Genomic DNA, 56,949 nt, shown 5'->3' with positions numbered 1-56,949 from the left:
ATCAATTATGGTGTTTTGAGAGATATTAAAAAAAATCACTTTAGAAAAAGATGAATATCCAGATATAAACTAAAAAAGAAGATGGGAGCTTAGAAATTGTTTTTCAAAAAATGTAGGTGATAAGATTTGATAACTAAAAAGGATGTATCAAAAACATACGAAAGATTATTTGTGCAATCATCAATATTTCTTGGCAACCATATTGGTATTTATGAAAGACCATATATAACATTAAGTGCATATAAAGATGCCATTTCAGAATGGTATGGTCCATACGAAATCTATATGCATGTTTGTGGATATGATAACTTTGGTTATGCATATGTTTATAGAATGCAAAATGAAGAAGAATTTTTTAATATACTGCATGAGCTTATAAATTGGATGAGAGATCATGAGCAAGGAATTATATACTGGGATGATATTATTAGTGATAATTTATTTCCGGAATTTAGAAATGCTGAAATGGAGATGTGGTAGATATGAATTTTGGAGTAACAGGTGTTAATCAAAAAGAAGAGTTACTTAAACAATTAAAGACTATTTCAGAAGCACTTGATAAGCAAACTGAGAAGAAAGTATCAAAGATGCGTCCTGTTATAGATTTTAATGGAAATGAAATATATAAACGTGGAGAATGTCCTGTATGTGGTTTTGAATTTAGTTGCTCCAATAATATGAAATACTGCTTTTATTGTGGACAGAAACTTGATTGGGGTGAGGATACAAAATGTTAATTCCAACGGTACCGGTTAAAGAATTTAAAAAATTTGGTTTCAAAAAATGTGTAGGAGAGTATGGAAAATCAGAATGTTATTACCTTTGTGTCGCCAGAGGAACCAAAATGCTTTTCGTGAGTAATAAATATTTTGATGTAAATGCTTGGAGAGACGATGATCCGAGGATTCATAAAAAACCAAATTGCAGATACAGAGATAAAAGAACATATCTGGATATTATTTATGAATTGATTAAAGCTGGAATGTTAAAGAGTAAGTTTGATAAGGAGAGCACAAAATGTTAATTAGAAGTCAAGATAAAGCATTTTTATTAAATTTTAATAATTTAACTGCAATTTACGTGGAAAAAATTAATAAAGATTTTGCTATTGTATATAACGATTTTGAAGACGCGTATACACTTGGAAAATATTCTACAGAAGCAAAAGCCATAAAAGCGCTTGATATGATACAGAAAAGATATGTCGATTATAAAACAACACATACTGTTACAAACTGTCTTGCAACAATGTCACTTTTCATTAATGAATCAAACGATATAGATAAAATATATACGAAAGCACAAAATGTTTTAAAAGAAACTGTAGTATTCCAGATGCCAAATGATAATGAGGTAAAGGTATGAGACTGATAGATGCAGACTTATTAATCGAAGAAATGTCAAAATGGTACTGGGATAAAGAAAGGCAGAAAGCTACGGAAGAAGATATAAGTCCAATGGACTTGTTTACACATCTTGCAATTACAACTGTTCAGAAACAGCCTACAGCCTATGATGTTAATAGAATTGTTGAGCAGCTAGAAGAAACAAAGGGTATATATTCCGAACTGTCACTTATATTTAGAGATAATACTGAGATAAAAAAATACATAGGTATGGAACAGGCAATTGCATTAGCACTTGAAATCGTGAAAGGCGGTGGAACTGAATGAGAGAAATTCTTTTCAAGGCAAAGCGGATTGATAACGGCAAATGGGTTGAAGGATGTTATATTTCTTCTCACGAAGGTACCTTTATTCAAACAAAATGTGTTGAGCATTATTGTGTTCCTGCGGTTAGTTGTAAGAAAGTTATTCCAGAAACCCTCTGTCAGTTCGCATGTCTGACCGATAAAAACGGAAATAAAATTTGGGAAAATGATATATTTCAATACACAGATGAAGCAATGGTAACCCAAAAAGATTTAATCGAATATAACGAAACCCATGCGTCATTTGTACGACTTCGCAATACAGAGAAGTTAGGTTTTCAATACTTATTGATTGATGAAGCTACTTGTAATCATGGAGAGGTTATTGGAAATATTTTCGATAATAAAGAACTATTACTGGAGGAATCAGATGAGTAAATCAGTATTAGTGATTGATACACCAGAAAATTGTGTAGTTTGTATATTTTGTCAAGAATTCGGTATAGGAGGTAGAGAACATGCATGTTGCTATGCAACAAATGGGGATAGCGAAAATGACATGAAACTAATTGACTGTATATACGGATATCGTCAATCTAAACCTGATTGGTGTCCACTTATGGATTTGCCAGAGAAAGACAATGGAGACTATCCGGCTAATACATTTGATGCGGGATTCGCAGAAGGGTGGAATCAGTGTATTGATGAAATTACAGGAGAGGTGAAGTAAATGGCAAGGAATAGGTATCCAGGAACTTGTTATTGTTGCGGTGAAAAAGTCCCAACAGGTTATGGACATTTCGAAAGATATAAAGGTGGTTGGAGAATCAAATGTGTAAAATGCGCAAGTGGTAGAGTTGTCAGAGATTCTGATAAAGAGGTAAAGCGAGCAATAAGATTAAGGGAGGAAAAATATGATTAATTTAACAGGAAAAAACGTGTTCGTAAAGACACAGGAAGAATATTTGGGTGTTCTGAAAATAGCAAAATTGCAAGGATTCACATGGGGAGCAAAAACGATTTAAACCCTATCGAAATTCCATTTCCAAACATATTGATTTTTTACGATAATAAGATCGCTACTTACAGCTTTGAAAAGACATTGCTTGAAGCATCCAAAATCGTCGAAGATGAGAAGGAGCTCAAAGATGCTATAAGCCTTGTCAGAACATTTGCTGAATACCCAGACAGAATAGCATTGACGGACTCATTTATCAAGTCCTTGAAGTTACTTGCAGATACTGTAGAAAGTCAGATGGAAGAGGTGAAGTAGATGGAGAGATTAACAGATTATTCAGACGATGAATGCACATATATCATTGGCGTTGGGAATAAAACTTGCGAAGAATTTTGTAAAAACGCAGTAGATGGATGCAAGAATTGCTATATCCAACAAGTGTTTAAAAAACTTGCTGACTACGAAGACTTAGAAGAACAGGGCTTGCTTGTGAGATTGCCGTGCAAGGTCGGAGATACAGTGTATGATATTGTAGGAAGACCTCTTAAAATTGTAGAACACAAAGTGGACGCTTTTCATATTGATAAAAAAGGCTTTCATTTACAAATTATTAACGGAGTTTTAGAAAAGAAGCAAGAAGCAAAGGTTTATTTTTCTCGTGAAGAAGCTGAGAAAAAAATGGAGGAACGCAAAAATGAAATTTAAACAATTCACAAATTGGTGTAATGAAAGAGCATGTGATGGATGCTGGGGAATGCTGACAGCTATGGCGTGTATTGATTTAATAGGTGAAGTTAAAAAAGTTCCGTTTTGGAAAAGAGAGAAATTTTGGAAAGAAAATTACGAGCAGCAGGTATTGGAAGAGATTATTAATCCGATAGAGAAGAAGTTAGAGGAGATGAAGAAAAATGTTAAGAATAACGCTAGATGAAGCAATTGCTTACGAAGAAGAAATAGTGGAAAGAGCACGTAGCGCTATGAATTTTGAGTCAGTTGATTCTATTGATAATGATATAAAATCAAATTGTAAAATAATAGAGATACAACATTGGCAACTCATTAAATGGCTGAAAGAACTAAAGTTATATAAAGAGGCAGAAGAAAAAGGGTTAATTAAGCTAACTTCAAATATTGATAATTTTATATACTGTCCGTATTGTGGAAGAAAATTAGAAAGAAATGAGAAAAATAATGAATAATAATACAGTAAGTAAGGTAGCAGCATGGGTTGGCACTGCAATAGCAGTATCTGTAGCGTTATATTTTACAAAAAATCCAATTTGTTTATGGGCATTTGCATTTCCAATGATTGCTATGGGAGTATAGAATAAACTTTTTATTTGGAGATAAAGTATGGAAGAATTGAAGAATGAAAAAAAACGTTTTGTTGATAAAATTTATATAATAACTGATGAAATGGATTCGTATAGTGGAAACACTGATGTCATTGGATGGTACGACTCTAATGGAAGAAAATATTACAATCCTGATGAAATTAAGGAACTATACGAAAATGGAGAGACAGAAAATGTATTTATAGATTCTAGTGGCAAACTAAATATGAGACAAACTTGGTTAGTTTTTAGAGTTGCTTTTACAGTTCAATGCGGCATTCCGTTTGGAAATTATGATAAATATCCTAATCTATTAGAATACGCTAAGAAAGTTGGAATTGTTGCTAATAATCCAAGACCAATTAAAATGCTTGCAGGTATTAAAACTGTAAATGAGTATTATGGGGAATATGGTGAAGGTCCAACAGGTACATATAAAATTGCATACAAAATAAATGATGATGTTGTTTCTTCATTCAACCAGGAATATCTGACTAAGATTGCAAATGGATTTATTAATAGAATCACTCAAGATAATAGCTTAATTTCTATATGCAATAAATGCGAATATTATGAGTGGACTCATACAATATGTATCTATGGGGTGTCTGAAAAAGACATGGAAAAATCAGAACTAATTAGAGAGTTCAAAGTTTTTGATATGGAATTATTGATGTTAAAATCAAATAATTTTACAACTATTATGAATGCTTGTAAAATGGCTTGTCGTGATCAAGGGCAGTATCATTGGATAAAAGAAAAAGGTACTGAGAATGACGAGAAGAAATCTAATTATTATTGGTATGATAAAACTGGAAAGAAAGAAGAAAAATGAAGAATAAGGATAGAATCAAATATACATCAGATCATAGAAAAGCTTTTAGAAAAATTGAGAAACAGTTATTGGGATATAATACTTTTAGAAGCTTATTTCATGATTTAGATAAAATGTTCTTATATATGTTTTTTGATTATAAGAAAGTACGCTATTGGCACAGGCTCCATATGCCTCATCATAATGTTAAAGCAAAAACACATTCTGATTTTATACAAATGGTAATTGACTGGGAGTGTGCAAGATATACAAAACCAGACAAGCCATTAAATGCTAGAGAGACGTTAGCAAAATTTTATCCAGAATTAACAGATAAGGTATTGCCGGTAATTGAAGAACTTGGATTGTAAAGGAGAATATATGAGTACAAATTTAATTATCAAAGATCGAGGTACCGGAAATAGTGCACAGTTACTTTATACAAGCGCAACAACTCAATATCCTATATTAACCAAAACAAAAGATAGGGCTGCTAATTTATTAAAAATGGCTGAAGACTTAGACTTGTGTATTCCGATACCGTTAACTGAGAATGACATTAAATCAAAGGGAATCAGGTTGCCTGAGAATATCCTTGTAGACGAGGGATATGATCTAATCGGTACTGCCCTTAATTATTACCTTGGAACACATGTTGTGGCAGTAACACTAACAGATAAACTTAAGGAGAGATACGGTAAAAAATGATTATAGCAGCTGCAGTAAAGTTTTATATTGAGAAAACTGATCAAGAGGTTATTTTATGTGGATTGAGACACGATGCTCCATTTAGACAATTGGCAGCACTTGGTTTTGAACCCAAAATAGGATACAAAGAACTTGAACAAGGATTTAGAACAACTGATGGAGAATTTCTAAATAGAGAACAGGCTTATTATCATGCTGTGAGTTGTAGGCAGATCAAACCTGATGATGGACCTGCTTGGCTTATCTCGGAAATGCTGTGGTAATTATATGGACAAAAAAGTATGGCATTTAATGTCTATGTACAATGGATATGTAGATAAGTGGAGAGAGTCAGATCCTCCTAAAAGCTATAGGATAAGTTTTATAGCATTAGTTTCCATTGGTAGAAATCGTACTGAATATATTTTATATGAAGATATAAGCTATTTAGGAAAAAATTTGAATGGTTATTATATACTCCAGGATGTATTTGGAAATGAAAAAGTAGATACTGATATTATTCGGATTATTTGTTGGGTTATAGAATTTAGTTTTTACAGAGAAAATTTATGAATAAAAGAAAATTTACTATTAGGCAAAAAGTTCAAAAATGGTATCAAGAGTGCTTTGATAATTATAACGAAGAAGAGTTTCTATTTTTTTCAGCAAGGTTATGAAAAAATGTGATGAAGGATATTCGTTGAATAATGCATTCTGTTATTATCAAATTAATAAATACTATGAAGAACTTAGTAAGGAGATTTTGAATGAAGAAACAAAAGATTGATTTTATCTTGGAAGAAGATGATTATCCAGGCGAAGAAACAAGATTACTCTTCAGATTTTATCCGAGGAAATCACGCTGTTATGGTAAATATTCAAAACCACAAAAGTCTTGGGATGAAGTTTATGAAGTGGATTATGTATGGTCTATCTTTAGTCAGTATAAAGATGAAGGACCAAATTGGATGATGAACGCAAGATATTTTGAATGTCTTGGAGATGAAAATTCAATTATTGGACTAATTGCAGAATTTTGTAATATTTTGGCTGATGGTAAAGAAGAGTATATATGGGAAGATGCTGATGGAAAAACACATATAACTCCAATATTAGATCATGAGCATATTACTTTTGGAGATGGAGTAAATTGGGTTATTCATAAATATAGAAAAACAGATTATTATGAATTTTCTTTATGGGACTTTGATAATACAGGGTACAGATTTACTTTATCGGCAGATAGATTAAAAAGTTTCGGAAAATATTTAAGGAGATGTTGTGATTATATGTTACGACACGCATTAACAAACGAAGTATAGAAATTTTAAGGAGAATACAATGATACATTATAAAATTGATAAATATACTATTGGCGGTGCGCTTCAATATTATACTCATAAAATTTTTGAAGAGGCAGGATTGCAATATAGAGAAGATGAAATTAAGGACGGAGATGTTTTTGCATTTGCTTATTTAGAAGATGAAAGGGCGACCAATTTCTTCTGTAAACCAGTAAAAGGTAGAATAGTTGATTTTATGTTTTATGAATATAAAAAGAATGGTGAATTAAAGAAAAATGGTGTTAGCTGCTATGCGAGGATTTATGCTGATACATATGAAGATGCGGTAAAAGGCTTTAATATCCTTATTCAGAATAGACTTAAGCGATTAAAAGAAGAAATTAATAGAGTAGAGAATTTATTGATCGCATAAAAATTTAGTTTGATTGGAGAAATTTATGTTCAGTACAATTATAGCTATTATTGGTATTATGGTTTTTACCATTTTAATAATTTTTCTTATATGTTTAATGCTGCAAGAAAAAATTGAAAAAAGTATATATAAAATTCCTTTTTATTACTAAAAAAGTAGAATGTTACAAAATTAATAAACGTATAAAGGATGTATTTAATAGTGCTGTTTATGACCAAAATAGAAGAATATCTATGGCAATGATGGAAGGTAAAAAACATACAACATTTATATTTGCAAACGATGAATATTATTTTAATCCATGGAATACGTATAAGAAGCAATATAGACAAATTTTGTTTGACATGGGAATGAAATATTACAAAAGATACAAAATAGATGGAGATAAAATCTCCTGGGATTAATTCTTATAGCTGCGATTCCGCAGTTAATTTCCAGAATAAATAAAAATTGAATAGGGAAGAAGGTATTGTAGATGAAATATTTCATTATTTTAATCACTATGATTTTTTGCCATATAGTGGATGACTATTATCTTCAAGGATGGTTAGCGTCTGCAAAACAAAAATCGTGGTGGAAGAAAAATGCTCCAGATGATTTATATAAGCATGATTATCTGATGGCGTTATTTATGCATAGTTTTAGCTGGACATTTATGATGATGCTTGCACCAACATTGTATGTAATTATATTTGGTGGACATTATTATCCGTTAGTGTTTGTGCTTAATGTAATAATTCACATGATTACAGATAATATGAAAGCAAATAAGAAAAAGATTAATTTAATTCAGGATCAGATAATTCATTTAGCACAAATTGTTGTAACATTTTTAGTTTTCTTTTGGAAGTAGGTAATAAGGAGGAGTGGAGAAATGAAGATAACATTTGAAATGGATAATTTGCAGGATCTCATTGAAAAATCTGTGTCTGGAAATATTGAAGAAGCAGTTAAATCGCAAGTAGAGGATACCATTAAAGAACAGGTAGCAAAACTTGGTGGCGATATTATTTCAGAAGTAGTGACAAAAAATTTCAATGAATTTGTAAATGATTATATTACAAATACTAAAATTACTGTCAGAAAAGAAGATTTCTGGGGCGATGCAGATGTAAATGAGTACACAGTTGAAGAGTATATAAAGAAGTGCTTAAAAGAACGATTAGACAATGAGAGATTCAGAATGATGGATAAATATGACAGATACGAAGAAGTAACATTTGATGAGTATATAAAAAAATATTATGAAACATATGTGGAAAAAGAAATTAAAAAGAAAATGGATAGTTACTTTGAAGATATTCGTGATCAGATTAATCGCACCATGAAAGAAACTTTTGACAATACTACTAAAGATATGCTTTCAAACACGGTATTAAATATACTTACACAAAATAATACATATAGGCAGCTTGAGAATAATATTAAATCTATCGCAACGAAGCAGGATTAATTATGGAAGATAAAGTTATAGAATGCAAATTAGATGATTGCGAATATAATTATGTATCTTATTCTGAGTGGGATACCGGCTATAAAGAATACGGATGTGAACTGACTGATAATGAATGCAATGAAGAAGAATGTCCATTAGTTTGCAAATATAAAGTTGAAGAATAGGAGGAATAGAGAAATGAATAACAAAAGAAATAGTAGCAGTTCAAGTGGAATTGGAATTCTAGGTGTTTTACAAATTGTGTTTCTGGTACTTAAGCTTACCGGATTAATCACATGGTCATGGACAGTTGTTCTAATTCCATTGTGGATTAGCCTTGTGATGCTTGTAATCTTTCTTATTGTAACAATTATTGTAGTGAAAAATAATTTCAAGACAAAGCGATAAAAGTTTGGTTTTATGAGCAATCACCATTTGTTCTTAAAATAAAAGAGGACTGTCGTGATGACCAGCCATCGTAAAAGAAGGAACATATGTTTAATTAATTGGGATATTAATATTGATATCTTTAGACATCATTTTTGCTATTGATTCTACTTGTTCGTCAGATAAGTTGGATTCAGTGACTTTTCGTACTAAATAGCACTTTCCGACTATAGAAGTAATATGACAGATAGCATAAATGATAGTAATTCCAAAGCTACCAGATAATAAGATCTTTATCATAAGGTCTATCCTTTCATAATCATATGTTAAACGTGCTTTAAGCACTTCCACAGGTTCTACACCAGGATATAGTGACGTGCAACGCTCCTGGTGTGGTATCCATGGAACTACTAATATCTTAATTGATAACTGTAATACAATTCTCTTGAAAAATCAATAAAGGAGTATACAAATGACGGTAAAAACTGTAAAAGAATTAATTGATGTTCTGAAAGATTATCCTCAGAACATGCGTGTTGCATCTGCGTGTCTTCCATTTGATGATTTAAAAGTTAATTTGCGTCATTATGAGAGCGATAATTATAAAGTAGAAGAATTTGATTTTATAGCAATTGATTAGTTTTAAAAAGGAGAATATATATGACAAAAGCAGAATTAATTTTCTATGAAATGACAGATAGAGAAATTTTCAGTAGAGCTAAAACAGTTTATGAGAAGTTAGGAATGAGTGAAAAAGGACTTCTCTCAGTTATGCGTCCAACGATGGGTGCTGTAACAATTCTTTCAGTGGATCTCACAAATAAGATCAGAGATGCTGTAAGTATGCAGTATGACGATTTTCTTGCAGATGACTATATTGAAAGAGCGAAGAAAATTCAGAATGAAATGAAAGAAAAGAGAGAAGAAAGTATTAAGGAGCAGAAAGTAAGTAATTCATATATTGATAAATTCAATAAAGAGGTACAGGACTCTGACAATGATTTTGAAAGAGAGTGTACTAAAGAAATTATTAGACTTATAAAATTACTTCCTGATAAATCTGCCAAGAAACTCATTAAAAAATATTTTGAATAAAAAATAAGGAGAAAAAAATTATGAAGATGTATGATCCGGAAATCTGGAAAATGAGAACAATGGATATGAGGAACTTATTGAAAACATTAAGAAAACTTTTGCATCAAAATTAAAAGACAATGTAAAAACACCATTGTTCAGAACAAGCGTATCTGACTTATTTGACACATTTCTTTACTATCTTCCAGATGCTTGCAAACAGGAATATACATGTAGAGCTTGTAAACACTTTGTAGATCGATTTGGTGGACTTGTATTTATTAAAGACGATGGAACAACTGAATCTGCTATTTGGAATATTGAAAATATCCCTGGAATGTTTATTGAACCAATTACACAAATGAAAGAGATTGTTGAATCTGCACAGGTCCAGGATATATTCGTATCAGACTATGTGGATCTTGGAACATATGATACTAATGGATTCCATCATTTTTCTGTAAAACTTCCAAGAGTAATGATCAATACATCAAGAGTAAAAAATGCTTCACAGGTTTCTGCTGAGAAAGCTGAAGATTATGGAATGCTGAAAAGAGCACTTGAGAAGTATTCCATGTCACAGATTGATCAGGCACTTAATTTATTAGAATCCGGAAGTTTATATAGAGGTAGCAGCTATGTAGCAATGTGCAAATGGTTTAAGGAAACAAAAGAGAAGATTGCTTCTATCAATGATCAGCCACAGCACACTAATATGATTTGGAAATATGCTGCTACAGCTCCAAATGGATTTACTCACATTTCCGGAAGTATGTTAGGTACATTACTTGATTATATTGTAGATGGAGATGACTTTGATACAATCAAACGAAAATTTGAGACAAATATGAGTGCTGAGAATTATAGACGTTCACAGTCTGCACCTACTCAGAGAGCTGTTGAAAGTGCTGAAAAACTTATTGAAAAACTTGGTCTTGCAGATTCACTTAGAAGAAGATATGCAAAACTGGATGAGCTTCCTGAGAATGAGTTTATTTGGAAGAGTAAAACTGAGAAGAAAGAGGAAGTAAAGACTGGAGTATTTGCAGGAGTTCAGACTAAAACTACAGATAGTAATGAGACAAAATCTGTAATTCCACAGGTGACTATGACATGGGACAAATTTAGGAAAACAATTCTTCCTACCGCAGATAAATTAGAAGTAAAGGTTGATGGAACAACTCATCTTATGGGAATGGTAACAGCTACGGTTCCGGAAGCTGAAAATATTATGAACTGGGACAATCCGTTCTCTTGGTATTACCAGAGTGGTATTGATTCTGTAATTCGTGAGCGACTTGAAGCAAAAGGTGCAAAATATGAAAGTTGTGAGATCAGATGTTCTCTAATCTGGAATACACGTACCGATCTTGATGTGCATTGCATTTGTCCTGATGGAGTAGAAATTTATTTTGGTCATAAAAATCATGGATATGGTTCATTGGATGTTGATGCAAATGTTAATGGCGAAACAGTAACTCCTGTCGAGAATATTCGTTGGGCAACTGGAACTGCTCCAGAAGGACGTTATAAATTCTTTGTCAACAACTATACAAATAGAGCAACCCAAAATCCATATAAATTAGAGCTTGAAGTAAATGGAAAAATTTATACTTATGATGGAAATCTTATAAGTGATAGTTGTAGAAAAAATACAGACGTAGTATTTGAATTTGATTATAGTCATGGCGAAGATCCTAAGTTTACTGCAAATTCTAAAAAGACAGAAACTAAAGAAACTTGGGGAATTAGCAACGGATTCTCAGAAGTTGTTGCAATTATTCCGTCTCCAAACATGTGGGGAGAAAATCCATATAAACGATCTGGTGAACATACTTTCTTCTTATTGAAAGACTGCAAAGATATGACAGGCGGAGTTGGACGTGGTTTCTTTACTGAGATGCTTAAGGGTGATTTACAGGAAATTAGAAAAACACTTGAGGCATATACAGCTTCAACACCTATTGAGGGTGAAGATGAAGCAAGTGCTTGTGGTGTTGGCTACAGTAAAGATAAAGAGTGGAATCTGATTGTAAAAGTGACTACCGGCAACATTGTAAAAATGATTAAGATTGATAGGTTTGACTGATATGAACATTGAAGAGATTAAGAAAAAAGTAGCTGGTCCGGACTATGATTTTCTGAGAAACAATGAACACCTTGGCTCCAACATTATTTTGTTGGGGTTAGGTGGAAGCTATAGCTATGGTACTCAAAAATCTGACGGAACGAGCGATTTGGATTTGAGGGGAATTTGCTTAAATAAAAAGCATGAAATTCTTACTAACCAGAATTTTGAACAATTTATCAACGAAGATACAGATACAACTATTTATGCGTTTAATAAGATTATTTATCTTATGGCAGCTTGCAACCCTAATGTTATTGAGCTAGGAGGGCTTAAACCAGAACATTATTTATATATTCATCCAATTGGACAAGAAATATTAGATAATGCACATATGTTTTTATCTAAAAGGGCAATTTATTCATTTGGTGGTTATGCTTCGCAACAATTAAGAAGAACAAATAACAAGGCAGCTCGTTTAGTAGGACAAACAGAGCGTGAACAACATATTTTAAATTCGATAAACAATGCATTTTATACTTTCCCTGAGAAATATTTTTCATTTCCAGAAGACTCTATTAAGCTTTATATTGATAAATCTCATCAAGAAGATTTTGATACAGAGATTTACATGGATATTAATCTGAAGCATTATCCATTACGTGACTATAAGTCTATGTGGTCCGAAATGAATAATATTGTTAAAGATTACTCGAAAATTGGTAAGCGTAATAAACATGCGGTAGAGCATGGAAAGTTGTCGAAACACATGATGCACCTGGTTCGCCTATACTATATGTGTTTTGATATTTTGGAAAATGAGAAGATTATTACATACAGAGAAAAAGAACATGATTTGTTGATGGATATTAGAAACGGTAAATATTTGGATGAAAACAAACAGCCAATTCCAGAATTCTTTGAGATGGTAAACGAGTTGGAAAAGAGACTGAAATATGATGCAGAAAACACATCACTTCCAGACAGTCCGGATTATAAAAGAATCAATGAGTTTGTTATGTCTGTAAACGAAAGAATTGTGAAAGGAGAAATTTAATTTTGTACGGTTTAAAAAGTAGTGAAGTAGAAAAGCAGAGAGAAAAGTATGGTAGTAATAAACTGCCAGAGAAAAAGCTGAAAACATGGTTTCAGTTCTTTATGGAAACATTTAAAGATCACATAAATCAGATTCTTTTAGCAATGATGATTGTATTTACAGTTATTGCAGTGTTTGGACAGGGATCTTACTCAGAGCCGATTGGTGTAGCAGTAGTATTATTGGCAATCGCATTGTTAGGAATGAACACCGGACTGAAAAGCCAGAAAAGTACAAAAGAGTTGAAGGATAGGACATCAGTTCATTATTGTAATGTAATCAGAAATGGAAAAATCGAGCATATCAATACAAATGATTTGGTTGTCGGTGATCTGGTTATCATTCAGTCCGGAGAAGCCATTCATGCAGATGGTTATCTGGTAGAAGGAAATGTAAAAGTTGACAACTCTGTATTGAATGGAGAGTCAGAGCCTTGCAAAAAAACAGCATGGGATAAAGAAGATTCACCTATCGCATTTGGTGGTCAGAGAAAAGCGGATTCAAGTGATTATACAAATTCTTACGCACTGTTTTCCGGAACAACGGTAACAGACGGTGAAGGAAAGATGCTCGTAACTAATGTTGGTGTTGACACAGTAAACGGTCAGACAATTTCGACCATTGATGAAATCGAAGAAACAAAGACATCACTGGAAATTCAGTTAGATGATCTTGCCGGTCAGATTAGTAATTTTGGATATATCGGAGCTTCAATCATTGTTGTAGCACTGATTATCACAAATATTATTCAGTATGGTGGCGTTGCAGAATATTTTGGAATGGGTTGGATTGGTATTTTGAAGAATATTCTTACCATTGCAGTAACTGCGCTTACCATTATTGTCGCAGCAGTACCAGAAGGATTACCGCTTATTATTAATCTAATTACCGCGCAGAATGCAAAAGTAATGATTAAACACAATGTCCTAGCTAAACACACTAACAAAATTCCAGAAGCAGGTAATATTCAGTTACTTTGTACCGATAAAACAGGAACGCTTACAGTTGGGAAACTTGTTCCAGTAGAGAATGTAATGGGTGATGGAAAATCTATTATAGAAGATGAAAATACATATAATTTGTTTAAATATAATGTCATCTTAAATAGTAGTGCAATGTTTGATGAAAATAATAAAATTGTTGGTGGAAATGCCACAGAGAGAGCATTACTTTCTTTAGTTAATGCAGATGAGTATAAGAAAATCACTGGATCTACAACTATTGTAAACAAGAATAGTTTTAATAGTGCAAATAAATTTAGTGCTGTTGAAACAGAATATAACGGTGAGACATTTACATATTATAAAGGTGCTCCAGAGAGATTGATTGATGCAGCAACAAAATACGTGACTCTAAACGGTCTTGAGCCTATTGATAAAGATAAACTTAAAATGATTGTAAGATCATATACCGTTAAAGCAATGAGAGTAATTGCTACTGGTTATAGTTCTTCTAAGCTTCCAGAAGATGGATTCCCAAATGATCTTATTATTACATCTTTGGTTGCTATTCGTGATGATGTACGTCCAGAAGTACCAGAAGCGGTGGCAAAAATGCACGGTGCAGGAGTTCAGGTAATGATGGTAACTGGTGACGTTATCGACACAGCAAAAGCTATCGCAAAAGATGCTGGACTGCTCACAAGTAAATCTGATATTGCTATGTCAGCTATTGACTTTGATGCATTATCAGACAAAGAAGCAAAAGAAAAACTTCCTTATATTAAAGTTATCGCTAGAGCAACACCAAACACTAAACTTAGAATTGTGCGTTTAGCTCAAGAACTTGGATTATGTGTTGGTATGACAGGAGATGGGACTAACGATGCACCAGCACTGAAAGCTGCAGATGTTGGATTCTCAATGGGATCTGGAACAGACGTATGTAAGGAAGCTGGCGACATTATTATCACAGATGATAACTTCGTATCTATTACAGATGCGGTTCTTCTTGGAAGAACATTTATGCACAATGTTATGAAATTTTTAAAATTTCAGTTACCTATCAATATAGGTCTAGTACTTCTCAGTATCTTATATCCAATTATTATGTCTGTGGAAGCAGTTGCTGCGGTACAGATTCTTGTAATTAACATTGTTATGGATTCTCTTAATTCCCTTTCCTTTGGTGGAGAACCTGCGAAAGACGAATATATGAAAGAAAAACCTATTCCAAAAGGATCAAAACTTCTTTCAAAAGAAACTATCGGTCAGATTGCAGTATCAGTTGTGGCATTTATTGGAATTTTCGGTATTACACTGTTGCCGCCGGTACAGAAAATTTTCGGAAATAATGAGTCTGTTTATGCAACAGCTAGATTTGCACTTCTTGTTATGATGGCAACATTTAATGGATTTAACATCAGAACCGATGGATTCAATTTATTTAAAGGAATCAGAAAGAATAAGCTCTTTGTTGAAATTGCAGTAGCAATTTTTGCTTTAACATTTGTTTTGGCACAGTTTGGTGGAGATATTATGGGATGTACAGCAATGACGCTTATGCAGTGGGGTGTAACAGTTGTTTTGGCATTTATGATTATCCCAATTGATTTAGTACGAAAAGCTGTTATAAAAATTAAAAGAAAGTAGGAAAGTATATGGTTAAAAGAGATAAAGAGTACAAGAAAATTGAAAATATAACCTTGTGTTGTTACGCCGTAGGCTGGGGCTTGCATGTGCAACAAAGTTTCTGCCATTTATCCTTTTAACTGTTATGGCATATCCTATTTCATTTCGAGTAGTAGATAATAAATGGAGTGGTAAAAATGCCACTCCTAGAAAATAAAAGGAGAAAATATTATGGTAAATTTAGTAAAAGGACAGAAAGTAGATCTTACAAAAGGAAACGCAGGATTAAAGCAGATTATCGTTGGTTTGGGATGGGATGCAAATAAGTACGATGGTGATAATTTTGATCTGGATTCGGCAGCATTTCTTCTTGGAGCAAATGGAAAAGTAAGAAATTCAGATGATTTCGTATATTATAACAATCTCAAACATTCAAGTTGTGCAGTTCAGCATATGGGTGACAATCTTACTGGTTTAGGCAATGGAGACGATGAGCAGATTATCGTTGATTTGACAAAGATTCCGGCTGATGTTGAAAAAATTGCATTTACAGTAACTATCTATATGGCAGAAGAGAGACTGCAGAACTTCGGTATGGTTTCCAATTCATACATTAGAATGGTAAACAAAGACAATGATGAAGAGATGATCCGCTACGACCTGGGAGAAGATTATTCCACAGAAACAGCAATGGTTCTTGGCGAACTGTATCGCCACAACGGAGAATGGAAATTCAATGCTATTGGACAGGGATATTCCGGTGGTTTACAGGCACTTTGCAGTAGTTTTGGAGTTTAATGTAGGAGGAAATAAATAATGGCAGTAAGTTTAACAAAAGGGCAAAAAGTAAATCTTTCAAAAGCAGTAGAGAAACTGGCAAATGTAACTGTAGGACTTGGATGGGATATGGCACAGAGCGGAAGCAGAATTGATTGTGATTCTTCTGTATTTATACTTCGTGAATCCACAAAACGAATTTCAAAGAAAGTGAAATCTGGACTGTTCGGACTTTTTTCAAAGGTAGAAACAGATGAAGTTACAGAATGTAGTCTGACAAGATCTGATGATATTATTTATTATGGAAATCTTACACATGGTAGCGGTTGCATTAAACATAGGGGTGACAATCTTGTTGGTGGAAAGGGCAAAAGAAATGATGACGAACAGATTGCGATTGATTTGAAGAAAATGCCGCCGGATATTAAGAAGTTGGTAGTGGTTGTGAATATCTACAACTGTAGAGTTAAGGGGCAGCATTTTGGAATGATCAAAAACTGTTATGCAAGAATTGTAGATGATGCAACCAAAGAAGAAATTTGTCGCTACAATCTTACAGATGGTTATGACAAATGTACAGCACTTATCGTTGGAGAGCTGTATCGTGACGAAAATGATGAATGGCAGTTTAAAGCTATCGGTGAGGGAACACAGGATGGTAGTATTTCTGATATGGCAAAAAGATACAAATAACGAAGGAGATAATGAAGGAGATAAAGTGATATGTCAATAAGTCTTAAAAAGGGAGATAAAGTTGCACTGTCAAAGGACAGTATTGTAAATAGAATTTCCGTTTGCCTTGGTTGGGACACAGCAAAGTATGATGATGATGGAGATTTTGATTTGGATGCTTCTGCGTTTGTTGTTACCAAAGCTGGTATAACAAGATCTGATAATGATTTTGTATTTTACAATAACCTGAAACATCCGAGTGGTGGAGTAATCCATAGTGGAGATAATTTAACAGGCTTTGGAGAGGGTGATGATGAAGTCATCAAAGTGGATCTTGAAAAACTTCCAAAATATGCGGACAGAGTAGTATTTTGTGTGACCATTTTTGAGGCAGAACGCCGTATGCAGAATTTTGGCATGGTGGAAAACTCATATATCCGTATTGTAGATGATGTAACTGGAAACGAAATTATGAGATACGATCTCAAAGAGAAGTTCGGAAATTCTACAGCTATCATTGCTGGTGAAATTTATCGTGATGAATCAAAATGGAAGTTTCATGCAGTAGGAGAAGGACGGGATGGCGGTCTTTTAGAACTGTGCAAAGAATTTGAAGTAGAGGTAGAATAAAATGACAGTAGGAACAAGTAATGTAGTTATCTTTTGTCTCTCAATCTTGGGAGTAATTATTATTGCGGCACTGATTTTAAACAAAACATTTTTCAAGCAACTCGTAATTAAGTTCAGAGGAAGAACGGAAGAAATCGCAAGACAGGACGCTTCTACGCCGGATGGTGCAAGAGATTATTTCAATAATGCGATCAGAGAAAAAGAGACTCTGTACAGCAAAGCAGAACAGTCTTATACAGAGATTGCCGGTAAACTGGATGAAGCAGAAAAAGAACAGTACGACCTCAAAAAAGAACTTATGAAGATTGATAAGTCTATCAATAATTGTCTGGATTCTGGTGATGATGATACTGCAAGACAGTATGCTATGAAGAAGATTACTATTCAGGGTAAGATTGAGACGTTGAAAGATACTATTGAAGAATACAAAAAAGCAAAAGAGCAGCAGAATGAAATCCGTAGTGCTATTAAGCAGGAACTTGATGAACTCAAAGAGGAAAAAGAAAGAACGGTTTATCAGATGGAAGCAGATCAGCAGATTATTTCTCTGCATGAGGGCATGAATGCAAGTGCAAGCACAAACGAAAGTGACCGTATGCTTGAAAGAGTGCGCGAGGGTGCGAAGAAAACAAGAGAACGTGCAGCAGGAGCGCAGATTGCTTATGACACAAGTACAGAGGCAATGGATCGCAGAATGGAAACACAGGAAAGAAATCGTGCGGCTGATGAAGTACTTGCTGAGATGAAACGAAGGAGAAACAACAAATAATGATTGTTATAAATATCGGGGCATTTATCATTTGTATTGCAACAGCTTTTGTTGTAGGTTTCTGCACCGGAAAAGTAAAGAAGAAAAAGAATTAAGAAGTTGAATAGTGGAATGTTGGCTTAGAAGCAGCCATCATCTAAGGAGTAGGGCTTTAAGTCTAAAGGTATGAAAAACTTCAATCGAAGATAAACGAGTAAGAGAATAGGATGTAAAGAGTTATGATACGTCACCCCTTAACAGGTAAGGACAAGTCCCCTTTTGGCGTAATAGCACACCACTATTAATATTTTAGATGCATTTAAAAATTAGGTCGTGCAGTGGCAGAATGGATATATGCGTATAATAATGCTTTATTTACAAAATTAGGCATATTATAATGGCGAATTTATGTCAGTAAACAAAATTGATAAAATTTGCTTATATAGGGTTCAAATCCCTATCTGCACATTAAATCTTAAAGAAAGGAGAGTAAAAATGATAGAGGGTATTGTATTACCAGAGTCCGTAAAATCTATATTCTATGTGCTTAATCGTAATGGTTATGAAGCCTATCTTGTAGGTGGAGCTGTACGAAATTCTATTATAGGATTACCTGTACACGACTGGGATATTTGCACAAACGCTTTACCGGAAGACGTATGTAAATTGTTCCGTAGTAAAGGATTTCGTGTAGTAGAAACAGGCTTGCAGCATGGCACTGTAACTGTCATGGTAAATTATCGTGGATACGAGATAACTACTTATAGAATTGATGGAAAATATACTGATAGTCGCCATCCAGATTCTGTAAAATTTATCGGAAATATTCACGAAGATTTAGCAAGACGTGATTTTACAATGAATGCAATTGCTTATAATGACGATGATGGATTTATTGATCCGTTCAATGGACTAAAAGATATTGAGAATAAAGTTATACGATGTGTAGGCACACCTGTTGATAGATTCACAGAAGATCCGTTACGTATTATGAGAGCTGTAAGGTTTTCCGCCCAATTAGGATTCCATATTGAAAACTATACCAATATTGCAATGGTACAAACAAATGATGGTTTGTCAAAGATTTCTGCAGAAAGAATACAATCAGAGCTGTGTAAGATTCTTATTTCAGATCATCCGGAATATGTACTTGATTATTATATTGATATTTCACCAGCAATTCCTGAGTTAAGTAAGATGATGGGCTGCTCTCAGAATAATATGTATCACATTTATGATGTATGGAATCACACTAGATTCGCATTAATAGCTTGTAGAATACATGAATTAGAAACCAGACTTGCTATCTTATTGCATGATATTGGCAAATCTGAATCAAAAACGGTAGATCGAGGGATTGAGCATTTTTATGGACATGCTGTTAAAAGTGCAGAGATTACTGAGTCACTACTTCGTAGACTAAAATTTTCCAACGAGATTAGGGAATCTGTAGTAGAACTTGTAGCAAGTCATGATATGACAATTGTACCAAAACCGAATAAAATTAAAAAATATCTGAATAAACTTGGTGAAGCACAACTTAGAAGACTGTTAGATGTAAGATTCTGCGATATTATGGCACACAATCCGTATTATGCAAAAGATCGTCTATGGGAAATTTTTCGTGCAGAAGAAATATTAAATGAAGTTCTGGCAGAAGCGAAGTGTTTTTCTATAAAAGATTTGGCTATAAATGGGAAGGATATTATGGAACTTGGCGTACCGGAAGGACCAGATGTCGGAAAATGGCTTAAATATGCATTAGAGGAAGTAATTAATGACAGGTTGGATAACGACAAAGAAGATATTTTAAACGATATTGATGCTAAATTATATGCAGAAAGAGAAGAGGATAATGACGAGGAAATGTCCTAAATGTGGTCAATATATGAGTTCTGCAATTAAATACGATTATGGATACCCTATTGTTATACATGAGTGTTCATGTGGTTATTCTGAGTTGCAAGAGTGGATGAAATATAGCGACAAACTAAATTATGATAATGTTACAAAAACTTGTAAAGATTCAATCGGAGGTATTTAATGAGATATTATATTGCAGATAACCATTTTTATCACACACGGATGAATACCGCTATGGATAAACGTGGCTTTGAATCACTGGAAGCGATGCACGATTATATGATTAAGCAGTGGAATTCTGTAGTAAGAAAAAATGATGAAGTTGTTATACTTGGTGATTTTTCACTTGGCAAAGGTGAGCAAACCAACGAAATACTTCGCAAATTAAATGGGAAGAAGTTTTTAGTGAGTGGTGGACATGATAAGTTTTTACAGGATAGGAAATTTGATCAGTCATTATTTCAATGGATTAAACCTTATGCAGAAATGCATGACGATGGAAGAAAGGTAGTTTTATGTCACTATCCAATATTTTGTTACAATGGACAGTTTCGTACTGATAAAGATGGTACACCCATTACCTGGATGCTGCATGGACACACTCATCTTACGGAAGATCAGGAATTAGTGGAACAGTTCAAAGACATAACGAGAAGTACATTACGTAAATCAAAATATGATGATGAACAAAAAACAATTCCTGTTCAAATGATCGACTGTTTCTGTATGTTGTCTGATTATAAGCCACTTACATTGGATCAGTGGATTGGAATGGAGCAAAGCGGTGTTATAAAGGATTTGATTGATAAACGATGGTATTACGATGATAAGAGGGAAACTGAATGAGTATTTATATTCCTAAGAAAATTAAAGTAGGGTATCAAAACAGATCTGATACCTATACTAAGAGCTTGCCTATGTAATCTATTATGATGAAAAAAATAAGCTTCGTAAAGAAACAAGTTGGAATAACTGGAGAGATGAAAAAATTGAACCAGATGATTTTGATAATGAACCAACTAGAGGATTTGTACTAAATAAAAAAGTAGGAGACTATTCCGGTGATTGGGGAAATCACAGACAAGCTTACTGTAGAATATATGATCCTAGAGGATTTGAGTTCGAAATCACAATTAATAATTTACTTTATATTTTAGAGAATTGTGATTGTCTAAAAGGTAAAGGACTTGATGGAGAATTTGTATATGGTTGGGACAGAAAAGATTTAATATTGATTCCTGTAGATTCGCCTGATTATAAAGAGATAAAAACTCGAACAGACAAAATTCAAAATGGGAAGAGATTTAAAGGTAAGGATCTTATTATTGGAGCTACATATCTAACAAAAAATGAAGAGAAATGGATATACATGGGTAGATTTGATAAGTGGGATACTGAAATTAACAGATACTATACTTATTGGCGAGGAGGTGGTGGATATTGGCTTCAATCACTAGATGATACATGGACCATGCGAAACGATGATAAACATGGTGCGTACAGACAAATAAATAAAGGGAAATATTATTGGTTCTGTACAGGTGAAAATAATGGATGGTGTAGATATCAAAATTATATTTTTGAGAGTAGAAAAAGTATTGGAGACATATTAATTGATTGCATTGATGAAAAACCAAATCAAAAGTATTCTGAAATGTTTTCTGATCTTGAGAATAATCACTTTAGCTATAACCCAGTAGATTATAATTCTATAACATATGCCAATTTATCTTATGAAAAACTTTTGGAAATAACAAATTCTGAAAATTTTTATAGAATGAATGCATACGATAAAGATTTAAATAACTTTGAAGCGTATAAAAATCGTGGAACTGGATTGTTTGGATACAATGGAAAAGATTATTTATTATCAGAATTATATAATTTATTAAAACCAAAATATAGAATATATAAGCATCTGGATGGTAAAGAATTCCATGATTATACCAAAGATGTATATTAAATAAAAAAAGGAGATAAAACTATGGCAAACAAAAATGACGAAACAATCTTATTGTTAAAAAAGAAGGTAGAATTACAGAGAGAAGAGCTTGCGAAGCTTCCAAGATCACTGCAGTCTGAGACTTCTACTGTGTTTACACCACCAGATGTAGACAAGAAGTCCATTAGAGTAATGAATGTAGAACAGCTAAAATTATTAAAAGTACAGTTACATATGTATGAAATGGCTGCATCTGATTTGGATATGGATCTTGATGAGTTTACAATTTCTGGATTCACTATTGATAAATGGATGCACGATATTGATACACAGATTTCTGTATTAACTAGAGCAGAAAAAGAGAAGAAATTAAAAGAGACAGAAAACACTTTGAATAAGCTTTTATCTGATGATAAGCGTACAGAGCTTGAACTTGAAGCTTTGGCAAAAATGCTTATGTAAAAAAATTTATAGCTTATGTGCTATATGTTTTAAAACAATTATATCAATATGAGGTGAAAACATGACAAAGAAAAACGCATGGAACAAAGTTATGAAGAAACAGAAAAAACTTACAAGGTGAAAGGTGAAGATGGTAAATGGACAAAAGTTACTGAAAATGTGACTGTTCTTGCACAGTCTGGGATGAAACCTGGTAAGAAGGAGATTGCTTTTGGAAGAGCTATCCAGAAAATCAAGACAGAGAAGCCAAAAGCATTTGCAGGCGATTGGACAAAATAAGAGGGGATTAGTATGATTTCATTCTACATTTTAGTAATTATTGGAGCAATTTTATTATGGATTTTACTTGCAAATATCGGTACATTCAAGTTTATCGGATGGATTTCATCACATTTAAGTAATGGTGTTAAAGATGCAATGGAAGATAAAGAAAATGAAAACAAAGAGGATAAAAAAGATGAGTAAAAAAAGAACTGGTGGAATTATTGCTGGAGCTGTTATTGTTGGTGGACTTGCATTGGGTGGTTTAAACACAGTTAAGATTGACCCTGGTTATATTGGGATTATATATGATGCTACTCATGGTGGAGTTAATGGTGAAACTATGAAAGAGGGATGGAATTTTAAAACGCCTACACAGAAAGTAACGGAATATTCAATCGCCCTCGAACAGTCTTATCTTACTAAAGATGATAAGGGCGATTCTGATAAAGACGAAAGCTTTAATATTCCAACATCTGATGGAAAATCAATCAATGTAGATGTGGAATTCTCATATCGTTTTGATGAGGATAGAATTACAGAGATTTTCAAAACATTTAAAGGTAAGAGTGGTGAAAGTATTAAAAATACATTCATTAAACCTAAGATTATTGCGTGGTCTCAGGAAGTATCTGCAAAATATCCTGTAACTGATGTATTTGGTGATAAAAGGCAGGAGCTTAATCAGGCACTTGATGATTATCTCAAAGCAAAATTCGACAAATACGGAATTATTATTGATACTGTAAACTTTACAAGAATTGAAACAGATGAAGAGACTACAGCTGCAATTCAGAAAAAGGTAACAGCACAGCAGGATCAGGAACTTGCAACAATTGAAGCTAAGACTGCGAAGATTAATGCTGAAAAAGAGAAAGAAGTTGCTCTTATCACAGCAGAGCAGAATAAAGAAACCGCACAGATTAATGCTGAACAGGCAAAAATCAAAGCAGAAGGTCAGGCAGAAGCTACTAAGATTGCTGCAGAAGCCGAAGCAGAAGCAAACAAGAAGATTGCAGAGAGCTTAACTCCAGAACTTATTGAGAAAATTAAGATGGAGCGTTGGAATGGCGAACTTCCAATGGTTAGTGGATCTTCCGGAACAATTATTAATATGACAGACGATGCCAATGAAACAACTGTCGAAGAAGAGAAATAATATGGATAAAAGAGAATTACACAATAATATTATTTACGCTTTAACCGAGGCTGATAGTGTAAATGAGTCTATTAATATCTTATGCGAATGTGGTATTTACATTGATAAAGCCGAATCGTTTAAAGATGTTTTAGAGAAAATTTATGAAGTTTGGTAATACATAATAATCTGGTCTGCCTTAACTGGTGGACCAGAGAAATGGAGAAGATATGATAATAATTAAAACATTTATTATGTTGATTTTATGTGTAGTATTTCCGATTTGCTTATTTACATGGATATTGGCAATGATCTGGATGTTTACACCATTTGCTCCATTAAAAAGATTATGTCATGACATTCTAGGTTGCATAAGCCAAGTGGAGTATATCATCATTTTTCAAAAGGTGTTCGGAAGAAATGTAAAATTTGCGGATGCGATATTGTATCTGATGGAGCTGGTGGTTGGAGAAAATGGTAAAAGGATGGATCTTATGAGTAAAAATAAGGATTACGAGGTTTTATACGCATTAAGAGATAAAAAAACTAAAAAAATTGTCAGAGCAACAAAATGTAAAGGTGGATCATTTTATAAAAACCGATATATGTGCGAAAAACGCTGCACTCAGTTTAACGATGTACATAAATTAGCAAATTGTACAAATGATTTTGAATATGAAGTCGGTGAATATGCTGTTGTAGATATTGAAAAATATAAAGAATTAATTGGAGAAAAGCAGTGATTTACATAACAGGAGATACGCATGGTGATGTAACAAGACTAAGTATGGATAATTTTCCAGAGCAGAAAACGTTTACCGATCAAAATGAAAATTATGTAATTATTTGTGGTGACTTCGGATTGGTTTGGAATTATCTAACTGAAACACATTCAGAAAAGTATTGGCTTAACTGGCTTGAAGCCAAAAAATTTACAACTCTTTTTGTAGACGGTAATCACGAGGCATTCAATAGATTATATGACTATCCTGTAAAAGAATGGAATGGTGGATTAGTTCATGAGATTAGACCACATGTACTTCATCTAATGAGAGGTCAAGTTTTTAATATTGATGGCTGCACAATATTTATTTTCGGCGGTGCAAGATCCCATGATATTGAGAATTTGCTTGATTTAGATGATCCAGACTTTACAGAGAAACAAAAACAACTTAGAAAAGATAATTTATTTTATAGAGTAAAAGGCATCTCATGGTGGGAAGAAGAAATGCCAACTCAAGAAGAGATGCAAATTGGATTAGATAATTTAGAAAATAACAACTGGAAAGTTGATTATATAATTACACATGACTGTACTTCAAGTACAAAAGCTTTGTATAGTCATGGGTCTTTTAAGACAGATGAACTAAATGCATATTTAGAAGAAATTAAATATAAGTGTGAATTTAAAAAATGGTTCTTCGGACACTTACATGATGATAAGCAGATAAATGATAAAGAAATTTTACTATATCGCCAGATTGTGAGGATTTGGTAATGGGATATTGGGATAGAAAAAATGAGTTAAAGAAAAAGGCAAATGCCCACACAAATAAAATGGAAGAGTTATATAGTTTGGAAATTACTGAGTGTGTAAACAATACAAAAGTATATGATCAAGGATTTTATTGTAAAAAAGAATGCGATAGTAAACCGGATTTTCATCAGAAAATCACTGTAGAAGACATGGATAGCGTACAGGCAATATTTTCTTATGAAAATACAGGTAAAACAGCAGTTCTTAATTTTGCAAGCTATAAAAATCCAGGTGGAAAATTTTTAGATGGTTCATCTGCACAGGAAGAAATGCTTTGCCATAGTTCCTTCTTATATAATGTATTATCTGAATTTGATGAAGATTATTATGAATTCAATAGAATGACTAAGAACTTCGCATTATATACAAATCGTGCGTTATATAATCCTGATGTTTTATTCATAAGAGATGATGAAGAAATTTATGTAGATGTTATTACTTGTGCAGCACCAAACAAAACTGCAGCTCAAAAATATTGTGGTAAATCTGATTTCGATTGTAATTCTGTAATGGTTGATCGTATACATTTTATGTTTGATATTGCAAAAGAAGAGGAAGTTAATACATTAATTCTTGGCGCATGGGGATGTGGTGTATTTGGTAATGATGCAGAATTTGTTGCGAATAGTTTCAAAAAAGAATTAGAAGAATATTATGCAGATACTTTTGAGAATATTATATTTGCGATTCCTGGCGGTACGAACTATATGGTATTCAAGAGGGTATTTGGTAAATAAATAGATTGGAGATATTAAATGCTAAATTATACACGATATTTTAATGCCGGTGCTTTGCTACATAATTTCCAAGATGCAGCAAATTTAACAAAACAGCTTGGAATTAAAATGCCATTGAATACAACGTGAATGATTTTTTATTTACGATTGGAAAAAATTATTTTGTTGATAAGATTAATAGGCTTCAAGACAAATTAATTGTTGGATTTTTTACATCATATTCTGATGATATTAAAAATATTTGCTGGTATTTAAATAAACTCGATCCAAAACTATACAAAAAATATATTGGTGATATAGAGGAATATAAACAGTGCTTTGTGAGAAACGATAGAGTTTATTATATGCTTCCATATGAACGAAAATTTGTATTTACTTGCAAAGATAAAACTAAAGTGGTTGCCAAATTAAGTAAGGGTAGTTTTTTAGATTATGCAAATATTTATTTTATCGGTCCTCATAGAAAAGAACATGCAGATTTTTTTAGAAAATTTTGCGATAAATATAATAGTAAATATATGACAATAGATACTCTGCAAATTGATAAAACAGATAAGATGACAAATGAACTTGACGATGAAATTGATGGTATTTCAGAAAACGCAATTATATTCCCAGAAAAAAATGAAATATTTAGCTATTTGGACGCATGGTTGAATTCTGAAACGTATTTTACATCGTGTGGAATTAATCACAAAATTGGCATCCTTCTTTATGGTGAACCTGGTACTGGTAAAACCACTTTTGCCAAGGTCTTGGCAACAAAGTACGACTTAACTCTTGTTAAGTTCACATTGAATGATTTATCAAAATTAATTTCAAAGAATGAATTTTGGAAAAAATTAGAAGATTCTGTTGTAGTGTTAGAAGATATCGATGTTCTGGTAAGTAAACGTGATAATAGTGTTACCTCTGCAGACAAAGAAAATTTTCAAGCATTATTGCAACTCTTAGATGGAATTAACTCATGTAAGAAAACAATATTTTTAGCAACAACAAATTATATTGATAGACTAGATCCTGCTCTTATTCGAGATGGACGATTTGACATTAAGATTGAAATGAAAAATTTTGATCACGATGAAGCGGTAAAAATGTGTAATAAATTTGAGGCAGATTCGGAAGTAATTCTTAGAGATGAACAGTTTCCAATTAATCCTGCTTACTTGCAGAACAAAATCATTACGCTGCAGATGAAAGAGATTAATGAAAAACTGAAACAAAAAGCAAAGAGAATCGGAAGTAATAAATATGGAGGTAATAATAAATGATTAAAGTTACATCTGATGCAGCCAATAAGCTGATTAAGAAGTTAGAGCAAGAAAAAGGTATTCTCACAGATAAGATTTCTAAAATGTCAACATTCATTGTGGCAATAACTGAGAATTACGACCAGATCAAAGCAGAGCAGGAAGCAGAATTCAATCTGAATGAGACTATCTCACAGATTGATGAGATTGATAAGAAAATTATTACAATCAGACATGCAAAATCTGTGTTTAATAACTCAGTAGTTATGAAGAATGGATTACTGTCGGTGACAACATTATTAGATTAGCTATACTCGAAAGAGAGAAGAGTATTTATAGCAGACTTGCTACCAGACAGAAAAAGATAAGAAACACTTCAATAAACAAAGATATTGAATACACTTATTTGAATTATGATCTTGAGGACGCAAAGAAAAAATATGACAGTGTGTATACCGAAATTTCAGAAATTCAGGAAGAACTTAATATTGTAAACAGTTCAGCAGAGTACAAATTTGAGATTGATATTGACCTCTAATGGGAAGTAGTTAATGTAATCAATCTTCCGTATTACAGTTACTTTTACATATAGATTATTTATATAAAAGTAAATATACATTTAACACAAGTAAGTGAGTTATTGTTTGGGTTAATTGTTAGAGTGATAGTTAGAATTTTTCTTATTCATTATAGTATAAAGTTTACGGATACAAGTACAGAAGAATATTCAAATTAATTTCTGGGAATTAACAATAAAGCTTAGTAACTGTAATTAAAAACTTTTCGGTATCAAGTTCGGTTAGAGGTACTTTTTTAAAATAAATTGAATGTCAATTTAGAAGTAAATAATAGAGAGTCCAGATAAGAATGACGATAAACTTAACTTACGGTCCTTACATTAAGTAAGGTGAAGCCTAACTTAGAAAACAGAGAGTACATACAAGTGACTGGTATGGAACAAGGGCGATACTGCCAGGAAACTGTAGCAGCAGTTCATAAGAGAGCGGTTCAGAAAATAGCGAATCTGAGTGAATAGAATTTTATCTGACGAAGATATATTTGGCGGTGTAGCAACCGTCAATATAAAGCATCTTAGTGTAATGGTTATCACGGATGACCTTGGATCATCAGATGTTGGTTCGATTCCAACAGGTGCCGTTAACTCAGAAATGAGTATTTCAAAGTTAAAAATTTAAAGAATAAAATTCAATTTAAAGGAGAAGAAAATTATGACAAAAGAAACTATGACAGTACATAAAGCGTTAGCAGAAATTAAAATCCTTAAAGACAGAATCCAGAGTGAGATTTACAATTCAATTTTTGTATCTTGCAAAAAAAATTCTCAGTCAAAAATTTCCGGAATGGATGTTGATGAATATGAGAAGATTATTACAGGATGTTACGACAAAGATGTAGATCTTATGAGTAGACTTGAAGCTCTGCAGAGAGCAGTAATGCTTTCAAATGCAGTAACAAAAGTTAAGATTAAAATTGGAGAAAATGAAGAAGAACGTACTGTAGCAGAAACAATCAACATGAAAAATAACAGTATGATGTTCAAGAGACAGATGCTTGACAGAATGCAGCAACAGCTTTCTCAGGCACAGGCAAAAACAAACAAAGAGAATGAGATTCTTGAAAGTAAGTCAGAAAATTATGTAACTGGTCTTTTTGGACAGAAAGAGGGTAAAACTTCTACCGATGAAGTTACAAAAGCCAAACAGCAGTACATTGATCTTAACACATGGGCGTTGATTGATCCGATAAATGTGCAAAATAAAATCCGTGTTTTATCTGACGAAATTTCCTCATTTGAAGCAGAAGTAGACTCTGTTTTAAGCACAAGTAACGCACTAACAACAGTTACAATTGAGTATTAATAAATGGTCAGTGAATTATTGGTTGAAAATTATACAAGCGATTTTTGACCCATATAATAGCTAAATAGCCATTGTTATACGAACAGTTGTATAAAAGATTTCCTTCATTGCTTATCGAAAATCACTGAACTATAATCCTTTAGTCTTTCAGTCAGCATAGAGTAAAGTAAAAAATTAAACAAGCTGGCCTCAAAAATTAATGTAAAAGGTCAGAGTGATAATCTGAAAAACATTACAAAATCTATAATTGGTAGATTATATGATACTTATTCTGGATGACTGTAAAGTTTAAAGATAGAAAGTTCAAACCTTAAAGTTAAAAGTTCAAAGCTTATTTTTGATATAAAGTTCACGTAGTAAAGTTGATAAGTTCCAAAGTTTGATAAAAACCTTGAAAAAGTTTTGTAGCATGATTATATCGGCTCTGTGGTTTGTACAAGGCTGTTAAGTGGTGAAGTTCATCTTATAAATAAATCAATGCGGTTATTAAAACCTTGTTTCTTAGTTCTAACAAAGCCACAGTTGGAACGTCCTGGATAGTTAAATGGTTATAACACATGAAACTCATGTATTTGCCGGTTCGAATCCGAATCCAGGATTTGGGTTAGCTACCCAAATAGATTTCTTATTTCTTATACCTCCTAAAGTGTTGAGGTGGGACATGACTTCGATGGTGAAGAGACTTTGAGCAGTCTGTACTGGGTTCGACTCCCAGATGTCCTATTAGAGATTTCAGATTTGTGGTGTCACAGAAAACGCTTCTCAACATCGAGTTGCCGTACCGTTTGACTACACAATATCGTGTATGATCCACCTACAGAGCGCAGTAGTTCTGGAATTTCGAAGCTATACGAAAGATTTGTTTACTGCTAGAGCAATCGAAAAGTATGGTTAAACTTTTACGTATTTAGTAACAGCAGAATAGCAGCTGTGCGTGAAAAAATCGTAAGGATCTTTGGAAGTTCAATCAAACTTACAGTATGTGGTTATGGTTCTTGTGGCGATGAGCCTTATAAGAAGATCAGAGTACTCTAAAAAGGTTTGCTTTACAAAGTTGTTTCAATCTTGGTAGACACATTCCAGATGGGGAGCCTTAATTGGTTCTGAGTTCAACCCTCAGATGTGTCTCTTAGGAAGAGTTTCTTCCTATTATAATATGAACTGGATCACTAGGATAATATATCTGGCGCACAAGCTATGTTATCTGAAAAGAGATAAGTAGTTGAATTCGAATACAGGCGGTTCGATTCCGTCCCAGTTCTATTCCTCGAAAGAGGAAAATAAATTGAAGATATGAAATTGTTTTTGGGTTGTGATGAAGCGGTTAACATCCGGAGCTTTGACCTCCGTATTCGTAGGTTCGAATCCTACCAGCCCAGTTAGGTCTACTGTTTTTAGATGTATTTTCATGCGACCTTAATAAACTGAATAGAAAAACACAGACTTTAAATCCTTATGACATCTGCGTTATGGTTAGCATTTCGGCGTACAAATGGTTTGCCACAGCTTAATGTAGCCGCATTAAGTGCTTGATATGTGGGACAAACTCATTAGTCTTAAAATAAATGAGAGATAGAGATTTCAGGGTTTGCTCTATCAAACTAAGGACCATTAGCCAAACGGTTAAGGCAGTCGCCTCATAAGCGAAAGATTTCTATGTTCGAATCACAGATGGTCCACTTGCTTAATAAAAATTTTGTAGTAAAAATCAGGATACCGGTGAATGTGAACTCAAAAGATTTATTAAGCAAAGCGCGTAAAAATACAAAATACAATTAAATAAAGCACGAAAAACCGTCGCCAAAAATATCTCATATGAGTCCTGTGTGGATTCTACGATAGTCCGTAATCTGCGGAAGCCAGATTCAGCGTAAGAGATATACGAGATCTGTTGAGTAGCAGAGATAAGGCAGTAGGTTTCTGCGATGGTCGCCTACATAAAAATCTGAGAAGAAGAATATAACAAGGATCTTTTTCTAAAAAGTAATTCGCTCACGTCACCTTGTTTGTATAAGTGAGAGTATAAGAGTTACTGGCAAGTTATACAGGTTCTTGCCAAAATAAGCGGATGTGCTGAAATAGGAAAACAGACTGGATTTAGGTTCCAGCGGTTAACAACCTTGTGGGTTCGAGTCCCATCATCCGTATTTGAGGTACTGTGATTTATATGTATTGCGCTCTTGGAGCATTAATTATATCGAATCACCTATAGGGTATTAATAAGAATTACAGTGTCTCAATTAAAATTTCTTTCATTTTATATAATCGGTAGCACAGGTCGTCTAAATGGCAGGATATTAGAATGTAGGTTCGAATCCTATCCTGTGTACTTGCTTAGAAATAAGTAAAAACTAAACAAAAACGAGGAAGTATAAGTTATGAAACGGTTAACACTAAATGAACTGAAGCACCGAATGAGTCAAATTACAAAAAAGTGTATTGATCTTCACGGCGGTGGAGAAGAATATTTCAATGAACTAGATGATTTAATCAAAAACGATGAAGATTTTCTAATATCATATCTAACACATATCTCACAATCAAGTGTAAAAAATATCATCATATCAGGTGAAATTGGAGAAAAGATTGCAGCATTGAGATTGAAATATAAATGGTTTTTAAGCGACTGCAGTATTGAGTATATTAATGGCAGTTTAAGAAAGGGTAACCCAATTCAATATTCTAATTGGAAATTGGATTCTTATAAGAATCAGCCATTTATTTTCGTAGATGACAGCTATTATTCTGGTAAAACTTTGAGAATAGTAAGGACATATATTGAAGAAGTACTTGGTGGCTATCTGCAAGGTTCGTATGTTTTCTATGATGGATCAGAAGATAATCTTGACGATGTAGTAAGTCTTTATCGGTATTACGATCATTTTGATAATTAATTTCTAATTGGTGATCTTCTTCACCAACATTTCCAAAATAAAAATTCAATTTTATATGGTTCGATTTTCAGCCACTGGGCTGTTTATCTTATAAATTTCCATTTTATTCTCCTAGTAAATTACTAGGTTTATATACAGGTTGCAATTAAAAAATTTATATATATTCAAAGGAGGTCTCTAAATTTGGAGAACAATACTAAAAAACAGAGATTATTCAATCTCCCGGAAACAAAAGGTAACTTTATGATCAAAGGTGTAGTTAAAGGAACTAAGAAAGATAATTTCTACACTGAAAAGCAGACACGTACCGGCAAGGAAATGCGAATCGTAAACTTCGGTCTTGAATATGATGAAGGTCGAGATTTATATATCGGATTTACTGGAATTGAACAGGAGAAAGTTTACTTCTATAAAAAGCCAGAAGAAAAAGGTAAAAAAGGAACATCACAGCCGGTATCTTGGGCAAACAGATTTAAATTTGCAGAAGATCCAAAGAATGAAGGATTTAGACTTATTGGTAAAAATCTTGGACTTACTAAAGTAACCAATGAAAAAGGTGAACAGGTAAATGATAAAAAGGTACTTACAGATTATGATGCTTGTGCCGAGATTCGTAATAATCTTAAAGACGGAGAAAGCGTTTTTGTAAAAGGTAGCATTTCTTATCGCAGTAATCGCGATGATAAAGGTAACATCAAACGATACAAATCTATGGAACCATCTCAGATTTCTCTTTGTGCCCCATGTGAATTTGATAGTGAAAAATTTAAAGCTCAGAACAACTTCAATCAGGTAATTGTCTTTATGGGAATTGAAAAAGAAGTTGAAGACGATAAGGAAACAGGAAGATATGTTATCTCCGGTAAGGTTGTAACTTACTCAAATATTGAGGATGTTGAATTTATTCTTGACCCTGTTGATGAAAAGCAGAAAAAACTTGCGATGACATTTAGGAAGAAAGTGAAACCATATTGGGCACTTAAAGTATCCGGTCATGTACAGGCTTCCGTTCAGGTAGAAGAAGTTGCTGTAGATGATGGATGGGGAGAAGAGGACGAAATGGAGAAAGTTTCTACCCCTGTTAAACGTGAGTACATTGTGACTGGTGCTGACCCGACTACCATTGAAAAAGACCTGTACTCTAAGGAAGCTATCGAAGAAGCAATGCAGAAGATTAGAAACGCTAATAAAGCCGAGGAAAATTATGGTAGCGATTCTGACGATAGCGGATGGGGAGATAGTAACCTTGGAGAAGCTGACGAAGAGGATGAAGAGTGGTAATTGACCACTGGGAGGAATTAAATTTCCTCCCAACATTTGAGAAATATAACAAATTAATTTATATATATAAGGAGCATAATTAAATGGCAAAAGGTAGAAAAGCTAAACAGGCAAAAACAAAATTAAACATGATTATCTATGGAGATACTTTCACAGGCAAAACAACATTAGCATCACAGATTGCTTATTATAAACGAGAGGACGGAACACCTTTTAGGGTTCTTTATATTGATGCAGAGACAGGCGGTCTTGATAGCTACCTTGATGATATGGAAGCCGCAGGAATTAACCTTGATAATATTTACATTCTTTATACACAGTCACTTACGGAAGTAAGGCAGTATATTGCAAAAGTAAAAAACCATGAAGATTTATATGAACTTGATGAAGATGGAAATGAAACGGATGAAATTGTGAAAGATGCATATGGTGAACCATTTAGAGCAGACGCAATTATTGTGGATGGTGCAACTATTCTTAATTTAACAACTCAGTCTGGATTGGTTGAATTTTCTAAAAAACGAAATAAAGTAAAAGCAGATAAGGCTGGGTTACTTGGTGATGAAAGGCTTGTAAAAATTGAAGGTGCCGGACTTGAAATAAAGGACTGGTCTACTATTAAGTTTAAAGGACAGGATCTTATTCTTGACCTTATGTCTTCTGGTGTAAATTGCATTACAACATGTCGTGAAGCAGATGAGAAAATTAGTGTAAAAACAGATGATGGACAATTTCAGTCTGTAGCAACAGGAAGAAAAATTCCTGATGGATTTAAGGGACTTGATTATAATACTAACACTGTTTTAAGAACATTCTTTGACAAAGAAACCGGGCAGATTTGTGCAGAAGTTGAAAAAGATCGTACTCATATTCATAAAAAAGGCGAGATTATTGAAGACCCATCACTTCTTGATTGGCAAGCTGCTCTTGATAGAACTAAGGACAAAGAAGAATTTGTAATTAAAAATGACCTTGTTAAAGCTGTTGAGGTAGAGCAGGATCTGTATGCTAAAGAAGTTTTAGGTAGAGTTGGTGATCCGGTTGTTGAAGATGCTACCGATTCAGATAACACTTCCACATCACCAACACCAGACGATCTTCGCAAAGAAATCGTATCTATTAAAAATTCTCTTTCTCCAGTCGCAAAAAAATCCCTTAAAGAAAAACTTGAAGCAAAAGGTTTACCAACTGCGTACAAGAATGTAAATGATATTTCTGTTTTACAGGAAGTTATCGAGACAATGAAAAACTGATTGGATAAATTATGGCACGAGCAAAGAATGATAATTTAGTTAATGAATTTGATAGAGTTTGCCATTGCTGCCAACGCCACATCCATTTTGAAAGAAATAAATCTGTGGAAAATGTAGTATTCTTTGATGGGCTTTTCTACCATGAAAAGTGTTTTAAAGAATCTGCAGGATTCCACAGAAAATGTGGTGGCTGCTCAAAAGATATTGTCATTGAAGATGCAGATCAGAAAGATATTCTTGTATTTAAAAATAAGTATTGGCATGAAGACTGTTTTAAAAAGAAATATTCAGACAAACCAATATTTATGGAAAATATTCCAGAGTACAAAGAAGATGCATATGTAAAGATTGTAGGTGTTTTTAATGGAAGAAAAAAGGATATTACAAAGTTAAATGAATATAAAATAGCAGCTGTCAAAGAAGTAGATAAAATCTTCGATGAAAAGCTTGTTAATGATTATATCCGAAAACAGTATGATATTCAGACAGTTCCATGGGATTCTATAGCAGCACTATATGATGGTAAATATGGTGTTAAAATTCCACCAAAGCACTTATATGACATGTTTGTGCGTAAACAATCTTATCTGGATAAAATTAATGCACAGAATATTGCAAAAGGTAAGGATATAACAGGAGTATCAAGAGTTAAATACGATTTAAAAGTTCTATATAACAAATATGACTCTTACTTAAAATTCCTTGAAAAGCAAAAAATCTTAGAGGCAGAAGCTCAATCAGATAAAACTGATGAAAAATTAATATTAACAACTGCTCCACAGCCAAAAACAGTTGAAACAAATAATAATAGTGATGACTCCTTGGACGATTTACTAAATGATATTTTTGGATAAGGAGTGGCAGATGGAAGAAATTAATAATGTATGTAATGTACAATCTGAGATTATGTTTGTTGGAGCATTGTATAAATCTCCGGACCTGTATGTTACATATGGCAATTTTATGAGACCAAAATATGACTTTTCTGATGAAGTAGTCTATTTCTTTTATAAATGTCTTGAAACTTACTATCTTAAATTTTCCCAAACAGTTGATGAAACAAAGCTAAATGTATTTATGTCACAGGATGCCGAGCGAATGAGTAACTATAAGAAATATCACGGTTGGAAGACAATTAGTGAATTTATGCGTTTGGCAGATTCGAATGACATCAAGAATTATTTTGATACAGTAAAAAAATACTCTCTTGTTAGGGAGTATGGAAGAAACGGCTATCCTGTTGATAAGATTCTTGCTCATAAGAATTTTGATAAGATGACAGCTAACGATATTTACAGGGTTATCAGAGCTAAAGCTGATAAAATTCACACTGTAATCAATGCCGGTGAAGAAGCAGTAGAGCTTACAAAAGGTAACGCTGATCAGATTAAAAGGTATTTGAAGAAACCAAACTTTGGACTTCCATATCCCTGGCCAATGTACAATGAATTCTTTCTTGGGATGCGAGAGGGTAAAACGCACTTTGAGGGCTTTATCTCAAATGGTGGTAAATCTCGAAAGCTTATTGCATTAGCAGCTTATGTGACTTTGGTACAACATAAAAACTTTCTTCTTATGTCTAATGAGATGGACGAAGATGACCTTAAAAACTGTATGATTGTTACTGTAATAAATAATAAAGAATATCAAGAATTGCATGGTATTAAGATCAAGAAGCCAGAACGTGAGATTGTTTTGGGTGCGTACAGAGATAGAAACGGTGAGATAATTCGTAGGCATATAGATGAGAATGGTATTTATACAGAGTCAGAAGAAGAGTATATAGAAAGGGTTGAACGTGATTCAGATGAGTATCACAAAATCGTTCAAGTAGGAGAATGGATTGATGAGAATACAAAAGGTAAGCTTTTGTACAAAGATGTCCAGGACGATTATTCTATGGAACGTATTGAATTTGAATTACGTAAGGCGAAGCTTGTAAATGAAGTAACCTATTATGGTTATGATACATTGAAAAACTATCAAGTAGAGGACTGGGCGCAGTTAAAGCAGATTGCAACTAAGCTTAAGGAAATTACAAAAGAGCTTAAAATGTTTGGATTTGCAGTATTCCAGTTATCTGATGATAGTAAGTTTACAGATGTGTTCCAGTTGAGTTCTATGAATATTGCATCTAGTAAAGGTATTAAACATGTTACTGATACGCTTACTCTTGGAAAGATGATTGAAAAAAGTGAATACCACAAATATCAGATGATATGTGATACTCCTGGATGGGGTGATCCTACAATATCTGACCTGGATTTAGGTAAGCAATATTTTGCAATTAAAATTGATAAAAACAGAGCTGGAAGTAAGGACAAGATTATGTTATTCGAAATTAATCTTGATTACAATACTTGGATAAATATTGGGCAGTTAATACAAAGACAAAAATAATTAGTGAGGTGATTGGCAGTGGATGCTAGAGAATTAAAAGAATATATATTAGAAAATAATTATGTGGAACAGATTCTTGATGCGATTCACTGCCATCATATTAAATTTCATGGAGATTATTGGACCTGCGGAAATCCAGACGGTGATAATACCGGTGCAATCGTAATATATAATACGGAAAATTTATCATGTACAAATTACACAAGACAAATGGTCGAAACTAACAGAGCTACTGATATTATTGATTTAGTTTGCTTCTGTGAGAAACTTTCATTTCCTGAAGGCCTTAAATTTATATGTCAAGAGGTTGGAATTTCTTATTATCATGACTTTGAATCAGATATACCTGAGAGTTTAAAGATATTGAAATTAGTTAATGAAATGTCTACAGAGCAAACTGATGAGAAAGAAGTTCCATTAAAACCAATACCTGTTGAAATACTTGACTACTATAAACCTTACGTGAATGACTTATTTTATGAAGATGGGATTAGTTATTCAACCCAGAAAGAATTTCAGATTGGCTATGATACCGAAACAAATAGAATAACAATACCAATATATTCAGAAATTGGCGATTTAGTCGGAGTGAAGGGTCGATTATTTCAAAAAGAGGTTGATGAATCTGAATGTAAATATTTGTATTTGGAGAAATGTGCAAAATCAAAAATTCTATTCGGATTGAATAAAACGCTTCCATATATAAAAAGGTTAGGAGTCGTATATGTTGTTGAATCAGAAAAAGGTGTAATGCAGCTATGGTCCTATGGATATAAAAATGCAGTATCTACAGGAGGAAAGAATATTTCAAGACATCAGTTAGATATGCTGATTAGACTTGGCGTTAAGATTGTATTTTGTTTTGATAAAGATGTTGTTTTGGATGATATACTGAGAATTTCGGATAGATTACCAGATGGCATTCCAGCGTATTATATGTTCGATAAAGACAATCAGCTAACAGGTGAGAAAGAATCTCCATCGGATAATAAAGATAGATGGGAATACTTATTGGAAAATAATGTATATCCGTTAACAGATAGGATGTGATTGGAAAGTTGAAGTTTAAGTTATATAAAAATTCGGAAAATAAATATAATGACTTAAAGAATATTCAGATTAATTTTCTGAAAAATAGAGATATTGAGAATCCAAAAGAGTATTTATCATTAGATCACTCTGCAGAGCTTGATTATGGATTACTTGATAATATCGGTGAAGCTGTTGAATTATTTTTAAGCCATTTTGATAATAACGATAAAATACAGATTCTTATAGACGAAGATGTAGATGGAAATTGTTGTGCAGCAATGAAGTATTCGTATATTAAAAGATTAAATAAGGATTATCCTGTTGGATATATTTTTCACAAACGAACAAAAGCACATGGTCTTGAGGGACTTGACGATGATGTAATTGTTGATAAGGATACAAAGTTACTGATTGTTCCTGATGCAGGTACTAATGATGTAGAATCATGCAAAACATTGAAAGATCGTGGAGTTGATGTTCTTATTTTAGATCATCACGAACAAGCAAAAGATAAAGAAGGAAACTTAATAGACAATCCATATGCATTAATCGTAAATAATCAGATGAGTGAGTTTTATACAAATAAAAGCTTATGTGGAGCTGGGATTGTATATAAATTCTTAAAAGCGTTAGATGATTTTTTATGGTGTGAATATGCAGATGACTTTTTAGATTTGGTTGCTTTAGCAAATATTTCAGATGTAATGGATATGCGTTCAGCTGAAACAAAATATCTCGTAGAGGTTGGATTGCACAATATCAGTAATAAATTCTTTCAAGCACTTATAAATGCTCAGGAATATAGTATGGGCGGAATTGTTAATATTCATAATGTGCAGTGGTATATTACTCCGATTTTAAACGGATGTACTCGCTTCGGTTCACCGGAAGAAAAAGAGCTTATGTTTAAAGCTTTCATTGAACAGGATGCATGGTTTGAATATAAGAAACGTGCCACAAAAGATAAACCTGCAGAGGTTATCAAGGAAAGTATTTATGATAGAGCTGCACGACTTGCAAAGAATGCAAAAGCAAGACAGGATAAAAGCCGTGAAAAAAGTGTACAGATGATATTTGATCAGATTGGAGAAAATCCTACTGATAAAGTAATCATGTGTGATGTATCAGAACTTCTTGATGGTGGAATGACAGGTGTATGTGCAATTAAAGTAGCAGAGAAGTACAACAGGCCATGTTTATTATTAAAGAAGCATTATGATTATAAAACAAATACCATTGTATTTGGTGGTAGTGGACGAAATATAAACCATAGTCCTATTGAAAGTTTCAGAGATCTTGTAGAGTCTAACAATCAATTCAATTTTGCTCAGGGGCACAAATCTGCATTCGGTATTGAAATCCCAGTTGATAACGTAGAAAAAGCAAAAAAAATATTCAATGATGAATTAAAGGATGAAGATTTCACTAAAGTCTATTTATGTGATTTTATCATTCCAGAGTACGATGTAAATGAAAGCATCATTTATGAGATGACAAAATTTACAGACTTGATTGGACAAGGCATTGAAGAACCAATGATTGCTATTACAGATATTGAAGTAAATAGAGACGATATTACCATTCAGGGCAAGAATGAAGATTCTTATTGCTTTAAAATTGGTGAGATTAAGTTTGTACAGTTTAAATGTAAAGATGGTAATTCTGTTATGGATTGGCTCAAAAATTCATTTGATAATGTTGCAAAAATCAATATTGTTGGAAATCCATGCATTAGTGAGTATCAAGGAATTAAAACATTGCAGTTCATTATTGATGATGTAGATGTTTTAAGCACTTCTTTCGAAGATATAGAAGACAACGATGAAGACGAAGATGAAAGTTGGTGACTAGATGTACAGTTCGTTACATAACCATGATTACTATTCATTACTTGACGGTTATGGAAGTCCTAAAGAAATGTTGGATAGAGCAAAAGAGCTTGGATTAAAAGCATATGCGACAACAAATCATGGTAATGCTTACAGTTTTATTTATTATGATTTATTAAAGAAAGAATATCCAGATATTAAGTTGATTTTTGGAACTGAGCTATATGAATGTAATGATATTACAGTAAGAGATAAAGATAATAAATATTTTCATTTAATATGTCTAATTCGAAATGAGCAAGGTCGTAAAGACTTAAATAAGGTAATTACAAAAAGTAATTTTGAGGGATTCTACTTTAAGCCAAGATGTACAATTGAGGATCTAAAGCCATACGCTGAAAACTTTGTTATTTCATCAGCATGTTTAGCAAGCAAAATTGCTAGAGAAGAAGATTTTAACAAGTGCATTAAGTATATAAACGAATACAAAGAAGCATTTCCGTATTTCTATCTTGAAATGCAATCGCATCAGCATCAGGATCAATGTCTATATAATCAGAAAATTTTAGAATTATCCAAAATCACAAACACACCATTCATTATCACAACTGATAGCCATGCTCCGAAGAAAGAAGATTTATACTATCAGGACAAATTAATTCAGATTGGTCGAAAAAGTACCAATAATGATAAGAATGCAATCGAGAATAGTGAAGTTTATGAAGGTTGCTATATGCAATCGGAAGAAGAAATCCATGAGTGTATGGATTCACAGATTGGTTATGAGAACGTATGTATAGGACTGGATAATACCAATAAGGTGGCAGATTTAATTGATAATGTTAATATGCCGTTTCAGTCTCCGCAGCTACCAACATTCCCATTACCAGATGGATTTAATGATAATAATGAATTCCTGTGGCATCTGATTAAAGAAGGATGGAAAGATAGAGGTTACGATAAGTTGTCCGAGGAAGAGCAGCAGATAAGAAGAGACAGACTTAACTATGAAATGAAAATTATTCATGAAATGGGATTTGATGGATATTTCTTATTTGTATGGGACTTTATCAATGCTGCTCAAAAACTTGGAGTTGAAGTCGGTAAAGGTCGTGGGAGCGCAGCAGGTTCTTTAGTCTGTTATTGTTGCCACATTACAGATATTGATCCTATCAAATATGGTTTGATTTTTGAGCGTTTCTTAAATCCTGAACGAGTTGGATTACCTGATATTGATACTGATGTAGGAGACAGAGATGCAATTATTAAATATCTTGTAGACAAATATGGGGAAGACAGGGTATGTCAGATTATCAACTATTCTTACATTACTCCTACAGTAGCAATTACAGACGTAGGTAAGATTCTAGGATTTCCATATAATCAGATGCAGAAATTATCTCAAAAATTCACATTTGATAAATGGGATGACTGTATAAAAGTAAATCCAACTCTTATAAATGATAATCCACAGTATGCTGATTTGTTTGATATTGCTTCACATTTAAGCGGAAGAGTTAAAACAGTATCAATTCATGCCGGTGGAGTTGGAATTGTTGATACATCAATAAACGACTATATGCCAATGAAGATCGGAACAAAGGGCGAACATGTAATTCAAGTAGATAAACACTATATTGAGGGTATTGGAATTGTAAAATTTGACCTTTTAGGTGTTGCAACACTTAACATTGTTAAAGAGATTAAAGATGACTTACATTTAGATCCATGGTTGTACGATATTAATAATCATGAATTTGAAACAGATATTGATTCTTATAAACTTCTAGGATCAGGGAAAACAAATGGAGTATTTCAAGTAGAATCTGCCGGAATGAAAGATCTAATGGTTCGTTTGCAACCTAAGAATATAAATGATGTTGCAGCTGTTGTTTCTTTATATAGACCTGATAGCATGGGAGCATTAGAAGAGTATGTTGATATAGCAATAAGTGGTAAAACCCCAGAATATATTCATCCAGATATGATTCCAATTTTAAAAGATACAAATGGATGTTTATTGTACCAGGAACAATTACTTGATATTGTAAAAAAATTTGGTGGAAGAACATATGGAAAAGCGGATCTATTCAGACGTGGAATCTCGAAAAAGGACAAAGATCTTGTAAAAGAGAGTCTGAAAAATTAAGAGATGAAATTGTGCAAAATGGATATTCAAACAAACTCGCTAATCAAATTGCAGATGATATGTCAGCTAAAGGAGGGTACATTTTTAACAAGTCCCATGGATATAGTTACGCTGTACTTTGCTTCGAAACAGCTTGGTTCAAAGCACACTACCCAACATATTTCTTTAAAGCATTGTTTAATCAGAATAAAGACAAAGCAGGTGCTATTAATAAATATATCTTAGATGCAAGATATTTTAATGTAGAAGTAAGTCCACCAAATATTAATTTATCTGGAATGAATTTTACAGTACATGATGACAAAGTCTTATTTGGGTTATCAGCCATTAGTGGAATTGGAGAATCATTATCTGCTCAGATTATAGAAGAAAGAGATAAAAATGGTAAATTTAAATCATTTGAAGACTTAATCTCAAGAATTCCGCTAAGTAAATCAGCTGTTATGGCATTAATTAAATCTGGAGCAATTCCATGTAAGAATAAAAAGAAAAAACTGATTTCTTATTTAAAGTCACAATATCAAGCATTGAAGTTTTCAAAAGTACAGTCTTTGCCAACATATAAAAAACTTGAAGAAGAATGGCATATTGATTTATCAAAATATGAGATCCCAAGCACAAGTAAAAGAGTTAAGTACGATAAAGAAAAACTTTTAGAAGAATATAACAGATTAAAGGAAGAAGACTTTAATCAAAAACAGGAAATCAGATACCAGAAATATATAGAGGAAAATAATAAATACCTTGAAGATGAGCAGTTTTGGGAATTTCAAACATTACAAGTATTTATTAATGATAATCCATTTGATGCAGCTTATACATTTTTAGTTCCATTTGAAGATGTTGAAAATGGTGACAAATGTACGATTGTTGGAATTATTGCAAAGGTGCAAAAGAAGAAAGATAAAAATGGCAAACAGTTTGCATATATTAATATCTATTCAAGCTTTGGGCTTGTAGAAGGTATTGTATGGCATTCAACATTAAAAGAATTTGAAGATCTTATAAAGAAAGGTCAACAAGTAGCAATCCTTTGCAAAAAGGACAGTGAAGAAAAAGTAATTGTAGAAAAAATCAAACCATATAGCGAATGGATAAAATATGTTAGAAAGAAAGGGGCAAAAGTATAATGAGTTATTCAGAACAAATTAGTAATGATGATCAGCAGTTTGAATTTACAGCCAGAATTTCATATGAGCGCTTCTACAGTGAAAATACATCTTGGGGAGTTTATTCATTCAATACAACTGATCAGCTTCCTAATTGTCAGAAGATAACTACTCATAAGGACTTATTTGGAGATGAGCATGGTGATGCTTTTGTCGGAACTCTAGCAGGACGAATGCAGCAACTGTGTATTGGTTCAGAATATAAGATTACTGCAACATATAAGGATGATAAAAAATATGGAGCACAGTATGTACCAATCACAGTTTATGCATTAGCTCCACAGACTGTAGAAGATTCTAAGATTTTCCTTAAATCACTTATTCCAGAAAGTGTGGCAGATTCATTGCTAACTGTATATCCAAATGTTGTAAATGATGTAGCTGATGGTAAATTGGATACAATTGATTTTTCAAAAGTTAAAGGTGTTCGTGAGAAAACTTGGAAGAAAATAAAAGACAAGATAATTGATAACTATCTTATATCAGACATTATCACGTTATTAAAGCCATTAGGTGTTACATTCACAATGATTAAAAACCTTCTTAGTAACGAACCAAACCCTGGATTATTAAAACAGAAGATTGAAAACAATCCATATTATTTATGTTCTATGAAAGGGTTTGGTTTTAAGAAGGTAGATAAATTGGCACTTAAATTAAAACCTGAACTTCTTGAATCCAGAGAAAGATGTATTGCTTTTATTTCTTATTATCTTACAGAGATTGGCGAAAATGATGGACACACTTGGTGTAGTGTAGATATTTTAAAAGCTGCAGTTGAAGATTCAGCTCCAGAGTGTATAGATGTATTTGATGGAGTTATTGAAAATAATTCATTCTTACATCAATATGAAAACAGAATTGGACTTAAGCTATACTACAATCTTGAAATGAAAATTTTGTCTATCATTCAAGAAAGATTAAATAAACCGTCACCAGTGCCTATAGAAAACGATGAAATAGAGGCAGGAATCGCTAAAGCGGAACAGGAACAAGGATTTTCCTATACCGATGAGCAAAAGTCAATTATACGCTCTATACTAACGCAGAGTATTAGCTTCGTTACAGGAAAAGCCGGTACCGGTAAAAGTTCAATTTTACGTGGAATTATTCGTGCGTATTCTCTGGCAAATCACAATATTTCAGCCTGTGCATTATCCGCAATGGCAGCGCAACGTATTACAGAAGCTACAGATTATCCTGCAATGACGATTCATAGAACACTAGGATGTCATGGTCCAAATAAGTTTGATTATAATAAGGATTGCAAGCTCATATCTCCTGTAGTATTAATGGATGAAGCTTCTATGGTAAATGTACAAATTTTCTTAGCATGGTTAGAAGCTATAGGTGATGATACAAAAATCATAATCTGTGGAGACTATAAACAGTTGCCACCTATTGGCTTTGGAAATATATTCTCTGATCTGATTCATTGTTTACCAAAAAAAAATATCAATGAGCTTACAAAAGTTATGCGTCAAGCAGAAAAATCTGGAATTCTTACCGATGCAAATCTCATTCGAGATAATAAAAACCCCATTACGGAAGTTATTACATCAAAAAAATTAGTTCATGGCGAGTTACAGGACATGTATTACATGTTTAGAGATACTAGAGACTCACTTCATCAACTTGCATTAAAAATGTTCTTCTCAGCCGTTAAATCAGATGGTGTTGACAATGTTGGCATCGCTGTACCTCGTAGAGAAGGATGCTTAAACAGTGCATACGAATTAAATAGGGATATTGTAGAAGTGCTTCTTAAAGATGAAAGGAAGTCAATCTCATTTGGAGAGAAAGAATTTAAACTTGGATGTAAAGTTGTACAGACTGTAAATGATTATGATCGAAATGTCTTTAATGGTGAGATTGGTTATATCACATTTATCGGAGAAGATATGAGTGGTAAAAAGCCAGTGACTTATTGCGAAGTTACCTATCAGTCGTTTGGTCCCAAAGTAGAAAAAGACGTTGGATTAGTTTTTGATGAAGATAACAATATAATTTATGAAAAACAAGATAAAGTGATCAGGTACGAAGGAAGTGAACTTGCAGATTTAGATATGGCTTATGCTTTAACAACTCATAAAATGCAAGGATCTTCCAGGAAAACAGTTATTTGTGTAATTGATAATACCAATTATAAATTATTGGACAACTGTATGTTATATACAATGCTTACAAGAGCAAAGAAAAGATGTTTATTATGTGCTGAACCACAGGCATTCTACAAATGTCTAAATACAAGTAATAATGCAAGAAATACGTGGTTAAGCACAATTAAAAGAAAGGGGAAATAATATGATAGAACTTATTAATGATATTTCTCAGATTATGAAGAAGTATGGTAGAGAATATAAAATCAAAATTGATCCAATAACTGTTAAGGTTTATATCCCTATTTCAGAACTTTTAGGGTTATATCCATTAAAAGGAGAGTATATAAAAATTGTTTATGATGGACTGATTGAAAATTGTTACATCGATCTTAAGCAATTAAATAAAATTAAAAAGTTTATAAAGAAAAATGAATATGAATATATTGGTTTATTTTTTGAAGACATCGAACCTGCAATTGAGGTTATGAAATATTTTAATAAAAATACAAAATCAATTAGTGAACTTCTTCATACATCAATCGACTTACAAGAGGGTGGTGATTAATTAAATGTACATCAAAAATAACACTCTTGTAGATGATGATAATGTTATACATAGAATCGGTGACTGCTGTGTTTTTATCATGGATGATAATTATAAAAGTAATATTATAGGATGCATTGCAGATATTGGTTTTTGTAATAACTGCATTTCAGTTGAAGAAGTACATAGTAGTGGACAGTTAACATTGCTGTTCACTGAACATATAAAAGTAATCGGAAGATTGGAGGATTAATTATTGGAAGAAGTAATTGAAATTCTAAAACTTATTCAGAACACTTCAAGCCTGAATGAAAAGCAGCGTATCCTTAGAGAAAATAAGGATAATGAGCTTCTTAAAAAGTGTCTGGTGTTCCTACTAGATGGTAATACCGTTACAGGCATTAGTACCACAAAGATGGGGAAGATGACTATTTCAAAGGCTGCAAATTATGTAACATTTGAATTGAAAAACTTCTCAGAAGTCATTGATTATCTGAAAACTCATAATACAGGCACTGATGTAGATGTAGCTACTATTAGAAAGTTTATCTGCAACAATTCTAAATCTGAAGCTGAATGCAAGTTTTATGAAGAAATGGTAACTAAAAAATTCAAACTTGGAGCTGGGGTTAAACTTGTTAATCAAATTATTCCAGGACTTATTTCTACATTTGAAATTCAAAACGGCAAACCACTTAAAGATTGTAAAATAAAGAAAGGGGAAATATTTTACATTTCAAGAAAGATGAATGGATTACGTGGGCCATATGATGGTACAGGTTTTAAGAGTAGACAGAATAAAGAGTTAAATGGGCTTGGACATATTGTTAAAGATATCGAAGCTCTTGGATACAAAGATTATTTTCTTGATGGAGAACTTCTCTATAAGAACCCTGAGATGTTATGTGACGATGATACATTTAAAAAAGGAACAGGAATTGTAAATAGTAACATTGAAGACAAAACAGATATTAAACTTGTGGTGTTTGACATTTTACCTATTGAAGAATTCCACACACATAATACAAAAACTCCATATAGTGTACGTTTTGAACAACTTAATGAACTTGAAAGAAAAATTAAAGAATATGGCACTGATAATATCGAAGTTGTTCCAAGAGTATATCATGGCACAGATCAGAGTAAAATTCAAGAGTGGCTTGAATATGCAGAGAATAATGATTGGGAGGGATGTATGTTAAACTTAGATGTCCCATATCAGTTCTGTAGAACAAATAAACTTATTAAGGTAAAGCAATTCCATACATGCGATATTTTCTGTACTGGAGTAAAAGAGGGAGAAGGGAGAGATAAAGGTAAAGTTGGATCGATCGTTTGCAGCTACAAAGGGTATGAGGTATCAGCCGGTAGTGGACTAACTGAAGATTTAAAAGTTAAATTTTGGAATCATCCGGAAGAAGTTATTGGAAAAATTGTAACTATTCAATATAAAACAGTGTCTACAAATAAAAATGATGACAATCTATCTTTACAGTTTCCTAAATTTGTATGTGTTCGATATGATAAAAACGAAGAATCTTATGAGGACTAATCTATGGAAAAACTAACAGTATATCTCGCTGGTGCATGTAGAGAAATGCATGACGGTGGAAAAGAATGGAGATTAAAAGCTGAGAATATTTTTAAAAATATTTCAGAAGCTAAAGATGTAACTATTAAAGTAATCAATCCAACACGTTATTTTGATCGTGATGGTGGCAATGCAATCACTAATAAACAAGTAAAACAATTCTATTTATCACGTATTCGAAAATGTGATTTAATCCTTGTAAATCTGGAACATACAAACACTTCTATCGGAACAGCTCAAGAACTACAATTCGCAGTAGATAACCATATTCCCATTATTGGATTCAACAATTATGACAGTTATGAATGGCTGCCAGAAGATTGTGATGTGATTTTCACAGGTATTAATGAAGCGATTGATTATATTAACGATTTTTATTTAGAGTAAAGGAGTGACAAAATGACTGTACAAGAATGGTTAGGAAAAGACAATAAACTGGGACAGGATATCTGGGAGAGAAAGTATCAGTTTAATGGAGAAACATTTGATCAGTGGCTTGATAGAGTTTCTGGTTGGAATGAGGAAGTAAAACAGTTAATTAAGGATAAGAAATTTCTCTTTGGTGGGAGAATCCTTGCTAACAGAGGTGTAAACAAAGATATTGATGTCAGTAACGATAAGTATGTAAAAACCACACTTAGCAACTGTTATGTTATTACACCTCCAGAGGATAACATTGAATCTATTTTTGATTGTGCAAAGAAACTTGCACGTACATATTCTTATGGTGGTGGATGTGGAATCGATATTAGCAAGTTAGCACCTAGAGGGTCTGTAGTAAGAAACTCTGCAAAAACCACAACAGGCTCAGTTAGTTTTATGGATTTATACTCTTTGATCACTGGATTAATTTGTCAACAGGGACGTAGAGGAGCATTAATGATTAGCTTGTCCTGCGAACATCCAGATCTTGAGGAATTTATTGGAATTAAATCAGATCTTGATAAAGTAACAAAAGCTAATATCTCTGTTCGTATTACAGACAAATTTATGGCCGCAGTAAAAAATAAACAGCCATTTACACTTAACTTTACTAGAGCTGAGACAGGTGAAACTATTACTAAAACAATTGATGCATATGAAATGTTCCACAAATTATGTGAAATGAACTGGGATTATGCAGAACCTGGAATGCTTTTCTGGGACAGAATCGAAAACTGGAATTTACTTAGTTGTGACAATAATTTTCATTATGCCGGAACTAATCCTTGTGCTTGGGTTCTTGGGCGCAAGTAAAACATTCCGTAAAATCGGTGAACCCTAAGTCTTAGGATATGGGAATACCGAGATCCTACTACAACATAGGGGATTGTAACGCATAGATGGTGAGCGTTATGTTAGCAATAATCCATCCACGAGTACGGATCAGTAGGGGATAATCAGAGGAGGTAATAAATCTGATTATTTATAAAGCAACAAATTTAATTAACAACAAAATATATATTGGACAAACTACTAATTCCTTAGAATATAGAAAAAATCAACATATTAGAGAAGCAAAGTGCGAAAAAAGAAAATCTGTTTATTTTCACAACGCTATAAACAAATATGGAGAAAATAACTTTACTTTTGAAGAAATAGATTCCGCAGATAATATTGAAGAATTGAATGAAAAAGAAAGATACTGGATTAAATATTACAACTCCAATTACAAAGTATTTGGATACAATCTTGATTCTGGAGGATGTAATGGCGGAAAAAAATCTGAAGAGACCAAAAGAAAAATAAGTGAGACTACTAAGATAAAATGGCTAAATCCTGAAACATCAAAGAAAATGTTGGCTGGATTACGAAAAGGAAATGAAACACAAAAGAGTAAACCTAAAAAAACAAAAAGTACTTACTTGCGCATATTGTGGAAAAGAAATTGTTTTGAGCACATGGGAAACTAACAGAAGAATTTATTGTAGTGATCAATGTGCTACAAATGCTAAAACTTGGCAAAAAGGTGTAGATATTGCAGCGAAGAAAAATCATGAAAATAATATTATTCATAAAAAAGAAATAAAAAAGATATAGAAAATGGGTATTACAAAATAAAAATTTAGTATTAAATTGTCCAAAAAATAAAATAAGAGCAACATTATCAAGTTTAATCAATATAATTAACAAAAAATATGAAATAAAGGATTTTAGAAGTTTATTTACTTGTTTTGACAACGTACATAATATGAAATCATTTTTAATAGAATTACAAAATATTATCCCCGAAGAAAATGTATGCTAAGCTGGTCTGAATTGACAGACGTATTCCGTAATGTTTTACTTGCGCTTTATGGATATGGGAGAAATCCCCAGAACTATAGGATAAAAAGCCTATAGGGTAATAAAACAGGAAGAACCACTTCCAGCAGGTGGGAGCTGCCTTCTCGGAAGTATTAATTTAGCTGAGTTTGCAACTCCACATGGATTTAATTTTGATGATTTTAGAAAAACAGTACATATTGCAACAATCGGATTAAACGAAGTCCTTGATGAGGGATTACCATTACATCCATTACAGGAACAGAGAGATTCTGTAAGAGATTGGAGACAGATCGGACTTGGAATCTTCGGTCTTGCAGATTTACTGATTAAAATGGGTATTAAATATGGAAGTCCTGAAGCTATTGATTTATGTGATATGATCGGTCATGCAATGGCTGATGAAGCACTTAAAACGTCTGCTTTATTAGCAAAAGAGTATGGTCCATATCCAAAATATAGTCCGGAAGCAGTTGAGCAGTCTGCTTATTATTCAAAAAATGCTCTTGGTGAAACAAAACAGTTTGTAAAAGAGTATGGTCTTAGAAATTCTCAACTTCTTACAATTGCTCCAACCGGAACACTTTCTACAATGCTTAGAGTATCTGGTGGAATCGAACCAATTTTCGCAAACTACTATACAAGAAAAACAGAGTCTCTTAAAGGACATGATGAGTATTACAAAGTGTATACACCAATCGTAAAAGATTATATGGAAAAAATAATCTAAAAGACGATTCTGAATTACCAGATTATTTTGTAACTGCACAGACACTTGATTATAAGAATCGTATCTATATGCAGAGTATTTGGCAGACACATATTGATGCATCAATTAGTTCTACGGTTAATGTTCCAAACGACTTTACAGTAGAGCAAGTTGAAGGATTATATATGACAGCCTGGGAAGCAGGACTTAAAGGTATCACAATTTTCCGTGATGGATGTAAACGTGCAGGAATTCTTACAACATCAGATAGTAAAAAAGATGATGAAACATCTGAAAAGCCTAAAACAACTCTTGGCAGAGGAATGATCATTAAAGCTGATGATAACTGTGTTGGTAAGAAACGTACATTACAGACTGGATGTGGAACATTGCATTGTGAAGCATTCTTTGATCCAGATACAGGAGAACTTCTTGAAACATATTTAAGTAAGGGATCTTCAGGCGGATGTAACCAATTCATGATCGGGCTTTCCAGAATGATTTCTCTTGCAGCAAGAGGTGGAATTGATATTTATTCAATCATTGATCAGCTTAAGTCAAGCGGAACATGTCCATCTTACGCAGTAAGAACAGCAACAAAACACGATACATCAAAAGGATCTTGTTGTCCTGTTGCTATCGGAAATGCTCTTATTGACATGTACAAAGAAATGCAGGATGAAATTTCTGATGATTCAGAAGAGATAATTGATACACCAAAACAGTCAAAAAAGAAAATTGTTGCAAATGCAACATCTTCTAAATGCCCTCAGTGTGGTGGAAATTTAGTTTTTGAAGGTGGTTGCAATACATGTAAAGATTGTGGTTGGAGTAAGTGTGATTAAGTAAATAATTATGGGAGTCTTAACCGACTCCCTTATATGGAGGAAATCAAGATGAATATTAATGACATTCATGATAAATACGTTTTACACATTAAAATGGATTTTAATAAGCTTCGAAATAATGGCTTTAAAATTTATGGTGACCACGCATATTTTAACAAATTTGTATATAAAGACATTGATAGGTTAACAGTTGACATTGATTTGTCAGATAATACATATACACTCACAGTTACAGATATGGACCATGATGAGATATATTTTCCTATTTACAACTGGGATTGTGGTAAAAATTATGAACTTGAAGAGGTTATCGAGAATGTCATTGCTACACTTGATTCCCTCTGTACTCAAAAAATCCTGTGGAATACAGAAAAGAAAAGGAAGAAAAAACATGTACAGCACAATAAATAAAGGTGACATGGTTTATTATGCAAGAATCTTAAAGAAAAATGGTACTTATGATCTGTGTGAATTGAAAGTTCGTACAGTTGAAGATGATTATTTTTGCGGAGTTGATAAAAAAGATAAACGTGCATACTTATTTGGATATAACGCTCTTGGCGACTATGTATTTCAAACTCGTAAAGAGGCATTAGATAAAATCCATGCTGCAGAGAAAAATAAAGTAGAAGTAAGTGATGAAACTTACTACGAAGAATATTGAGGTGAATGCCTATGAGTTATTTAACACAGCATTTTAAAGGTAAGTACAGAATTGTGCCGGAACTCTCACCAGAAAGTCATGATGTGCCAAGAGAAGAAGATGGAACCGTTGATAAAAGCTATGATGACTTATATATTAAATGTCAATTCGGTAATAAAATTTATTATTATGGTCGAGGTACTTTTGTAGCTTACATCCCAAGCATTATTCGTGGGAAAAATATTTTAAAGAAACTTGATGAAACAAATATTCCATATTCAGATCCACATATCTATGATAGTGAAGTAGAATTTAAATTCAAGACTGCAGATATGGACGCAGTTGCAAATCTATTAAAAGCATCATCATTTGGTGCAGATATCACACCTTATAGTCTTAAAAATTTTCCAAAAGCAGATGTTACAATACCAACGGACAAAATGGATGAATATAAGAAAATAATCGCTCTTGTTCAGAAAGAGGACTTATTAACTTTCTCAAGATTTACACAGTCATTTTTGTCAGATGTTCTTGCAAAAAAGCTAGGTCGTAGAAATAAACCATTTGATTATAAATCTGATATGAAAAAGTTAATGATGGCACGTCAGACTAAAGAGTATATCTACACGAAAAATATGTGGGATGAATATTTGAAATATTTAGAAGAAAAAATTAAAGACTTATACAAAGAGAAGGAGAAATAAAATATGGATACAAATTGTATTGGATATAACGTTGATGTATCTGGATGTAGTCCAGAGGTTATCAAAGCTATTACACAGACACTTTCAAGAGTAAAAGAGGATTTACAGAAAGTTGCAAATACAAATAAAGAAGAGAATAAAAAGAAAGATGCAAATAAACGTTGGAAACCAAAATTTGGTGAAAATTATTTTCGTATTGATTCTTGCGATGATATAGCTCTTCTTAGATGGGACAATGATATTATCGATAACAAATATTATAATTTTAGGAATATTTATAAAACAAAAGAAGAAGCAGAATTTGAGGTAGAACGTAGGAAAGTTATGATAGAACTTCAGAATTATGCAGACGAACACAATGGTGAAACTGCACATCCGTCAGATGCATTCTGGATTGCATTCGATGAAGATGACATGTCAATTACTGTTGAAACGGAGTCGTACTTACCACCAGTCGGTGCTGTATTGTTTTCTGATGCAGACACAGCTTACGATGCAATTGAAGCTATTGGTGAAAACAGAATTCTTGAATATATGTTTAGAGTTAATCCAAAATATATGTTTAGAGTTAATCCAAATAAAGAATTGCATTGCAACGGTGATTGTGAATGTTGCGATGAATATGATCCATGGGACGAGGAGGATGAAGATTAATGAAGAGGGTAGCAAAATTTGAGAAAGTAAGCTATAAGCAGTTTGAAAAAGATTATTTAGATACATTTGGACTTGCAGGTGATGATACATCCAAGAGACTCAGACAAGAAATTGAAAGTATGTATTATGGATTAGAGTTACCTACAAGAGCTACAAAGTTTAGCGCAGGATTTGATATTAGAACTCCATTTTCATTTACACTAAAGCCAGGAGAAGTAATTAAAATTCCAACAGGTATTAAATGTTGTATGAATACAGATTATGTTCTTATGATTTACCCAAGAAGTGGACTTGGATTTAAATATCAGTGCAATCTAGTAAATGGAACAGGAATTATAGACTGCGATTTTATTAACTCTGACAACGAAGGTCACATTTTTATTAAACTTGTAAATCGTGGAGATAAAGAGTTTTCAGTAACAAGCAATGCAGCTATCGCCCAGGGAATTTTCTTAGAATATGGAATTACAGAAGACGATCATGTAGAAGCAACACGTAACGGTGGTTTCGGATCAACTGACAAGAAAGAATAATAAATGGACACATTTTATTATTGTGCATTAGATGAAAATTCTAAAACATGTCCAAAACAAAACATTTGCAAAAGGTACACTCACAAAAAGGGTGTACCTGCGTCCGAAGATGCAAATGCAAAATTATATAACATTTGTAATGATAAACATGGATATAAATTGTTTTTAGAAGATGAAGATATAGTAAATAAAGAAGTGAAAGAAGATGAAAATAATGAGAATCAAACTGAATACACTGAATGATGCTAATAGTCTCGTGAAATCTATTGATAAATACAATTATGATATTGACGCAGTATGTGGCAGATATGTCATTGATGCAAAATCTATTATGGGATTATTGTCTCTTGGAATCCCAAAAGAAATTTTTATTGTGATTCATACCAATAATAAGGACGTAATTTCTAAATTTGAAGAAGATATTTCTAAATGGAAAGTTGAGGAATAATGCATGGAATATGAATATGGACTGATGACAAAAGCCGATAAATATCTCGTAGAATCTATCTATAATATCCTTCAAAATGGTATTAAAGATGAAAATCCTAGACCAAAATATGAGGATGGAACTCCTGCACATACCTATTTTGTGACACATCAAATGCGTCAATATGACCTCTCAAAAGGTGAATTTCCAATCTGTACTTTACGTCCAATTGCATGGAAAAGTGCAATCAAAGAGATGTTTTGGATCTTCCAAAAAGAGTCAAATGACCTCAAAGTTTTGAACGAAATGGGCGTATCATATTGGAATTTGTGGGATATTGGAGATGGTACAAATGGATATAGATATGGTCATACAGTACACCGTTATGATCTGTTTAGAAAGCGTGTTTTAGATGATATCAAAAACAACCCATATGGACGTTATCATATCTGTAATTTGTGGCAGGAAGAAGAATTTAAAGATGAACCAAACGGTCTTAAACCATGTGCTTATGAGACTATCTGGACAGTACGTGGAGAGTATTTAGACCTGTTCCTAAACCAGAGATCAGGTGACTTATTAGCTGCAAGCGGTGGAGGTGGAATTAATGAAACCCAGTACGCTGCACTGCTCATGATGGTAGCAAAACACACCGGATATAAGCCTGGAAAATTTACTCATTTCGTAGCAAATGAACAGGTATACGACCTCCATATTGACCAAGCAAAAGAGCTAATTCATCGCGCAAATGAGAGACATTTAGTCACTTTTGAGGCGTTAAAAAATAGTGAAATTGATAAAAATTTGATGCCAAAATTGGTATTAAATCCAGAAAAAAATAACTTTTACGACATGACAATTGACGACTTTTCTATGGAAAATTACAAGCCAATGAAGCCACAATTGAAGCTACCATTAGGTATTTAAGGAGAGAAAAATTATGTTATCAGCAATCGTTTGTATGGATAATTTTGGTGGAATCGGTAAAGATGGTGACTTACTTTATAAGATTCCAGAAGATATGAAAAGGTTTAAAGAGATTACTATGGGCAACTCTGTTATCATGGGAAGAAAAACATGGAACAGTATTGGCAACAAACCACTCGTTGGAAGAAAAAATTATATTTATAGCAATACTGCAAATTATTTTTCTGATCTTGACTGTAATGGTACACTCGTATGTACATTAGATAGTAAAGACGATTTTCTACAGCTGTTCTTAAGTAGTCCAAATAAATATTTTGCAATTGGCGGAGAAAGTATTTACAAAATGTTCTTACCTTATTGCGAAAAAGTTTATGCTACAATCGTTAATTTAGGTGATAGATGTATCTCTACAGCAGATGTATTTTTCCCAATTGAGTACCTTCTAAACAATTTTGATGAAATTGAATCTATAGATAATACATACGGTAATTTATCATATAGTTTCAAAACATTTGTTAGAAAAGATAATTGTAAGACTGTATCTAAAGCATATTCTGATCCAGTTTCTGGACATAATGCAGTAGATAATCCGTCTCATTATTGCGGAACAAAATACCAGGTAATTAATTTTATAGAAGACTGGGGACTTGGTTATTGCCTTGGTAATGTAGTTAAATATATCTGCAGAGCCGGTAAGAAATATGTTGGTGACAAGCAAAAAGAGCTTCAGGATTTAAAAAAAGCTAAATGGTATCTTGAAAGAAGATTAGAAGAACATAAAAATGGTGTTGAGCTTGATTCTGATGATCTGAAAATGAATATATCTATAGACGATTTTGCAGAAGATCAAAAGCTCAATTATATTCGTAAAAAAATTATTAAAAATGTTATTGATTGCATTTGTGAAGAAATCGACACTAAATTTTATACTGCTTTAGAATTGCTTGATACAGAAATTAACAGAATGGAGGATGAGACTGCATGATTACACTTGGTATTGGTACATTTATTTGTATTGTAGGCTGCACATTTGTGTTGGTGGAGTAGTTGGACTTATTCTTACAGCTTGTCTTACTGCCGGAAGAAATAAAGATGATGATGATATTGATCAATATCCGTAATATATTAAGCAAAATAAGTAAAATATTGCGAAATTGGGACTCGAACTATTGCAAGAAATATATAAATTTCGTATAATGACTTCAAGGTCAGAAATACTATGTTCGAGGGCAATAAACTTTAGCGTAAAATGGGGCAAATTTTTTAGCCTGAAACATCAAATAAAATAGTTTACTTACTAGGAACTTATAAGAACAAGAACATAGAAAA

General features: G+C 33.0%; 75 protein-coding genes and 4 tRNA genes. All 79 read left to right on the top strand.

The annotated features are described in order from the left end of the window. Window positions 1–126 precede the first annotated feature (126 nt). The 79 genes from DW904_RS15740 to DW904_RS15370 all read left to right on the top strand — a co-directional run bounded on the left by DW904_RS15740 (window position 127) and on the right by DW904_RS15370 (window position 56,605). Window positions 127–480, top strand: coding sequence for a hypothetical protein (locus tag DW904_RS15740; protein ID WP_118582536.1), 354 nt, complete (start codon window positions 127–129; stop codon window positions 478–480). A 2-nt stretch (window positions 481–482) separates the two neighbouring features. Beyond that, window positions 483–737, top strand: a complete 255-nt coding sequence (locus tag DW904_RS15735) for a hypothetical protein (RefSeq protein WP_118582533.1) — start codon at window positions 483–485, stop codon at window positions 735–737. Then, complete coding sequence (locus tag DW904_RS15730; RefSeq protein WP_118582530.1) at window positions 731–1,024, top strand: hypothetical protein; 294 nt, start codon at window positions 731–733, stop codon at window positions 1,022–1,024. Before DW904_RS15735 ends, DW904_RS15730 begins: the two co-directional genes overlap by 7 nt. Further along, window positions 1,018–1,365 carry a hypothetical protein gene (locus DW904_RS15725; RefSeq protein WP_118582527.1) on the top strand — a complete coding sequence of 116 codons (348 nt, stop codon included), beginning with the start codon at window positions 1,018–1,020 and terminating at the stop codon, window positions 1,363–1,365. Before DW904_RS15730 ends, DW904_RS15725 begins: the two co-directional genes overlap by 7 nt. Then, window positions 1,362–1,673, top strand: coding sequence for a hypothetical protein (locus tag DW904_RS15720; RefSeq protein WP_118582524.1), 312 nt, complete (start codon window positions 1,362–1,364; stop codon window positions 1,671–1,673). Before DW904_RS15725 ends, DW904_RS15720 begins: the two co-directional genes overlap by 4 nt. Continuing rightward, a complete protein-coding gene (locus tag DW904_RS15715; protein ID WP_118582521.1) occupies window positions 1,670–2,089 on the top strand; it encodes a YopX family protein in 420 nt (139 codons plus the stop codon). Before DW904_RS15720 ends, DW904_RS15715 begins: the two co-directional genes overlap by 4 nt. Then, the gene (locus DW904_RS15710; protein ID WP_118582518.1) at window positions 2,082–2,381 is read left to right on the top strand and encodes a hypothetical protein; all 300 of its coding nucleotides are present in this window, start codon (window positions 2,082–2,084) and stop codon (window positions 2,379–2,381) included. Before DW904_RS15715 ends, DW904_RS15710 begins: the two co-directional genes overlap by 8 nt. Then, complete coding sequence (locus DW904_RS15705; protein ID WP_117850176.1) at window positions 2,382–2,573, top strand: hypothetical protein; 192 nt, start codon at window positions 2,382–2,384, stop codon at window positions 2,571–2,573. Between the two features lie 81 nt (window positions 2,574–2,654). Further along, window positions 2,655–2,924, top strand: a complete 270-nt coding sequence (locus DW904_RS15700; protein ID WP_118582515.1) for a hypothetical protein — start codon at window positions 2,655–2,657, stop codon at window positions 2,922–2,924. Further along, window positions 2,925–3,314: a hypothetical protein gene (locus DW904_RS15695; RefSeq protein WP_118582512.1), complete on the top strand. Its 390-nt coding sequence runs from the start codon at window positions 2,925–2,927 to the stop codon at window positions 3,312–3,314. Continuing rightward, the gene (locus DW904_RS15690) at window positions 3,304–3,540 is read left to right on the top strand and encodes a hypothetical protein (protein ID WP_118582509.1); all 237 of its coding nucleotides are present in this window, start codon (window positions 3,304–3,306) and stop codon (window positions 3,538–3,540) included. Before DW904_RS15695 ends, DW904_RS15690 begins: the two co-directional genes overlap by 11 nt. Next, on the top strand, window positions 3,518–3,808 hold the full coding sequence (locus tag DW904_RS15685; RefSeq protein WP_118582506.1) for a hypothetical protein: 291 nt from the start codon (window positions 3,518–3,520) through the stop codon (window positions 3,806–3,808). Before DW904_RS15690 ends, DW904_RS15685 begins: the two co-directional genes overlap by 23 nt. Then, window positions 3,801–3,935 carry a hypothetical protein gene (locus DW904_RS24615; protein WP_279254395.1) on the top strand — a complete coding sequence of 45 codons (135 nt, stop codon included), beginning with the start codon at window positions 3,801–3,803 and terminating at the stop codon, window positions 3,933–3,935. Before DW904_RS15685 ends, DW904_RS24615 begins: the two co-directional genes overlap by 8 nt. A 27-nt stretch (window positions 3,936–3,962) precedes the next feature. After that, window positions 3,963–4,778 (top strand): hypothetical protein, encoded by an 816-nt coding sequence (locus DW904_RS15680; RefSeq protein WP_118582503.1) that lies wholly within the window; start codon window positions 3,963–3,965, stop codon window positions 4,776–4,778. Beyond that, window positions 4,775–5,128, top strand: coding sequence for a hypothetical protein (locus DW904_RS15675; protein ID WP_118582500.1), 354 nt, complete (start codon window positions 4,775–4,777; stop codon window positions 5,126–5,128). Before DW904_RS15680 ends, DW904_RS15675 begins: the two co-directional genes overlap by 4 nt. Before the next feature lie 10 nt (window positions 5,129–5,138). Next, window positions 5,139–5,465: a hypothetical protein gene (locus DW904_RS15670; RefSeq protein ID WP_118582497.1), complete on the top strand. Its 327-nt coding sequence runs from the start codon at window positions 5,139–5,141 to the stop codon at window positions 5,463–5,465. Next, window positions 5,462–5,728 carry a hypothetical protein gene (locus DW904_RS15665; RefSeq protein ID WP_118582494.1) on the top strand — a complete coding sequence of 89 codons (267 nt, stop codon included), beginning with the start codon at window positions 5,462–5,464 and terminating at the stop codon, window positions 5,726–5,728. The genes DW904_RS15670 and DW904_RS15665 overlap by 4 nt, the downstream gene beginning before the upstream one ends. A gap of 4 nt (window positions 5,729–5,732) precedes the next feature. Beyond that, window positions 5,733–6,017, top strand: coding sequence for a hypothetical protein (locus DW904_RS15660; protein WP_118582491.1), 285 nt, complete (start codon window positions 5,733–5,735; stop codon window positions 6,015–6,017). A 194-nt stretch (window positions 6,018–6,211) separates the two neighbouring features. Next, window positions 6,212–6,766 (top strand): hypothetical protein, encoded by a 555-nt coding sequence (locus tag DW904_RS15655; RefSeq protein WP_118582488.1) that lies wholly within the window; start codon window positions 6,212–6,214, stop codon window positions 6,764–6,766. A 19-nt stretch (window positions 6,767–6,785) separates the two neighbouring features. Further along, entirely contained in the window at window positions 6,786–7,160 is a 375-nt protein-coding gene (locus DW904_RS15650) for a hypothetical protein (protein ID WP_118582485.1), read from the top strand. 233 nt (window positions 7,161–7,393) lie between these two features. Further along, window positions 7,394–7,564, top strand: a complete 171-nt coding sequence (locus DW904_RS23005) for a hypothetical protein (protein WP_202187745.1) — start codon at window positions 7,394–7,396, stop codon at window positions 7,562–7,564. A gap of 71 nt (window positions 7,565–7,635) precedes the next feature. Then, a complete protein-coding gene (locus DW904_RS15645; RefSeq protein ID WP_118582482.1) occupies window positions 7,636–8,013 on the top strand; it encodes a DUF3307 domain-containing protein in 378 nt (125 codons plus the stop codon). Window positions 8,014–8,034: 21 nt separating this feature from the next. Then, window positions 8,035–8,613, top strand: coding sequence for a hypothetical protein (locus DW904_RS15640; protein ID WP_118582479.1), 579 nt, complete (start codon window positions 8,035–8,037; stop codon window positions 8,611–8,613). Window positions 8,614–8,615: 2 nt separating this feature from the next. After that, on the top strand, window positions 8,616–8,780 hold the full coding sequence (locus DW904_RS23000; RefSeq protein ID WP_202187744.1) for a hypothetical protein: 165 nt from the start codon (window positions 8,616–8,618) through the stop codon (window positions 8,778–8,780). A 13-nt stretch (window positions 8,781–8,793) separates the two neighbouring features. Continuing rightward, window positions 8,794–9,003, top strand: coding sequence for a hypothetical protein (locus DW904_RS15635; protein ID WP_118582476.1), 210 nt, complete (start codon window positions 8,794–8,796; stop codon window positions 9,001–9,003). A gap of 451 nt (window positions 9,004–9,454) precedes the next feature. Next, window positions 9,455–9,622: a hypothetical protein gene (locus DW904_RS22995; RefSeq protein WP_202187743.1), complete on the top strand. Its 168-nt coding sequence runs from the start codon at window positions 9,455–9,457 to the stop codon at window positions 9,620–9,622. A 20-nt stretch (window positions 9,623–9,642) separates the two neighbouring features. After that, window positions 9,643–10,077, top strand: coding sequence for a hypothetical protein (locus DW904_RS15625; protein ID WP_118582470.1), 435 nt, complete (start codon window positions 9,643–9,645; stop codon window positions 10,075–10,077). A gap of 133 nt (window positions 10,078–10,210) precedes the next feature. Next, complete coding sequence (locus DW904_RS15620; RefSeq protein ID WP_118582467.1) at window positions 10,211–12,145, top strand: hypothetical protein; 1,935 nt, start codon at window positions 10,211–10,213, stop codon at window positions 12,143–12,145. 1 nt (window position 12,146) lies between these two features. Further along, window positions 12,147–13,181: a nucleotidyltransferase domain-containing protein gene (locus tag DW904_RS15615; protein WP_118582464.1), complete on the top strand. Its 1,035-nt coding sequence runs from the start codon at window positions 12,147–12,149 to the stop codon at window positions 13,179–13,181. A gap of 2 nt (window positions 13,182–13,183) precedes the next feature. Continuing rightward, window positions 13,184–15,811, top strand: coding sequence for a cation-transporting P-type ATPase (locus DW904_RS15610; RefSeq protein ID WP_118582461.1), 2,628 nt, complete (start codon window positions 13,184–13,186; stop codon window positions 15,809–15,811). A 207-nt stretch (window positions 15,812–16,018) separates the two neighbouring features. Beyond that, complete coding sequence (locus DW904_RS15605) at window positions 16,019–16,588, top strand: TerD family protein (RefSeq protein ID WP_118582459.1); 570 nt, start codon at window positions 16,019–16,021, stop codon at window positions 16,586–16,588. An 18-nt stretch (window positions 16,589–16,606) separates the two neighbouring features. Continuing rightward, on the top strand, window positions 16,607–17,260 hold the full coding sequence (locus DW904_RS15600) for a TerD family protein (protein ID WP_118582457.1): 654 nt from the start codon (window positions 16,607–16,609) through the stop codon (window positions 17,258–17,260). Between the two features lie 30 nt (window positions 17,261–17,290). Further along, the gene (locus DW904_RS15595; RefSeq protein WP_118582455.1) at window positions 17,291–17,869 is read left to right on the top strand and encodes a TerD family protein; all 579 of its coding nucleotides are present in this window, start codon (window positions 17,291–17,293) and stop codon (window positions 17,867–17,869) included. Window position 17,870: 1 nt separating this feature from the next. Continuing rightward, entirely contained in the window at window positions 17,871–18,638 is a 768-nt protein-coding gene (locus DW904_RS15590) for a hypothetical protein (RefSeq protein ID WP_118582453.1), read from the top strand. Between the two features lie 474 nt (window positions 18,639–19,112). Further along, window positions 19,113–20,492, top strand: a complete 1,380-nt coding sequence (locus tag DW904_RS15585) for an HD domain-containing protein (protein ID WP_202187742.1) — start codon at window positions 19,113–19,115, stop codon at window positions 20,490–20,492. 168 nt (window positions 20,493–20,660) lie between these two features. Then, a complete protein-coding gene (locus DW904_RS15575; RefSeq protein WP_118582447.1) occupies window positions 20,661–21,326 on the top strand; it encodes a phosphoesterase in 666 nt (221 codons plus the stop codon). A gap of 385 nt (window positions 21,327–21,711) precedes the next feature. Further along, complete coding sequence (locus tag DW904_RS15570; protein ID WP_207664917.1) at window positions 21,712–22,443, top strand: hypothetical protein; 732 nt, start codon at window positions 21,712–21,714, stop codon at window positions 22,441–22,443. Between the two features lie 21 nt (window positions 22,444–22,464). Continuing rightward, on the top strand, window positions 22,465–22,884 hold the full coding sequence (locus DW904_RS15565; protein ID WP_118582444.1) for a hypothetical protein: 420 nt from the start codon (window positions 22,465–22,467) through the stop codon (window positions 22,882–22,884). A 78-nt stretch (window positions 22,885–22,962) separates the two neighbouring features. Beyond that, window positions 22,963–23,163, top strand: a complete 201-nt coding sequence (locus DW904_RS15560; protein WP_118582441.1) for a hypothetical protein — start codon at window positions 22,963–22,965, stop codon at window positions 23,161–23,163. A 12-nt stretch (window positions 23,164–23,175) separates the two neighbouring features. Further along, complete coding sequence (locus DW904_RS22990; RefSeq protein ID WP_202187741.1) at window positions 23,176–23,349, top strand: hypothetical protein; 174 nt, start codon at window positions 23,176–23,178, stop codon at window positions 23,347–23,349. Further along, window positions 23,342–24,304 (top strand): prohibitin family protein, encoded by a 963-nt coding sequence (locus DW904_RS15555; RefSeq protein ID WP_202187740.1) that lies wholly within the window; start codon window positions 23,342–23,344, stop codon window positions 24,302–24,304. The genes DW904_RS22990 and DW904_RS15555 overlap by 8 nt, the downstream gene beginning before the upstream one ends. 1 nt (window position 24,305) lies before the next feature. Further along, complete coding sequence (locus tag DW904_RS22985) at window positions 24,306–24,461, top strand: hypothetical protein (RefSeq protein ID WP_202187739.1); 156 nt, start codon at window positions 24,306–24,308, stop codon at window positions 24,459–24,461. A gap of 52 nt (window positions 24,462–24,513) precedes the next feature. Continuing rightward, entirely contained in the window at window positions 24,514–25,026 is a 513-nt protein-coding gene (locus tag DW904_RS15550; RefSeq protein ID WP_147422334.1) for a hypothetical protein, read from the top strand. Then, window positions 25,023–25,781, top strand: coding sequence for a metallophosphoesterase (locus tag DW904_RS15545; protein WP_118582432.1), 759 nt, complete (start codon window positions 25,023–25,025; stop codon window positions 25,779–25,781). Before DW904_RS15550 ends, DW904_RS15545 begins: the two co-directional genes overlap by 4 nt. Beyond that, complete coding sequence (locus DW904_RS15540) at window positions 25,781–26,557, top strand: TIGR02452 family protein (RefSeq protein WP_118582429.1); 777 nt, start codon at window positions 25,781–25,783, stop codon at window positions 26,555–26,557. Before DW904_RS15545 ends, DW904_RS15540 begins: the two co-directional genes overlap by 1 nt. A gap of 125 nt (window positions 26,558–26,682) precedes the next feature. Then, window positions 26,683–27,828, top strand: coding sequence for an ATP-binding protein (locus tag DW904_RS15535; RefSeq protein WP_118582426.1), 1,146 nt, complete (start codon window positions 26,683–26,685; stop codon window positions 27,826–27,828). Next, on the top strand, window positions 27,825–28,115 hold the full coding sequence (locus DW904_RS15530) for a hypothetical protein (RefSeq protein ID WP_118582423.1): 291 nt from the start codon (window positions 27,825–27,827) through the stop codon (window positions 28,113–28,115). Before DW904_RS15535 ends, DW904_RS15530 begins: the two co-directional genes overlap by 4 nt. A gap of 779 nt (window positions 28,116–28,894) precedes the next feature. Continuing rightward, window positions 28,895–28,965: transfer RNA gene (locus DW904_RS15525), tRNA-Gln, on the top strand. 71 nt (window positions 28,966–29,036) lie between these two features. Then, window positions 29,037–29,687: a hypothetical protein gene (locus DW904_RS15520; protein WP_118582420.1), complete on the top strand. Its 651-nt coding sequence runs from the start codon at window positions 29,037–29,039 to the stop codon at window positions 29,685–29,687. Between the two features lie 1,306 nt (window positions 29,688–30,993). Next, window positions 30,994–31,066 (top strand) — tRNA-Gln (locus DW904_RS15510). 226 nt (window positions 31,067–31,292) lie between these two features. Then, window positions 31,293–31,366 (top strand) — tRNA-Ile (locus tag DW904_RS15505). A 385-nt stretch (window positions 31,367–31,751) separates the two neighbouring features. After that, a tRNA-Leu gene (locus DW904_RS15500) sits at window positions 31,752–31,834 on the top strand. Between the two features lie 231 nt (window positions 31,835–32,065). Continuing rightward, a complete protein-coding gene (locus DW904_RS15495; protein WP_118582417.1) occupies window positions 32,066–32,581 on the top strand; it encodes a hypothetical protein in 516 nt (171 codons plus the stop codon). 183 nt (window positions 32,582–32,764) lie between these two features. Continuing rightward, a complete protein-coding gene (locus DW904_RS15490; RefSeq protein WP_118582414.1) occupies window positions 32,765–33,862 on the top strand; it encodes a hypothetical protein in 1,098 nt (365 codons plus the stop codon). Window positions 33,863–33,945: 83 nt separating this feature from the next. Continuing rightward, entirely contained in the window at window positions 33,946–35,115 is a 1,170-nt protein-coding gene (locus tag DW904_RS15485; RefSeq protein ID WP_118582411.1) for a hypothetical protein, read from the top strand. 104 nt (window positions 35,116–35,219) lie between these two features. Further along, window positions 35,220–35,969, top strand: a complete 750-nt coding sequence (locus tag DW904_RS15480; RefSeq protein WP_147422333.1) for a hypothetical protein — start codon at window positions 35,220–35,222, stop codon at window positions 35,967–35,969. A 10-nt stretch (window positions 35,970–35,979) separates the two neighbouring features. Next, window positions 35,980–37,515, top strand: coding sequence for a hypothetical protein (locus DW904_RS15475; RefSeq protein WP_147422332.1), 1,536 nt, complete (start codon window positions 35,980–35,982; stop codon window positions 37,513–37,515). A gap of 18 nt (window positions 37,516–37,533) precedes the next feature. Next, entirely contained in the window at window positions 37,534–38,565 is a 1,032-nt protein-coding gene (locus DW904_RS15470; RefSeq protein WP_118582402.1) for a toprim domain-containing protein, read from the top strand. An 8-nt stretch (window positions 38,566–38,573) separates the two neighbouring features. After that, entirely contained in the window at window positions 38,574–40,394 is a 1,821-nt protein-coding gene (locus DW904_RS15465; RefSeq protein ID WP_147422331.1) for a DHH family phosphoesterase, read from the top strand. Between the two features lie 4 nt (window positions 40,395–40,398). Next, window positions 40,399–42,525 carry a DNA polymerase III subunit alpha gene (dnaE, locus tag DW904_RS15460; protein ID WP_118582396.1) on the top strand — a complete coding sequence of 709 codons (2,127 nt, stop codon included), beginning with the start codon at window positions 40,399–40,401 and terminating at the stop codon, window positions 42,523–42,525. An 11-nt stretch (window positions 42,526–42,536) separates the two neighbouring features. Next, complete coding sequence (locus DW904_RS15455; RefSeq protein ID WP_118582393.1) at window positions 42,537–43,655, top strand: DUF655 domain-containing protein; 1,119 nt, start codon at window positions 42,537–42,539, stop codon at window positions 43,653–43,655. Next, on the top strand, window positions 43,655–45,997 hold the full coding sequence (locus DW904_RS15450) for an AAA family ATPase (RefSeq protein ID WP_118582390.1): 2,343 nt from the start codon (window positions 43,655–43,657) through the stop codon (window positions 45,995–45,997). Before DW904_RS15455 ends, DW904_RS15450 begins: the two co-directional genes overlap by 1 nt. A gap of 1 nt (window position 45,998) precedes the next feature. Continuing rightward, entirely contained in the window at window positions 45,999–46,361 is a 363-nt protein-coding gene (locus DW904_RS15445) for a hypothetical protein (RefSeq protein WP_118582387.1), read from the top strand. Window positions 46,362–46,365: 4 nt separating this feature from the next. After that, complete coding sequence (locus DW904_RS15440; protein WP_118582384.1) at window positions 46,366–46,593, top strand: hypothetical protein; 228 nt, start codon at window positions 46,366–46,368, stop codon at window positions 46,591–46,593. A gap of 3 nt (window positions 46,594–46,596) precedes the next feature. Next, on the top strand, window positions 46,597–47,892 hold the full coding sequence (locus tag DW904_RS15435) for a hypothetical protein (RefSeq protein WP_118582381.1): 1,296 nt from the start codon (window positions 46,597–46,599) through the stop codon (window positions 47,890–47,892). A 3-nt stretch (window positions 47,893–47,895) separates the two neighbouring features. Continuing rightward, a complete protein-coding gene (locus DW904_RS15430; RefSeq protein WP_118582378.1) occupies window positions 47,896–48,318 on the top strand; it encodes a nucleoside 2-deoxyribosyltransferase in 423 nt (140 codons plus the stop codon). Window positions 48,319–48,330: 12 nt separating this feature from the next. Further along, a complete protein-coding gene (locus DW904_RS15425; RefSeq protein ID WP_118582375.1) occupies window positions 48,331–49,167 on the top strand; it encodes a hypothetical protein in 837 nt (278 codons plus the stop codon). Between the two features lie 155 nt (window positions 49,168–49,322). Beyond that, window positions 49,323–49,823, top strand: a complete 501-nt coding sequence (locus DW904_RS15420; RefSeq protein WP_118582372.1) for a GIY-YIG nuclease family protein — start codon at window positions 49,323–49,325, stop codon at window positions 49,821–49,823. Window positions 49,824–50,257: 434 nt separating this feature from the next. Next, window positions 50,258–50,905: a hypothetical protein gene (locus DW904_RS25790; RefSeq protein WP_347562170.1), complete on the top strand. Its 648-nt coding sequence runs from the start codon at window positions 50,258–50,260 to the stop codon at window positions 50,903–50,905. Window positions 50,906–50,967: 62 nt separating this feature from the next. After that, window positions 50,968–51,729, top strand: coding sequence for a hypothetical protein (locus DW904_RS25785; RefSeq protein ID WP_347562169.1), 762 nt, complete (start codon window positions 50,968–50,970; stop codon window positions 51,727–51,729). Window positions 51,730–51,780: 51 nt separating this feature from the next. After that, window positions 51,781–52,143 carry a hypothetical protein gene (locus DW904_RS15410; protein ID WP_118582369.1) on the top strand — a complete coding sequence of 121 codons (363 nt, stop codon included), beginning with the start codon at window positions 51,781–51,783 and terminating at the stop codon, window positions 52,141–52,143. Beyond that, window positions 52,124–52,396: a hypothetical protein gene (locus tag DW904_RS15405; protein ID WP_118582366.1), complete on the top strand. Its 273-nt coding sequence runs from the start codon at window positions 52,124–52,126 to the stop codon at window positions 52,394–52,396. Before DW904_RS15410 ends, DW904_RS15405 begins: the two co-directional genes overlap by 20 nt. An 11-nt stretch (window positions 52,397–52,407) precedes the next feature. Next, on the top strand, window positions 52,408–53,079 hold the full coding sequence (locus DW904_RS15400) for a hypothetical protein (protein ID WP_118582363.1): 672 nt from the start codon (window positions 52,408–52,410) through the stop codon (window positions 53,077–53,079). A gap of 3 nt (window positions 53,080–53,082) precedes the next feature. Next, window positions 53,083–53,733, top strand: coding sequence for a hypothetical protein (locus DW904_RS15395; protein WP_118582360.1), 651 nt, complete (start codon window positions 53,083–53,085; stop codon window positions 53,731–53,733). Beyond that, on the top strand, window positions 53,733–54,266 hold the full coding sequence (locus tag DW904_RS15390) for a deoxyuridine 5'-triphosphate nucleotidohydrolase (RefSeq protein WP_118582357.1): 534 nt from the start codon (window positions 53,733–53,735) through the stop codon (window positions 54,264–54,266). Before DW904_RS15395 ends, DW904_RS15390 begins: the two co-directional genes overlap by 1 nt. A 3-nt stretch (window positions 54,267–54,269) precedes the next feature. Continuing rightward, the gene (locus DW904_RS15385) at window positions 54,270–54,509 is read left to right on the top strand and encodes a hypothetical protein (protein WP_118582354.1); all 240 of its coding nucleotides are present in this window, start codon (window positions 54,270–54,272) and stop codon (window positions 54,507–54,509) included. A 13-nt stretch (window positions 54,510–54,522) separates the two neighbouring features. Continuing rightward, window positions 54,523–54,714: an HPr family phosphocarrier protein gene (locus DW904_RS15380; protein ID WP_243110440.1), complete on the top strand. Its 192-nt coding sequence runs from the start codon at window positions 54,523–54,525 to the stop codon at window positions 54,712–54,714. Window positions 54,715–54,717: 3 nt separating this feature from the next. Beyond that, window positions 54,718–55,620, top strand: coding sequence for a thymidylate synthase (locus DW904_RS15375; RefSeq protein ID WP_243110439.1), 903 nt, complete (start codon window positions 54,718–54,720; stop codon window positions 55,618–55,620). Between the two features lie 13 nt (window positions 55,621–55,633). Continuing rightward, the gene (locus DW904_RS15370) at window positions 55,634–56,605 is read left to right on the top strand and encodes a dihydrofolate reductase (RefSeq protein WP_118582348.1); all 972 of its coding nucleotides are present in this window, start codon (window positions 55,634–55,636) and stop codon (window positions 56,603–56,605) included. Window positions 56,606–56,949: the final 344 nt, after the last annotated feature.

Source organism: Ruminococcus sp. AM42-11, from assembly GCF_003480145.1.
GTDB classification, from domain to species: Bacteria; Bacillota; Clostridia; order Lachnospirales; family Lachnospiraceae; genus Blautia_A; species Blautia_A faecis.
Note: the sequence above shows the minus strand (reverse complement) of the source record. Positions and strands in the feature narration are given on the sequence as shown.

What these genes read in the sequence shown, in the direction of transcription:
- DW904_RS15390 (WP_118582357.1), top strand. Translation starts at nt 53,733, where the DNA reads ATGAAGAGGGTAGCAAAATTTGAGAAAGTAAGCTATAAGCAGTTTGAA.
- DW904_RS15715 (WP_118582521.1), top strand. Translation starts at nt 1,670, where the DNA reads ATGAGAGAAATTCTTTTCAAGGCAAAGCGGATTGATAACGGCAAATGG.
- DW904_RS15440 (WP_118582384.1), top strand. Translation starts at nt 46,366, where the DNA reads ATGTACATCAAAAATAACACTCTTGTAGATGATGATAATGTTATACAT.
- DW904_RS22995 (WP_202187743.1), top strand. Translation starts at nt 9,455, where the DNA reads ATGACGGTAAAAACTGTAAAAGAATTAATTGATGTTCTGAAAGATTAT.
- DW904_RS15375 (WP_243110439.1), top strand. Translation starts at nt 54,718, where the DNA reads ATGGAATATGAATATGGACTGATGACAAAAGCCGATAAATATCTCGTA.
- DW904_RS15700 (WP_118582515.1), top strand. Translation starts at nt 2,655, where the DNA reads ATGGGGAGCAAAAACGATTTAAACCCTATCGAAATTCCATTTCCAAAC.
- DW904_RS22990 (WP_202187741.1), top strand. Translation starts at nt 23,176, where the DNA reads ATGATTTCATTCTACATTTTAGTAATTATTGGAGCAATTTTATTATGG.
- DW904_RS15385 (WP_118582354.1), top strand. Translation starts at nt 54,270, where the DNA reads ATGGACACATTTTATTATTGTGCATTAGATGAAAATTCTAAAACATGT.
- DW904_RS15395 (WP_118582360.1), top strand. Translation starts at nt 53,083, where the DNA reads ATGGATACAAATTGTATTGGATATAACGTTGATGTATCTGGATGTAGT.
- DW904_RS15485 (WP_118582411.1), top strand. Translation starts at nt 33,946, where the DNA reads ATGGCAAAAGGTAGAAAAGCTAAACAGGCAAAAACAAAATTAAACATG.
- DW904_RS15725 (WP_118582527.1), top strand. Translation starts at nt 1,018, where the DNA reads ATGTTAATTAGAAGTCAAGATAAAGCATTTTTATTAAATTTTAATAAT.
- DW904_RS15550 (WP_147422334.1), top strand. Translation starts at nt 24,514, where the DNA reads ATGATAATAATTAAAACATTTATTATGTTGATTTTATGTGTAGTATTT.
- DW904_RS15595 (WP_118582455.1), top strand. Translation starts at nt 17,291, where the DNA reads ATGTCAATAAGTCTTAAAAAGGGAGATAAAGTTGCACTGTCAAAGGAC.
- DW904_RS15370 (WP_118582348.1), top strand. Translation starts at nt 55,634, where the DNA reads ATGTTATCAGCAATCGTTTGTATGGATAATTTTGGTGGAATCGGTAAA.
- dnaE (WP_118582396.1), top strand. Translation starts at nt 40,399, where the DNA reads ATGTACAGTTCGTTACATAACCATGATTACTATTCATTACTTGACGGT.
- DW904_RS15615 (WP_118582464.1), top strand. Translation starts at nt 12,147, where the DNA reads ATGAACATTGAAGAGATTAAGAAAAAAGTAGCTGGTCCGGACTATGAT.
- DW904_RS15675 (WP_118582500.1), top strand. Translation starts at nt 4,775, where the DNA reads ATGAAGAATAAGGATAGAATCAAATATACATCAGATCATAGAAAAGCT.
- DW904_RS15445 (WP_118582387.1), top strand. Translation starts at nt 45,999, where the DNA reads ATGATAGAACTTATTAATGATATTTCTCAGATTATGAAGAAGTATGGT.
- DW904_RS15450 (WP_118582390.1), top strand. Translation starts at nt 43,655, where the DNA reads ATGAGTTATTCAGAACAAATTAGTAATGATGATCAGCAGTTTGAATTT.
- DW904_RS15695 (WP_118582512.1), top strand. Translation starts at nt 2,925, where the DNA reads ATGGAGAGATTAACAGATTATTCAGACGATGAATGCACATATATCATT.
- DW904_RS15655 (WP_118582488.1), top strand. Translation starts at nt 6,212, where the DNA reads ATGAAGAAACAAAAGATTGATTTTATCTTGGAAGAAGATGATTATCCA.
- DW904_RS15475 (WP_147422332.1), top strand. Translation starts at nt 35,980, where the DNA reads ATGGAAGAAATTAATAATGTATGTAATGTACAATCTGAGATTATGTTT.
- DW904_RS15645 (WP_118582482.1), top strand. Translation starts at nt 7,636, where the DNA reads ATGAAATATTTCATTATTTTAATCACTATGATTTTTTGCCATATAGTG.
- DW904_RS15730 (WP_118582530.1), top strand. Translation starts at nt 731, where the DNA reads ATGTTAATTCCAACGGTACCGGTTAAAGAATTTAAAAAATTTGGTTTC.
- DW904_RS15625 (WP_118582470.1), top strand. Translation starts at nt 9,643, where the DNA reads ATGACAAAAGCAGAATTAATTTTCTATGAAATGACAGATAGAGAAATT.
- DW904_RS15495 (WP_118582417.1), top strand. Translation starts at nt 32,066, where the DNA reads ATGAAACGGTTAACACTAAATGAACTGAAGCACCGAATGAGTCAAATT.
- DW904_RS22985 (WP_202187739.1), top strand. Translation starts at nt 24,306, where the DNA reads ATGGATAAAAGAGAATTACACAATAATATTATTTACGCTTTAACCGAG.
- DW904_RS15560 (WP_118582441.1), top strand. Translation starts at nt 22,963, where the DNA reads ATGGAACAAAGTTATGAAGAAACAGAAAAAACTTACAAGGTGAAAGGT.
- DW904_RS15520 (WP_118582420.1), top strand. Translation starts at nt 29,037, where the DNA reads ATGACAAAAGAAACTATGACAGTACATAAAGCGTTAGCAGAAATTAAA.
- DW904_RS23005 (WP_202187745.1), top strand. Translation starts at nt 7,394, where the DNA reads ATGGCAATGATGGAAGGTAAAAAACATACAACATTTATATTTGCAAAC.
- DW904_RS15405 (WP_118582366.1), top strand. Translation starts at nt 52,124, where the DNA reads ATGTACAGCACAATAAATAAAGGTGACATGGTTTATTATGCAAGAATC.
- DW904_RS15705 (WP_117850176.1), top strand. Translation starts at nt 2,382, where the DNA reads ATGGCAAGGAATAGGTATCCAGGAACTTGTTATTGTTGCGGTGAAAAA.
- DW904_RS15685 (WP_118582506.1), top strand. Translation starts at nt 3,518, where the DNA reads ATGTTAAGAATAACGCTAGATGAAGCAATTGCTTACGAAGAAGAAATA.
- DW904_RS15425 (WP_118582375.1), top strand. Translation starts at nt 48,331, where the DNA reads ATGACTGTACAAGAATGGTTAGGAAAAGACAATAAACTGGGACAGGAT.
- DW904_RS15590 (WP_118582453.1), top strand. Translation starts at nt 17,871, where the DNA reads ATGACAGTAGGAACAAGTAATGTAGTTATCTTTTGTCTCTCAATCTTG.
- DW904_RS15660 (WP_118582491.1), top strand. Translation starts at nt 5,733, where the DNA reads ATGGACAAAAAAGTATGGCATTTAATGTCTATGTACAATGGATATGTA.
- DW904_RS15635 (WP_118582476.1), top strand. Translation starts at nt 8,794, where the DNA reads ATGAATAACAAAAGAAATAGTAGCAGTTCAAGTGGAATTGGAATTCTA.
- DW904_RS15650 (WP_118582485.1), top strand. Translation starts at nt 6,786, where the DNA reads ATGATACATTATAAAATTGATAAATATACTATTGGCGGTGCGCTTCAA.
- DW904_RS15670 (WP_118582497.1), top strand. Translation starts at nt 5,139, where the DNA reads ATGAGTACAAATTTAATTATCAAAGATCGAGGTACCGGAAATAGTGCA.
- DW904_RS15735 (WP_118582533.1), top strand. Translation starts at nt 483, where the DNA reads ATGAATTTTGGAGTAACAGGTGTTAATCAAAAAGAAGAGTTACTTAAA.
- DW904_RS15720 (WP_118582524.1), top strand. Translation starts at nt 1,362, where the DNA reads ATGAGACTGATAGATGCAGACTTATTAATCGAAGAAATGTCAAAATGG.
- DW904_RS15430 (WP_118582378.1), top strand. Translation starts at nt 47,896, where the DNA reads ATGGAAAAACTAACAGTATATCTCGCTGGTGCATGTAGAGAAATGCAT.
- DW904_RS15555 (WP_202187740.1), top strand. Translation starts at nt 23,342, where the DNA reads ATGAGTAAAAAAAGAACTGGTGGAATTATTGCTGGAGCTGTTATTGTT.
- DW904_RS15410 (WP_118582369.1), top strand. Translation starts at nt 51,781, where the DNA reads ATGAATATTAATGACATTCATGATAAATACGTTTTACACATTAAAATG.
- DW904_RS15640 (WP_118582479.1), top strand. Translation starts at nt 8,035, where the DNA reads ATGAAGATAACATTTGAAATGGATAATTTGCAGGATCTCATTGAAAAA.
- DW904_RS15680 (WP_118582503.1), top strand. Translation starts at nt 3,963, where the DNA reads ATGGAAGAATTGAAGAATGAAAAAAAACGTTTTGTTGATAAAATTTAT.
- DW904_RS15585 (WP_202187742.1), top strand. Translation starts at nt 19,113, where the DNA reads ATGATAGAGGGTATTGTATTACCAGAGTCCGTAAAATCTATATTCTAT.
- DW904_RS15665 (WP_118582494.1), top strand. Translation starts at nt 5,462, where the DNA reads ATGATTATAGCAGCTGCAGTAAAGTTTTATATTGAGAAAACTGATCAA.
- DW904_RS15565 (WP_118582444.1), top strand. Translation starts at nt 22,465, where the DNA reads ATGGCAAACAAAAATGACGAAACAATCTTATTGTTAAAAAAGAAGGTA.
- DW904_RS15400 (WP_118582363.1), top strand. Translation starts at nt 52,408, where the DNA reads ATGAGTTATTTAACACAGCATTTTAAAGGTAAGTACAGAATTGTGCCG.
- DW904_RS15575 (WP_118582447.1), top strand. Translation starts at nt 20,661, where the DNA reads ATGAGATATTATATTGCAGATAACCATTTTTATCACACACGGATGAAT.
- DW904_RS15540 (WP_118582429.1), top strand. Translation starts at nt 25,781, where the DNA reads ATGGGATATTGGGATAGAAAAAATGAGTTAAAGAAAAAGGCAAATGCC.
- DW904_RS15710 (WP_118582518.1), top strand. Translation starts at nt 2,082, where the DNA reads ATGAGTAAATCAGTATTAGTGATTGATACACCAGAAAATTGTGTAGTT.
- DW904_RS15530 (WP_118582423.1), top strand. Translation starts at nt 27,825, where the DNA reads ATGATTAAAGTTACATCTGATGCAGCCAATAAGCTGATTAAGAAGTTA.
- DW904_RS15690 (WP_118582509.1), top strand. Translation starts at nt 3,304, where the DNA reads ATGAAATTTAAACAATTCACAAATTGGTGTAATGAAAGAGCATGTGAT.
- DW904_RS24615 (WP_279254395.1), top strand. Translation starts at nt 3,801, where the DNA reads ATGAATAATAATACAGTAAGTAAGGTAGCAGCATGGGTTGGCACTGCA.
- DW904_RS23000 (WP_202187744.1), top strand. Translation starts at nt 8,616, where the DNA reads ATGGAAGATAAAGTTATAGAATGCAAATTAGATGATTGCGAATATAAT.
- DW904_RS15600 (WP_118582457.1), top strand. Translation starts at nt 16,607, where the DNA reads ATGGCAGTAAGTTTAACAAAAGGGCAAAAAGTAAATCTTTCAAAAGCA.